The organism is Luteitalea sp. (assembly GCF_022842525.1).
Taxonomy (GTDB): domain Bacteria; phylum Acidobacteriota; class Vicinamibacteria; order Vicinamibacterales; family Vicinamibacteraceae; genus Luteitalea.
The window spans coordinates 1-57,671 of record NZ_JALHPM010000014.1; the positions used below are offsets into that span (position 1 = coordinate 1).

General features: G+C 69.6%; 51 protein-coding genes (1 of these 51 running past the window's edge). 29 read left to right on the top strand and 22 right to left on the bottom strand.

Annotated elements, in window-relative coordinates; translation table 11 throughout:
• From Q0C41_RS04760 to Q0C41_RS04780, 5 genes are all read left to right on the top strand, one after another.
• Positions 1–1,045 (top strand): hypothetical protein (locus tag Q0C41_RS04760; RefSeq protein ID WP_291981409.1); only part of this gene is annotated, 1,045 nt, incomplete at its 5' end.
• 7 nt (positions 1,046–1,052) lie between these two features.
• Positions 1,053–1,847 carry an MIP family channel protein gene (locus Q0C41_RS04765; RefSeq protein ID WP_291981411.1) on the top strand — a complete coding sequence of 265 codons (795 nt, stop codon included), beginning with the start codon at positions 1,053–1,055 and terminating at the stop codon, positions 1,845–1,847.
• Positions 1,848–1,970: 123 nt separating this feature from the next.
• Positions 1,971–3,461: a glycerol kinase GlpK gene (gene glpK, locus Q0C41_RS04770; protein WP_291981413.1), complete on the top strand. Its 1,491-nt coding sequence runs from the start codon at positions 1,971–1,973 to the stop codon at positions 3,459–3,461.
• Between the two features lie 88 nt (positions 3,462–3,549).
• The gene (locus Q0C41_RS04775) at positions 3,550–3,849 is read left to right on the top strand and encodes a hypothetical protein (protein ID WP_291981415.1); all 300 of its coding nucleotides are present in this window, start codon (positions 3,550–3,552) and stop codon (positions 3,847–3,849) included.
• A 29-nt stretch (positions 3,850–3,878) separates the two neighbouring features.
• Positions 3,879–5,159, top strand: a complete 1,281-nt coding sequence (locus tag Q0C41_RS04780; RefSeq protein ID WP_291981417.1) for an AcvB/VirJ family lysyl-phosphatidylglycerol hydrolase — start codon at positions 3,879–3,881, stop codon at positions 5,157–5,159.
• Here Q0C41_RS04780 and Q0C41_RS04785 read toward each other — a convergent pair.
• Together Q0C41_RS04785 and Q0C41_RS04790 are read right to left on the bottom strand one after the other, a co-directional pair.
• The gene (locus tag Q0C41_RS04785) at positions 5,156–6,094 is read right to left on the bottom strand and encodes a universal stress protein (protein WP_291981419.1); all 939 of its coding nucleotides are present in this window, start codon (positions 6,092–6,094) and stop codon (positions 5,156–5,158) included. The genes Q0C41_RS04780 and Q0C41_RS04785 overlap by 4 nt on opposite strands.
• A 9-nt stretch (positions 6,095–6,103) precedes the next feature.
• The gene (locus Q0C41_RS04790) at positions 6,104–8,314 is read right to left on the bottom strand and encodes an ATP-dependent RecD-like DNA helicase (RefSeq protein ID WP_291981421.1); all 2,211 of its coding nucleotides are present in this window, start codon (positions 8,312–8,314) and stop codon (positions 6,104–6,106) included.
• Positions 8,315–8,336: 22 nt separating this feature from the next.
• Here Q0C41_RS04790 and Q0C41_RS04795 point away from each other — a divergent pair, with 22 nt between their 5' ends.
• Positions 8,337–10,631 (top strand): fused MFS/spermidine synthase, encoded by a 2,295-nt coding sequence (locus tag Q0C41_RS04795; RefSeq protein ID WP_291981423.1) that lies wholly within the window; start codon positions 8,337–8,339, stop codon positions 10,629–10,631.
• On the opposite strand, the gene Q0C41_RS04800 is transcribed toward Q0C41_RS04795, so the two are convergent.
• Complete coding sequence (locus Q0C41_RS04800) at positions 10,632–11,621, bottom strand: Gfo/Idh/MocA family oxidoreductase (protein ID WP_291981425.1); 990 nt, start codon at positions 11,619–11,621, stop codon at positions 10,632–10,634.
• A 45-nt stretch (positions 11,622–11,666) separates the two neighbouring features.
• Here Q0C41_RS04800 and Q0C41_RS04805 point away from each other — a divergent pair, with 45 nt between their 5' ends.
• The 5 genes from Q0C41_RS04805 to Q0C41_RS04825 are packed head-to-tail and all read left to right on the top strand — an operon-like array spanning position 11,667 to position 15,892.
• The gene (locus tag Q0C41_RS04805; protein WP_291981427.1) at positions 11,667–12,428 is read left to right on the top strand and encodes a (Fe-S)-binding protein; all 762 of its coding nucleotides are present in this window, start codon (positions 11,667–11,669) and stop codon (positions 12,426–12,428) included.
• Positions 12,425–13,849, top strand: a complete 1,425-nt coding sequence (locus tag Q0C41_RS04810) for a LutB/LldF family L-lactate oxidation iron-sulfur protein (protein ID WP_291981429.1) — start codon at positions 12,425–12,427, stop codon at positions 13,847–13,849. Before Q0C41_RS04805 ends, Q0C41_RS04810 begins: the two co-directional genes overlap by 4 nt.
• Entirely contained in the window at positions 13,846–14,541 is a 696-nt protein-coding gene (locus Q0C41_RS04815; protein WP_291981431.1) for a lactate utilization protein, read from the top strand. The genes Q0C41_RS04810 and Q0C41_RS04815 overlap by 4 nt, the downstream gene beginning before the upstream one ends.
• Positions 14,538–15,059, top strand: coding sequence for a hypothetical protein (locus Q0C41_RS04820; protein ID WP_291981433.1), 522 nt, complete (start codon positions 14,538–14,540; stop codon positions 15,057–15,059). The genes Q0C41_RS04815 and Q0C41_RS04820 overlap by 4 nt, the downstream gene beginning before the upstream one ends.
• Positions 15,056–15,892 (top strand): hypothetical protein, encoded by an 837-nt coding sequence (locus Q0C41_RS04825; RefSeq protein WP_291981434.1) that lies wholly within the window; start codon positions 15,056–15,058, stop codon positions 15,890–15,892. Before Q0C41_RS04820 ends, Q0C41_RS04825 begins: the two co-directional genes overlap by 4 nt.
• Here the strand turns inward: Q0C41_RS04825 and Q0C41_RS04830 are convergent.
• Positions 15,834–16,655 carry a glycerophosphodiester phosphodiesterase gene (locus Q0C41_RS04830; protein WP_291981436.1) on the bottom strand — a complete coding sequence of 274 codons (822 nt, stop codon included), beginning with the start codon at positions 16,653–16,655 and terminating at the stop codon, positions 15,834–15,836. The genes Q0C41_RS04825 and Q0C41_RS04830 overlap by 59 nt on opposite strands.
• A 99-nt stretch (positions 16,656–16,754) precedes the next feature.
• Between Q0C41_RS04830 and Q0C41_RS04835 the strand changes: the two genes are divergently transcribed.
• The 4 genes from Q0C41_RS04835 (at position 16,755) to Q0C41_RS04850 (ending at position 21,334) form a co-directional block, all read left to right on the top strand.
• Complete coding sequence (locus tag Q0C41_RS04835; RefSeq protein ID WP_291981438.1) at positions 16,755–18,287, top strand: hypothetical protein; 1,533 nt, start codon at positions 16,755–16,757, stop codon at positions 18,285–18,287.
• A 189-nt stretch (positions 18,288–18,476) separates the two neighbouring features.
• A complete protein-coding gene (locus tag Q0C41_RS04840) occupies positions 18,477–19,721 on the top strand; it encodes a VWA domain-containing protein (RefSeq protein WP_291981440.1) in 1,245 nt (414 codons plus the stop codon).
• Positions 19,722–19,913: 192 nt separating this feature from the next.
• Positions 19,914–20,543 (top strand): LON peptidase substrate-binding domain-containing protein, encoded by a 630-nt coding sequence (locus tag Q0C41_RS04845; RefSeq protein WP_291981442.1) that lies wholly within the window; start codon positions 19,914–19,916, stop codon positions 20,541–20,543.
• A gap of 5 nt (positions 20,544–20,548) precedes the next feature.
• Positions 20,549–21,334, top strand: a complete 786-nt coding sequence (locus Q0C41_RS04850) for a cobalamin-binding protein (protein WP_291981443.1) — start codon at positions 20,549–20,551, stop codon at positions 21,332–21,334.
• 6 nt (positions 21,335–21,340) lie between these two features.
• Here the strand turns inward: Q0C41_RS04850 and folE are convergent, their stop codons facing one another.
• Positions 21,341–21,880, bottom strand: coding sequence for a GTP cyclohydrolase I FolE (gene folE / locus Q0C41_RS04855; RefSeq protein ID WP_291981445.1), 540 nt, complete (start codon positions 21,878–21,880; stop codon positions 21,341–21,343).
• Between the two features lie 52 nt (positions 21,881–21,932).
• Here folE and Q0C41_RS04860 point away from each other — a divergent pair, with 52 nt between their 5' ends.
• The gene (locus Q0C41_RS04860; RefSeq protein ID WP_291981447.1) at positions 21,933–22,610 is read left to right on the top strand and encodes a TRAP transporter TatT component family protein; all 678 of its coding nucleotides are present in this window, start codon (positions 21,933–21,935) and stop codon (positions 22,608–22,610) included.
• Here the strand turns inward: Q0C41_RS04860 and Q0C41_RS04865 are convergent.
• Positions 22,599–22,970, bottom strand: a complete 372-nt coding sequence (locus tag Q0C41_RS04865) for a metalloregulator ArsR/SmtB family transcription factor (protein ID WP_291981449.1) — start codon at positions 22,968–22,970, stop codon at positions 22,599–22,601. The two genes, Q0C41_RS04860 and Q0C41_RS04865, sit on opposite strands and share 12 nt — an antisense overlap.
• Positions 22,971–23,271: 301 nt before the next feature.
• Here Q0C41_RS04865 and Q0C41_RS04870 point away from each other — a divergent pair, with 301 nt between their 5' ends.
• From Q0C41_RS04870 to Q0C41_RS04885, 4 genes are all read left to right on the top strand, one after another.
• A complete protein-coding gene (locus Q0C41_RS04870; protein WP_291981451.1) occupies positions 23,272–25,431 on the top strand; it encodes an ATP-binding cassette domain-containing protein in 2,160 nt (719 codons plus the stop codon).
• A 5-nt stretch (positions 25,432–25,436) separates the two neighbouring features.
• Positions 25,437–26,780 (top strand): HlyD family efflux transporter periplasmic adaptor subunit, encoded by a 1,344-nt coding sequence (locus Q0C41_RS04875; RefSeq protein ID WP_291981453.1) that lies wholly within the window; start codon positions 25,437–25,439, stop codon positions 26,778–26,780.
• A complete protein-coding gene (locus Q0C41_RS04880) occupies positions 26,777–28,195 on the top strand; it encodes a TolC family protein (protein ID WP_291981455.1) in 1,419 nt (472 codons plus the stop codon). Before Q0C41_RS04875 ends, Q0C41_RS04880 begins: the two co-directional genes overlap by 4 nt.
• A 257-nt stretch (positions 28,196–28,452) precedes the next feature.
• Positions 28,453–31,602, top strand: coding sequence for a TonB-dependent receptor (locus Q0C41_RS04885; RefSeq protein WP_291981457.1), 3,150 nt, complete (start codon positions 28,453–28,455; stop codon positions 31,600–31,602).
• A gap of 161 nt (positions 31,603–31,763) precedes the next feature.
• On the opposite strand, the gene Q0C41_RS04890 is transcribed toward Q0C41_RS04885, so the two are convergent.
• On the bottom strand, positions 31,764–33,257 hold the full coding sequence (locus Q0C41_RS04890; protein WP_291981458.1) for an aldehyde dehydrogenase family protein: 1,494 nt from the start codon (positions 33,255–33,257) through the stop codon (positions 31,764–31,766).
• A gap of 76 nt (positions 33,258–33,333) precedes the next feature.
• On the opposite strand from Q0C41_RS04890, the gene Q0C41_RS04895 reads away from it, so the two are divergent.
• The gene (locus tag Q0C41_RS04895) at positions 33,334–33,690 is read left to right on the top strand and encodes a PilZ domain-containing protein (RefSeq protein ID WP_291981460.1); all 357 of its coding nucleotides are present in this window, start codon (positions 33,334–33,336) and stop codon (positions 33,688–33,690) included.
• Between the two features lie 608 nt (positions 33,691–34,298).
• Here Q0C41_RS04895 and Q0C41_RS04900 read toward each other — a convergent pair.
• From Q0C41_RS04900 to Q0C41_RS04915, 4 genes are all read right to left on the bottom strand, one after another.
• Positions 34,299–35,681, bottom strand: a complete 1,383-nt coding sequence (locus Q0C41_RS04900) for a M20/M25/M40 family metallo-hydrolase (protein ID WP_291981462.1) — start codon at positions 35,679–35,681, stop codon at positions 34,299–34,301.
• A gap of 31 nt (positions 35,682–35,712) precedes the next feature.
• Positions 35,713–36,114 carry a gamma-glutamylcyclotransferase gene (locus Q0C41_RS04905; RefSeq protein ID WP_291981464.1) on the bottom strand — a complete coding sequence of 134 codons (402 nt, stop codon included), beginning with the start codon at positions 36,112–36,114 and terminating at the stop codon, positions 35,713–35,715.
• A gap of 275 nt (positions 36,115–36,389) precedes the next feature.
• Positions 36,390–37,436 (bottom strand): DUF3352 domain-containing protein, encoded by a 1,047-nt coding sequence (locus Q0C41_RS04910; protein WP_291981465.1) that lies wholly within the window; start codon positions 37,434–37,436, stop codon positions 36,390–36,392.
• Between the two features lie 99 nt (positions 37,437–37,535).
• Entirely contained in the window at positions 37,536–38,456 is a 921-nt protein-coding gene (locus Q0C41_RS04915) for an ABC transporter permease (protein WP_291981467.1), read from the bottom strand.
• Between the two features lie 41 nt (positions 38,457–38,497).
• Here Q0C41_RS04915 and Q0C41_RS04920 point away from each other — a divergent pair, with 41 nt between their 5' ends.
• Positions 38,498–38,863 (top strand): four helix bundle protein, encoded by a 366-nt coding sequence (locus Q0C41_RS04920; protein ID WP_291981469.1) that lies wholly within the window; start codon positions 38,498–38,500, stop codon positions 38,861–38,863.
• A gap of 70 nt (positions 38,864–38,933) precedes the next feature.
• On the opposite strand, the gene Q0C41_RS04925 is transcribed toward Q0C41_RS04920, so the two are convergent.
• The 6 genes from Q0C41_RS04925 to Q0C41_RS04950 all read right to left on the bottom strand — a co-directional run bounded on the left by Q0C41_RS04925 (position 38,934) and on the right by Q0C41_RS04950 (position 44,421).
• Positions 38,934–39,857 carry an ABC transporter ATP-binding protein gene (locus Q0C41_RS04925; RefSeq protein ID WP_291981471.1) on the bottom strand — a complete coding sequence of 308 codons (924 nt, stop codon included), beginning with the start codon at positions 39,855–39,857 and terminating at the stop codon, positions 38,934–38,936.
• Positions 39,854–40,696 (bottom strand): ABC transporter permease subunit, encoded by an 843-nt coding sequence (locus Q0C41_RS04930; RefSeq protein ID WP_291981473.1) that lies wholly within the window; start codon positions 40,694–40,696, stop codon positions 39,854–39,856. The genes Q0C41_RS04925 and Q0C41_RS04930 overlap by 4 nt, the downstream gene beginning before the upstream one ends.
• Positions 40,683–41,630, bottom strand: coding sequence for an ABC transporter ATP-binding protein (locus Q0C41_RS04935; protein WP_291981474.1), 948 nt, complete (start codon positions 41,628–41,630; stop codon positions 40,683–40,685). The genes Q0C41_RS04930 and Q0C41_RS04935 overlap by 14 nt, the downstream gene beginning before the upstream one ends.
• Positions 41,631–41,806: 176 nt before the next feature.
• Positions 41,807–42,388: an HDIG domain-containing metalloprotein gene (locus tag Q0C41_RS04940; RefSeq protein ID WP_291981476.1), complete on the bottom strand. Its 582-nt coding sequence runs from the start codon at positions 42,386–42,388 to the stop codon at positions 41,807–41,809.
• Positions 42,385–43,878 (bottom strand): APC family permease, encoded by a 1,494-nt coding sequence (locus tag Q0C41_RS04945; RefSeq protein WP_291981478.1) that lies wholly within the window; start codon positions 43,876–43,878, stop codon positions 42,385–42,387. The genes Q0C41_RS04940 and Q0C41_RS04945 overlap by 4 nt, the downstream gene beginning before the upstream one ends.
• 105 nt (positions 43,879–43,983) lie before the next feature.
• Positions 43,984–44,421 carry an NUDIX hydrolase gene (locus tag Q0C41_RS04950; RefSeq protein ID WP_291981479.1) on the bottom strand — a complete coding sequence of 146 codons (438 nt, stop codon included), beginning with the start codon at positions 44,419–44,421 and terminating at the stop codon, positions 43,984–43,986.
• A 65-nt stretch (positions 44,422–44,486) separates the two neighbouring features.
• On the opposite strand from Q0C41_RS04950, the gene Q0C41_RS04955 reads away from it, so the two are divergent.
• Both Q0C41_RS04955 and Q0C41_RS04960 read left to right on the top strand, forming a co-directional pair.
• Positions 44,487–44,849, top strand: a complete 363-nt coding sequence (locus Q0C41_RS04955) for a response regulator (RefSeq protein WP_291981481.1) — start codon at positions 44,487–44,489, stop codon at positions 44,847–44,849.
• A gap of 15 nt (positions 44,850–44,864) precedes the next feature.
• A complete protein-coding gene (locus Q0C41_RS04960; RefSeq protein ID WP_291981483.1) occupies positions 44,865–45,827 on the top strand; it encodes a hypothetical protein in 963 nt (320 codons plus the stop codon).
• 197 nt (positions 45,828–46,024) lie between these two features.
• Here the strand turns inward: Q0C41_RS04960 and tsaD are convergent, their stop codons facing one another.
• The 5 genes from tsaD to Q0C41_RS04985 form a co-directional block, all read right to left on the bottom strand.
• A complete protein-coding gene (gene tsaD, locus Q0C41_RS04965; protein WP_291981485.1) occupies positions 46,025–47,122 on the bottom strand; it encodes a tRNA (adenosine(37)-N6)-threonylcarbamoyltransferase complex transferase subunit TsaD in 1,098 nt (365 codons plus the stop codon).
• Entirely contained in the window at positions 47,122–48,189 is a 1,068-nt protein-coding gene (mtnA, locus tag Q0C41_RS04970; RefSeq protein ID WP_291981487.1) for an S-methyl-5-thioribose-1-phosphate isomerase, read from the bottom strand. Before mtnA ends, tsaD begins: the two co-directional genes overlap by 1 nt.
• Before the next feature lie 114 nt (positions 48,190–48,303).
• Positions 48,304–48,711, bottom strand: coding sequence for a cytidine deaminase (locus Q0C41_RS04975; RefSeq protein ID WP_291981489.1), 408 nt, complete (start codon positions 48,709–48,711; stop codon positions 48,304–48,306).
• Positions 48,708–49,532: a purine-nucleoside phosphorylase gene (locus Q0C41_RS04980; protein ID WP_367079131.1), complete on the bottom strand. Its 825-nt coding sequence runs from the start codon at positions 49,530–49,532 to the stop codon at positions 48,708–48,710. Before Q0C41_RS04980 ends, Q0C41_RS04975 begins: the two co-directional genes overlap by 4 nt.
• Positions 49,533–49,596: 64 nt before the next feature.
• Complete coding sequence (locus tag Q0C41_RS04985; RefSeq protein ID WP_291981493.1) at positions 49,597–50,916, bottom strand: thymidine phosphorylase; 1,320 nt, start codon at positions 50,914–50,916, stop codon at positions 49,597–49,599.
• Positions 50,917–50,942: 26 nt separating this feature from the next.
• Between Q0C41_RS04985 and Q0C41_RS04990 the strand changes: the two genes are divergently transcribed.
• The 5 genes from Q0C41_RS04990 to Q0C41_RS05010 form a co-directional block, all read left to right on the top strand.
• Positions 50,943–52,622 (top strand): amidohydrolase, encoded by a 1,680-nt coding sequence (locus Q0C41_RS04990; RefSeq protein WP_291981495.1) that lies wholly within the window; start codon positions 50,943–50,945, stop codon positions 52,620–52,622.
• Positions 52,612–53,073 carry a hypothetical protein gene (locus tag Q0C41_RS04995; RefSeq protein ID WP_291981497.1) on the top strand — a complete coding sequence of 154 codons (462 nt, stop codon included), beginning with the start codon at positions 52,612–52,614 and terminating at the stop codon, positions 53,071–53,073. The genes Q0C41_RS04990 and Q0C41_RS04995 overlap by 11 nt, the downstream gene beginning before the upstream one ends.
• Positions 53,074–53,215: 142 nt before the next feature.
• Complete coding sequence (locus tag Q0C41_RS05000) at positions 53,216–54,541, top strand: Gfo/Idh/MocA family oxidoreductase (protein WP_291981499.1); 1,326 nt, start codon at positions 53,216–53,218, stop codon at positions 54,539–54,541.
• Positions 54,542–54,547: 6 nt separating this feature from the next.
• On the top strand, positions 54,548–56,269 hold the full coding sequence (locus Q0C41_RS05005; RefSeq protein ID WP_291981501.1) for an alkaline phosphatase family protein: 1,722 nt from the start codon (positions 54,548–54,550) through the stop codon (positions 56,267–56,269).
• A 106-nt stretch (positions 56,270–56,375) separates the two neighbouring features.
• Positions 56,376–57,671: the 5' portion of a S8 family serine peptidase gene (locus Q0C41_RS05010; RefSeq protein ID WP_291981503.1), read on the top strand. The gene runs 174 nt beyond the window's last position; 1,296 of the gene's 1,470 nt are visible here — the first part of the coding sequence; it begins with the start codon at positions 56,376–56,378; its stop codon lies beyond the right edge, outside the window.

Here is a 57,671-nt window from a genome sequence, read left to right on the forward strand (position 1 = left end):
GCTGCTGCCGACGCTGGACGAGGCGTGTGCCGCGCTCCATGCCGATGCGCATCCCCTGGCCGATGCGCCGACGCGGCACCTGCTGCGGCATGCCCGGCTCGACCTGGCCGAGGCGCTGGCCGCCGGGCGCGAGGCCGCGCAGGCGCTGGCCGCCGCGTCGGAGCCGTCGGCCTCGTGGCTCGAGGTGCTGCACCTGGCCATGGCCGCCGCCCACGGGCTCGACGGGACGGCGAGCGAGGCGCCGCCGTGTCCCGCGGCGCGGTTCTCGACCACCCCGCGGCCGTACGACCCGGTGCCGCGCCGTGATGCCCGCTTCTCCGATCCCTACAACATGGGCGTCAACGCAGAAGCGTTCGTCTACGACACGAGCTTCCCGCCCGAGCCGAAGCTGCTGATGCTCGCCTACAAGCGCCTGCGCGAGATCGACGTCCCCGAGATGATGGCCAGCATCATCGTCGAGACGACCGGCAAGCCGTGGGGCTACACGCGGGACATGACGCGGCAGCTGTGGGACGAAGCCCGCCACGCGATGATGGGTGAGGTGCTGTTTGCCGACCTCGGCGTCGACTGGCCGGCGCTGGTGCGCGTCAACTTCACGTGGTCGCTCGGGCTGAACACGCAGATCACCGCGCTCGAGCGCCACGCCGTCCTGTATTTCATCGAGCAGGGCCTCATGCCGCGCCATGGCAAGCGCTACGAGTGGGAGATCGCCCAGGCGGCCGGCTCGCCGCTCGCCATCACGTTCCAGGACTACGACTGGGCCGACGAAGTGCTGCACGCCCGCATCGGCAAGCAGTGGTATGTCTCGGCGATGCCGAGCCAGACCGAGGCCCTGCGCGCCGGCGATCGCGCGTGGTCGCGTGTCCTCATGGACTGGACGGCCTGGCAGCGCGACGGCCTCACGACGCACGAGAACTGGTGGCCGGCGCTATATGCCGACGCCTGTCAGCGGCTCGGCTGGACGCCCGACCCGCGCGTCGCCGCGTTCGACACCTCCTACGCCGACCAACGCGCCGACCTGAAGTCGGTCAGTCACTCGGGATAACCCCACGATGCGTGAAGCCCTCGCGGAATTCTTCGGTACGGCCATCCTGATCACCTTCGGCGTGGGGGTCGTCGCGCAGACGGTCCTCAGCGGCAACACGGCGGGCAGCCCGCTCGGCATCCACCTCTGCTGGGGCATCGCGGTGATCCTCGGCGTGTATGCCTCGGCCGGCGTCAGCGGCGCCCACCTCAACCCGGCCGTCACGCTCGCCCTGGCGCTGCGCCGTGGGTTCCCGTGGCGCCGGGTCGGTCCCTACGTGATCGCCCAGGTCCTCGGCGCCTTCGTCGGTGCCGCGATCGTCTACCTCACGTACCGCGAGGCCTTCGCCCCGCTGGATGGCGGCGTGCGGCAGATCCTCGGGGCGCAGGGCACGGCCGGCATCTTCGCCACCTATCCGGCGGCGTACCTCTCGACCTTCGGGGCGTTCGTCGACCAGGTGATCGGCACGGCGCTGCTGGTGGCGATGGTGTTTGCCATCAGCGACGAGCGCAACGCGCCGCCGGCCGCGTCGCTGGCCCCGGTGTTCGTGGGCCTCACGGTGATGGCCATCGGGATGGGCTTCGGCGTCAACGCCGGATACGCCATCAATCCGGCGCGCGACTTCGGCCCGCGGCTGTTCACCGCCCTGGCGGGATGGGGTGGCGGTGTGTTCACGGCGGCCAACGGCTACTGGTGGGTGCCCATCGTCGCGCCCTGCGTCGGTGCGGTGGTCGGCGGTACGGCCTATGACCTGTTCATCCGCGCGCATCACCCGGCGCAGACCAATCGCCTCGCCGACCCGATTCAGCGCGTCGAGCGATAGAGGACGACGCCTCGCCGAGGCGTCAGCGGCGGCCACGACGGCCGGTTCGGAGAACCGGCCCTACCCCGATGCCCCTGACGGCCGGTTCGGAGAACCGGCCCTACCCAGCGATTCCGACTCCCGATGACCTACGTCCTCGCTCTCGATCAAGGCACCACGTCCAGCCGCGCCATTCTCTTCGGGCGGGACGGACGCGTGGTCGCCCAGGCCCAGCAGGAGTTCCCGCAGATCTTCCCGGGACCCGCGCTCGTCGAACACGATCCGGAAGCCATCTGGTCCTCGCAGTTGGCCGTGGCCAGGGAGGTGATGGCCAAGGCAGGCGCCACCGCGGCCGACATCGCCGCCATCGGCATCGCCAACCAGCGTGAGACGACCGTGCTGTGGGAGCGCGCCACGGGCAAGGCCGTGGCGAATGCCATCGTGTGGCAGAGCCGCGTCAGCGCCGGCATCTGCGATCGCCTGAAGCAACAGGGGCACGAGGGCCTGATTCGCCAGAAGACCGGTCTGGTCGTCGATGCGTACTTCTCGGGCACGAAGGTCAAGCACCTGCTCGACGAGCACGAGGGGCTGCGGGCCAGGGCCGCGCGCGGCGAGGTGCTGTTCGGGACGATCGAGACCTTCCTGCTGTGGCGCCTCACCGGCGGCGCGATCCATGTGACCGACGTCAGCAACGCTTCGCGCACGCTGATGTTCAACATCCACACCCTCGAGTGGGACGACGACCTGCTGGCGCTGCTCGACGTGCCGCGGGCGATGCTGCCCGAGATTCGCAGCAACAGCGAGGTCTACGGGCACACCACGCCGGACCTGTTCGGTGCCGCGATCCCGATCGCCGGCGCGGTCGGCGACCAGCAGGCGGCGCTCTTCGGCCAGGCCTGCTTCGAGCCGGGCAGCGCCAAGAACACCTACGGGACCGGCTGCTTCATGTTGATGAACACGGGCGACACGCCGGCTCCTTCGAAGCACGGGTTGCTGACGACGGTGGCGTGGCAGCGCGGCTCGGAGGTGACCTACGCCCTCGAGGGCGCCGTGTTCATCGCCGGTGCCGTGGTCCAGTGGCTGCGCGACGGGCTGAAGCTGATTCCCACGTCGGCGGACGTCGAACGCCTGATGCTCGAGTCCACCGACGCCGACGGCGTGCTCCTCGTGCCGGCGTTCGTCGGTCTCGGCGCTCCGTACTGGGATCAGTACGCCCGCGGCCTCGTGATTGGCCTGACGCGCAACACGACGGCGTCGCATCTGGCGCGCGCGGCGGTCGAGTCGATGGCCTACCAGACGCGCGACGTGCTCGAGGCCATGCAGCAGGACTCCGGCATCACGTTGTCGAGCCTCAAGGTCGACGGCGGCGCCACGGTCAACGCGCACCTCCTGCACTTCCAGGCCGACCTGCTCGGCGTGCCGGTGCGCCGCCCGGCCGTCGGCGAGACGACGGCCCTCGGCGCGGCATACCTCGCCGGCCTCGCCGTCGGCTACTGGAACGATCTCGAGGACGTGCGCCGGAACTGGGCGCTGGACCGCGAGTTCGCCCCGTCCATCGACCAGACCGAACGCGACCGCCGCTATCGCCGCTGGCAGCGCGCCGTCGAACGATCGCGGGACTGGGACAAGGAATAATTCAGAATTCACAATGCAAAATGCAGCGCGGGGCCGGCAGGGTCAGCTCTTCCGTACCCGCGCAGCGCAGCGCTCTGCAAGGCCCCCCTTGCTGCGCTCCGAATTCTCAATTTGCGGCACTAGCCTCAATTGCCCGTCCCCCAAGGTGGCGGTGCAGGCGTCGATGGCGGTGCTGGCCCCGCGCTTCATTCTGAACTTTGAATGTCGAGACACACGCCTCAATTGCGAGTCTGCCGAAGGTGGCGTGCAGGCGTCGATGGCGGTGCTGGCCCCGCGCTTCATTCTGAACTTTGAATGTCGAGACACACGCCTCAATTGCCCGTCTGCCGAAGGTGGCGTGCAGGCGGCAGATGGCGGTGCTCGCCCCGCGCTTCATTCTGAATCCTGAATTCTGAATTGTTGATGTAGCCTGCCCTCGTGCCCCTCACCGGTCGGCGCAGGCGCAGGCGGGAGGTCTGGCGACGCCTTGGCGCCGGCGGCGTCCTGCTGCTCGCGGCCGGCGTCGGCCTCGGCGACGACCTGCGCAGCGCTCCCGACGTCCGGTTGGGCGCGCGGGCCGTCCGCCTCGACCTGCCACATCTGGGTACCACGCCCGTCCAGGTGCCGCGCGCCGCGCCCACCGGCGTGGTCCTGCTGCTGCATCGCGCCGGCAGTCCAGCCGAGCGCACCGCCCTCGGCGAGGCGATCCCCGGTCATGTGCTCCTCGTGGACGTCGACACGACCCGTCTCGCGGTGCCAGCCGACATCGCGTGCGCGGCCGTCGCGCCGGTGCTCGAGGACATCTCCCGGCGCGCGCAGCGCGACGCCGGGCTGACCCGGTACCTGCGTCCGGTCGTGGTGGCGACGCCGGGGGCGCTCGCCCTCGCCGCATCGGCCCTGGCGGGCGCCGCACCAGGGGCCCTGCCCGGCGCGGTGTCCGTGGGCGCTCCCGTCGAGGACCTGCCGACCGACTGCGAACGCGCGCCGTCGTCAGAGCCACCGGCGGTGGACCGCTGGCGATTCGCCTCGTCCGCACGCACGCTCCGTGCGCCGCTGGACGAGGCCCTCGCGGTGGCCGCCAGCGAGGCCTCCCCCGACCGCACGCCCGTCCAGCGGTGGCTGAGGCACTTCGATCTGCCGCTGACCGCGGCGTGGTCCTCGCGGCCACGAGGCATGCTCGTCCTGCTGTCCCCGGCCCGCGGCTGGCGGCAGCCGGAAGAACGGCTGGCCCGCCAGCTGGCCGACGCGGGCATCCATGTCGTCGGGATCGATGCGTTGCAGTCGTTCTGGCAGCGGCGCTCACCGCGCGACGTCGCGCTGGAGCTGCAACGACTGACCGACGCCCTGGCGAGCACCGGGCTTCCGGTGTTCATCGGCGGGCGCGAGTTCGGCGCCGAGACGATGGCGGTGGCGGCGGAGATGATGCCGCCCGAGCGCAGGATCGCCGGCGTGGTGCTGGTGCACCCCGGCCCGACGGCGTTCTTCGAGGTCGAGCCACCGGCGCTGGCGCTGCGGCCGATCGGGCCGCACGACTGGTCGACCCGTGCGGCTGTCGAGAAACTGCGACGGCCGACGCTCTGCATCGCCGACACGCCCTCGTCGAGCGCCACCCTGCTCTGCCGATCCCTGGCCCGACGCGGCCAGGCCACACTCGCTCAGACGGGTGCCGATGAGGCGTCGCTCGGCACGACCATCGCCCGCTTCATCCTCGAGCGTTAGGCGGGGCCGAGAAAGGCGAGGGAACCGTTGGCGCGCGCTTCGTGCGGCACCGCGAGCACGGGCACCGGCGATGCACACAGCACGCGGTAGGCGACGGCGCCGACGCGGGTGCCGATCAGCCCGGGCACACCGCGGAGGCCGAGGACCACCAGGTCGACGTCGGCGCGGTCGGCGACCGCCGCAATCTGGTCGGCCACGGCGCCCTCGGCAACCTCGAGCATGGGGCCGGGCGCACCGCCGACCTCGTCGGCCAGACGTTCGAGCGCCTGCTGGGCGGCGCTCATCTCCGACGTGCGGAAGCCGTTGATCTGCTCCGCCAGCTCTTCGCTCATCGTCGGGCGCAGCACCGTCCAGCGCGTGGCCGTGCCGCCGGTCACCACGTGCAACAGCCGCAGCCTGGCGTGACTGGCCCGCGCCACCCGCGCCGCGATCCGCGCATCGTCGAGCGCGTGGTCGTGGAAATCGACGGGCGCGAGGACCTCCTCCATGGAGCCCAGCGTCCGCATCGGTCCGCCGTCGACGGCCGGGGGCACGACCAGCACCGGCCGTGTCGTCTTGCGGAGCACCCGCTCGGCCACCGAGCCGAAGACGAACTTGCTCACGCCGCTGGCCCCCTGCGTGCCGAGGACCACCAGCTGGGCCTCGACGGCGTCAGCCTGGCCGAGGATCTCCGTGGACGGGTCGCCCACCGGCACGACCAGCTGGTGCTGCGCAGACGCGCCGGCGCCGAGCGTCTCGTCGACGAATTCGCCCAGCGCCTGCCTCAGCAACGCGAGGGGATCGGCGCCAGACCGCACGCCCTCGGCCGCCGCCAGCAGGGGGTCGGCGACGGTCACGATGGTGAGTCGTTGCGCGAACGTGGAGGCGATGCGACTCGCAGTGGTCAGGGCGAGCCCCGACGCGCGCGAGAGGTCGACGGCACAGAGGATCGACATGCTGGCAGTTTACGCCGACAGCAGCGTGCGCAGCTGTGACCATCGGCGGCGGGTCTGAGCGCCCCGGACGGCGATGCCAAGCGCCCGTGCCTGCCCGACGAGCACCACGAGCTGCTTGCCGCGGGTCACCCCGGTGTAGAGCAGGTGCCGCTGCAGCATCGGATAGTGCTGCGTGGTGACCGGAATCACGACCGCCGGGTACTCCGACCCCTGCGCCTTGTGGACGGTGGTCGCGTAGGCCAGCACGAGCCGGTCGAGATCGCCGAAGTCGAAGACGACGAGGCGGCCGTCGAACTCGACGCTCATCGTCTCCTCCTCGACGGCGATGGCCCGGACGACGCCGAGGTCGCCGTTGTAGACCTCCTTGTCGTAGTCGTTCTCGATCTGCATGACCTTGTCGCCGACGGCGAAGCGCTGTCCGTAGCGCTCGATGGCCGGGGCGCCGTGCGGATTGAGCAGACGCTGCAGCGACTGGTTGAGGGCGTGCGCCCCGAGACCGCCGCGGTTCATCGGGCACAGCACCTGGACGTCCCGCACGGGGTTCAGGCCGAAGCGCTGCGGAATCCGCTCGGACACGACCTGCAGCAGCAGCTGAAGGGCGCGGTCGGCGTCCTCGGCCTCGACGAAGAAGCAGTCGCCCTGCCCGGCCTGACTGAAGGCGGGCATCTGGCCGGCATTGATCGCGTGCGCGGCGACGACGATGCGGCTCTCCGCGGACTGGCGATGAATCTCGGTGAGCCGGGCCACCGGCACGCGGCCCGACGCGATGACGTCGCCGAGCACCTGTCCGGGCCCGACCGACGGCAGTTGGTCGACGTCGCCGACGAGCAGCAGCCCCATCCCATCCGGGACGGCCTGCAGCAGGTGCGCCATCAGCACCACATCGACCATGGACGACTCGTCGATCACGAGCAGGTCGCCCTCGAGCGGATGGCCGGCACGGCGTCGGAAGCGGCCGTCCTGCGGATTGATCTCGAGCAGGCGATGGATGGTCCTGGCCTCGAGCCCCGTCGCCTCGGTCATGCGCTTGGCCGCGCGCCCGGTGGGCGCCGCCAGCAGCGGACGCACGCCCTTGGCCATCAGAATGCCGAGAATCGCGCGCAGCACGGTGGTCTTGCCCACACCGGGGCCGCCGGTCAGCACGAGCACGCGCGCGTCGAGTGCCAGGGCGACCGCCGTCCGCTGACTTGGCGACAGGGCCAGCGCGAGTTTCTCCTCGATCCACGGCAGGGCCCGTTCCGGGTCGATCGCCGGCCACGGGCGGGGACGGTGGACCAGATCGGACAGCCGCTGGGCGACCGAGCGCTCCGAGGCGTCGAGGGCGGCAAGAGCCAGCACCGGCGCGCCGTCGATCGACGTCGCGATCAGCGATCCCGCCTCGACCTCGAGGGCGATCGCCTCGTCGATGAGGGGGGCCGCAAGGTCGACCAGCGTGGCCGTGCGCTCACGCAGATCCGAGGTCGGCAGCGCGCAATGGCCCTGGTCGACGGCCTCGGACAGCACATGCAGGAGCGCACCGCGACGACGGCCCATCGCGTCGAGCGGCACGCCAATCTGGCGGGCAATCTGGTCGGCGGTGAGGAACCCGATGCCACGAATGTCGCGGGCCAGACGGTACGGATCGTCGGTGAGGACCTTCACGGCGTCGGCGCCGTACGTCCGGTGGATGCGGACCGCGCGGCTGGTGCTGACCCCATGGGTGTGCAGGAACACCATGATCTCGCGGACCGCGCGCTGGCCCTGCCAGTTCTCGACGATGCGTCTGGCGCGCACGCGGCCGATGCCGGCGATGTCGAGGAGACGATCGGGTTCGCGATCGATGACGTCGAAGACGGCCGTGCCGAAGGCGCCGACCAGTTGTTTGGCGAGATGCGGCCCGATCCCCTTGATCAGCCCCGACCCGAGATAGCGCTCGATCCCCTCGGGCGAGTCTGGGGGCGAGACGCGAATCCAGTCGGCCTTGAACTGCTGGCCGTGGGTGCGGTCCTGCACCCACGCCCCCGTCGCGTGGACGTGCTCGCCGACCGCGACCTGCGCCGCATGCCCGACGACCGTCGCCGGCTCGCGGCGGCCGCGCAAGCTGACGCGCAGCACGCAGAACCCGCTCTCGGCGTCGTGGTAGGTGATGCGCTCCACCTGCCCCGACACGTATTCGGCGGCCTCCCCACTCCCAGCTGGCAGCGGCGACCGGACCGGTCGGTTATCATGACGCTGACTCATGCGTATTGCGCTATCACGCGCGGTGGGGGTAACCCCGATCGCCCTGTCGGCACTGTTCTTCCTGTCCGGTGTCAGCGGTCTGATGTACCAGGTGCTCTGGCTTCGGATGCTGTCGGTCGTCTTCGGCGTGACGGCCTATGCCGCCAGCACCGTCCTCGGCAGCTTCATGGGAGGCCTGGCCCTGGGCAGCCTGCTCGCGGGTCGACTTGCCGACCGCGTGCGTAGCCCGCTGCGCTGGCTCGCGGCCGTGGAACTGGGCATCGCCGTGATCGCGCTGCTCACGCCCACGCTGCTCAAGGCGGCGCAGACCGTGTACGGGCAGGTCGCCGAGGCCCTGCCCGAGAACCTCGTCGCCCTCACCGTCGCGCGGCTGGCCTGCTCGGCCGCCGTCCTCATCCTGCCGACGACGTTGATGGGCGCCACCACGCCTCTCGTCGTGCGCGCCGCCACCACGACGCGCGGCGTCCTGGGACCGCGTGTCGCGCTGCTCTATGCCGTCAACGCGGGCGGGGCCATCACGGGCGCCGTCCTGGCCGGATTCTATCTGATAGGCGGCGTCGGCTTGCGGCGGACCTTCCTCATCGCCGCCGGCCTCAACCTCGTCGTGGGCCTGGGCGCGCTGTACCTCGCCCGGCAGGCTGACGGGGCGGTCGCGCCCGAGGCGAGTGACGCGCCGACGTCGGTCGAGGGCCACGCCGCCTCGCTCGTGGTCCCGCCGGCGACCGGGTGGACGTCGCGCCTGGTGCTGACCTTCTTCGCGCTGTCCGGGCTCGCGTCGCTGGCGCTCGAGGTGGTCTGGTTCCGGATGCTCGTGCTGATCCTGCCAGCTACCACCTACGCCTTCACGACGATGCTCGCGACCGTGCTCGGGGGCATCTCGCTCGGCAGCGCCCTGGCGACACGGGTGCTGCGACGCGAACGTGACTGGGTCCGCTCGTTGGCCCTCGTCAACCTCGGGACGGGCCTGGCCGTCCTGGCCTCGTTGCTGTTGCTGACCACGACGTATCAGTGGGGCTGGAAGACCTCGGCGCCGATCCAGGCGTCAGTCGTGGCGATCTTTCCGAGCGCGTTCCTGATGGGACTTGCCTTCCCCATCGCCCTGCGGGTCTGGGCCGGGAGCGGCGACCCCTCGTCGCCTGACCTGGCACGCCGCATCGGGCTGGCCTACGCCATCAACATGCTCGGCGCCATCGCCGGGGCCGTGCTCGGCGGCTTCGTGCTCCTGCCGTGGCTGGGAAGCCGGCTGAGCCTCGTGCTCGCGGCCTGGACCTATGTGCTCAGCGGACTGCTGCTGGCCACGCGCGCGGGGGCGCCGAGGCGGCTGATCGTGCCGGCCGCCGCGACGATGCTGGCCTGCGGCTGGCTCGCCGTGCAGCAGGAGGACCTGTTCAAGGTGACCATCGGCCGGCGCTACCCGCGCGGCGAGGTGGTGTTGTGGCGCGAGGAAGGCGTGCAGACAACGGTGGCCGTGAACCGCGCGCCTGGCGGCATGAAGGTGATGTATCTCGACGGGCTGCACCAGGCCAACGACTCGTTCCAGATGGTCCGCCTGCACGCGCAGATCGGCCTCTTCCCGCTCGCCCTGCACCCGAACCCGCACGACATCCTCGTGATCGGGCTCGGCGGCGGCGCGACGGCCGGGGCCGTCAGCCGTCATGCCGGGGTGGAGATCGACGTGGTCGAACTCTCCGACAGTGTCGTGCGGGGTGCCGCGCAGTTCGCGCACGTCAACAACGACGTCCTGCGCCAGCCCAACGTGCACCTGCGGGTCTCGGACGGACGGAACTACCTCGCCCTGACCGACAAGCGCTACGACGTCATCACCGCCGACATCATCCAGCCCCAGCACGCCGGCGCCGGGCTCGTCTACTCGCGCGAGTACTTCGAGCTGGCACGCGCGGTGTTGAAGGACGACGGGATCATGCTGCAGTGGATCGGCCATCGTCCGAAGGTCGAATACGACCTCATCATGCGGACCTTCCTCGAGGTGTTTCCCGACGCCACACTGTGGAACGGGGGAACCCTGATGGCCGGCACGAAGCGTCCCCTGCGCGTGAGTCGCCAGGCCTTCAACCACAAGTTGCAGGACCAGCACACCGCCGCAGCGCTGGCCAGCGTGGGGCTCGGCTCGTTTGGCGCGCTGATGGGCGCCTACAGTGGCGATGCCAACGCGATGAGGGCCTTCGTCGGCCCGGGGCCCCTGCTCACCGACGACCAGCCCCGCATCGAGTACCACCGATCGCTCGACCAGCGGGACGTGCAGGTCGAGCTCGAGGGGTTCCGCGGCAGGGGACGCGAGCGCGTCGAGCTGCCGTAGCTACGGCAGCTCGACGGTGTTGCCGGTCCGGGCGCCCTTCAGCAGCGCCGTCAGCGTGTCCACGTTGTCGAGGCTGTCGTCGAGGGTCACGAGGGGCGCACGCCCGCTCCGGGCACTCTCGCGCACGTCGTCCACTTCGCCCTGGTAGAGGGCGGGCCCTTCGACCGTTACGAGGTACGTCTCGGTGGGCGTCATGACCTCGATGGTCTCGACCGTCTCCGGCTTGAACGGCCGCTTGATCAGCAGGCGGCCCTCGCTGCCGATGACTTCCATCTCGGTCTTGAACGGCGACTCGAAACTGCTGTGCACGTGGGCGACGATGTCGTCCGGAAACTGGATCTGCCCGAAGAAGCTGAGGTCGATCGTGCCCGGCGACCAGTTGGCCGCGGCCTGCACGGCCACGGGCCGCTGGCCGACGACGGTGCGGGCGAACGAGACCGGATAGCATCCGACGTCCCAGAGGCTGCCGCCGCCGAACTCGGGGTCCAGCCGCGTGTCCGCGGGACGGTCGAGCACGAACGAGAACGTGCCGCGCACGCCCTGCAGGCGGCCGATGGTGCCGTCGTGGGCGAGTTCCCGGACCTTGGCCACCAGGGGGTGGTGGCGGTACATGAACGCCTCGGTGATGACCACGTCATGGGTGCGCGCGGCTGATTGCAGGGTGCGCACGCCGGCGCCGTCGAGCGACATCGGCTTCTCGACGAGCACGTGCTTCTTGGCTTCGGCCGCCTTCTCCGCCCACTCGACATGCATCGAGTGCGGCAGCGGAATGTAGACGGCATCGATGTCGGGGTCGGCGAGCAGTTCTTCGTAGCTGCCGTAGGCGCGGGGAATGCCCTGCGCGTCCGCGTAGGTGCGCGCCCGCGCGAGGCTGCGCGAGGCGATGGCCAGCAACTGGTGTCCGTTGGACGCCAGCGGGCCGACGAGGGCTCGATTGATGCGGGCGACCCCGAGGATCCCCCAACGGAACGGCGCAGGCGTATCGGTCACGCGAGGATAGTAATGCCGGACGCCACCGCGATCCATAATCCGGGCATGTCCTCGCCTGCCGCCCCCGCGACGCGGCCGACCCGGGTCCAGTTGCTGGTCACCTGCCTGGTCGATCACTTCTCGCCGTCGACGGCCGACGCCGTGGTCCGCGTGCTCGAACAGCACGGTGTCGAGGTCGTGGTCCCCGAGGACCAGACCTGCTGCGGGCAGCCCGCCTGCAACGCCGGCGCGCGACCCGACGCCATCGCGATGGCCCAGCACACCATCGCCGTCCTCGAGCGGGACCCGGCCCCGGTGGTGATTCCTTCGGGCTCCTGCACCGACATGCTCGTGCATCAGGCCCCGGCGCTGCTCGCCGGTGATCCGGCCTGGGCGGCGCGCGCCGCTGCGGTGGCGGCCCGGACCTGGGAGTTCAGCCAGTTCCTCGTCGACGTGCTCGGCGTGACGGCGGTGCCGTCGTCGACGACCGGCACGCTGGCGTATCACGCGTGCTGCCACGGCTTGCGCGGCATCGGCATCGACGCGCAGCCGCGCGCGCTGCTGGAGCACGTGGGCGCGGCCACGATGGTCGCGCTGCCCGAGCACGACACGTGTTGCGGCTTCGGCGGCCTGTTCGCGGTCAAGCTGCCGGACATCTCCGGGGCGATGCTCGATCGCAAGTGCCGGCAGATCGCCACCTCGGGCGCCGACACGATCGTGGTCACCGACATCAGTTGCGCGATGCACATGCAGGGCGGCCTCGATCGCAAGGGCCAGGCGGTGCGGGTGCGCCACATTGCCGATGTGCTGGCCGGGGAGGGTGCATGAGCCAGGTCGCGCCACTGCCGTTCTACACGCGGGCCCGCCAGGCGATGGCGGACCAGAACCTCCAGACCGCCCTGGACCGCGCCACGGGCCGGATGGTCGTGGCGCGCAAACAGGCCATCGGACTGATCGCCGATGGCGAGGCGGCCCGTGACCATGCGCGACAGATTCGCGCCCACACCATCGCCAATCTGGACCGCTACCTCGACGAGTTCGTCGCCAACGCCACGGCCCTCGGCGTCCACGTGCACTTCGCGGCCGATGCCGAGGCGGCCACCCGACTGGTCGTCGACATCGCGCGGGCCAACGACGTCACGCGGGTGGTCAAGGGCAAGTCGATGGTCTCCGAGGAAATCGAGCTGAATCACGCGCTCGAGGCCGCCGGCATGCGGGTGGTGGAGACCGACCTCGGCGAGTACGTGATCCAGCTCGATCACGACGTGCCGTCGCACATCATCGCGCCCATCATCCACAAGACGAAGGAGCAGGTCGCCGAGACGTTCCGTCGAGAACTGCACGCCACCGAGGCCGAGGTCGCCGGCATCCCGGAGATGACGGCGTTCGCGCGCCGGATGCTGCGCGCCGAGTTCCTCGCCGCGGACATGGGCATCAGTGGCGTCAACTTCGCCGTCGCCGACAGCGGCAGCCTCTGCCTCGTCGAGAACGAAGGCAACGGCCGGCTTTCCACCACCGTGCCTCGACTGCACGTGGCCCTGATGGGCATCGAGCGCGTCGTCCCCACCGCGGCCGACCTCGCCGTCTCCCTGCGGGTGCTGGCGCGCAGCGGCACGGGCCAGGCGCTGACGGTCTACACCAATGTCATCACCGGGCCACGCCGCGCCGATGATCCCGACGGCCCGTCCGCCCTGCACGTCGTGCTCGTCGACAACGGTCGCTCCAACATGCTCCGGACCGAGCTCGAGGAGATCCTCTACTGCATCCGGTGCGGCGCCTGCCTCAACGTGTGCCCGGTCTACCAGGAGATCGGCGGACACGCCTACGGCAGCGTCTATCCGGGCCCGGTCGGTGCGGTCTACACGCCTGGCGCCTTCGGCATGGGCCCGTGGGCCGATCTGCCGCAGGCGAGCAGTCTGTGCGGCGCGTGCAAGGACGCGTGTCCGGTACGCATCGACATCCCGCGCATGCTGCTCGCGCTGCGCGCCCGCGCCGAGGAGGGCGGGCACACGCCGCGGTGGGTCGGCGACGGCTTGCACGTGTTCCGGCTGCTGGCGACGCGGCCGCGCCTGTTCCGATGGGCATCGGCCGTCGCGAGGCGACTGTCGCGCTGGTTCGGGCCGAACGGATTCGACCGGCTGCCGGGGCCGCTCGCCGGCTGGACACGTCACCGGCACTTTCCCGCCATGGCCGCCGAGACGTTCACGGCGCGGCGCCGGCGGCAGGCGGAGACGCGAGGCCAGTCGTGACGCGCGACCTGTTCCCGGCGAGCCTGCGCGCGAAGCTGGCCCCGTCGGGCACGGTGGTGCCGCATCCCGGCGCGTTCGCGACCGCGCCGATGCCACCCACCGTGGACGAGGCCCTCGCGCAGTTCACAGAGGCCTGTGAGGCCGTCGGTGGGCGCGTCTCGCGCGTCTCGACCGCCGCCGAGGCCGCCGACATCGCGCTGGGCTATCTCGAGGCTGCCGAGTGGCAACGCGAGGGCACCACGGGGCCGGCACCGTTCGTCTGCTGGGACGCACCGCATCTCGTGCTGCCGGACGTGACGGCACTGGTGCAGAGTCGTGGCGCGGCGCGTCTCGACGCGCACGTGCACGCCGACCAGGCCGCACGCGACCTCGATTCGCGACGGCTCGACGCCGCCATCGTCGGCATCACCGGCGCGCATGCCGCGCTCGTCGACACCGGCACGGTGGTGCTCGTGCACGGGGACGGCCGCGGTCGCCTCGTCTCGCTGCTGCCGCCGGTGCACGTGGCCCTCGTGCCGATCGGCCGCGTGCATGCCACGCTCGGCGAGTTGTTCGTCGCCGAGCCGGCCCTGCTGCGCGCGTCCGCCAACGTCGTGTTCGTCACGGGCCCGAGCCGGACCGCCGACATCGAGATGACCCTGACCCGCGGCGTGCATGGTCCGCGGATCGTCCACGTGGTGTTCGTCGGATGACGACACTGTCGGCGACCACGCGGGAGGTCGCCGTGCGGGCGACAGGGCTCGCGCTGTCGCTCGCGGGCTGCGGAGCACTGCTCTGGCTGTTCGTGCACCAGCCCACCAACCTCGACGAGCTGACGGGCGGGGTCGCGGCCTCGGTCGGGGCCTACCAGATCAACCAGGCCGACTTCGAGCAGGGCCGGCAGTTCTTCGAGACCGACCGGTTCGTCGAGGCGCGCTCGGCCTTCGCGCGAGCCGACCCGGCGTCGAGGCACGCCGTGACGCAGTTCTACGTCGCCTACAGCTTCTACCGCCAGGGGTGGGGACGCGTGTACAGCGACGACACGCTGTTCACGCAAGGGCTCGAGGCCGTCAACCGCGCCATCGCGCTCGCTCCCGGTAGGCGCCTGACCGTCGAGGACCCGGGCCTCGACATGAAGACCGCCGACGAACTGAAGGTCGAATTCGAGCAGGGGCTGACGCGCGACGCCTCCGACTTCAATCCCCTGCGCGTGCTGCGGAAGCGACGATGACGATGCCGTGGGCGCAGCTCGCCGTCCGTGAAGCGCTCGTGCTGCCGCTGTTGCTGATCGGCGTGGCGGCCGGCGGCGGCTTCCGCAGCGGGGTGACTGATGGCGCCTGGCGCTTCCTGCCGCCGACGCCGATGGCGCTGGTGCTCGGCGTGCTGCTGGTGGGCGTGCTCGTGCGCACCGGCGTGCTGGCACCGTGGACGCTCGTCGGCCCGCATCGACACGGCCTCGCCAACGCCAACGGCGCCATGCTGCTCGCCACGCTCCTGCTTGCGTCCTCGCAGGTCTTCACCGCGCTGTCGCCGGAGTCCGGACTGCTGCAGGTGCTGGCCTCGGTCTTCTTCCTGCTGTTGCTCGTCAACACGCTGGCGGCCCAGCCCACCCGCGCACGCGCGATGCAGAGCCTCGGCGTGGTCCTGCTCTCGGCATTCGTGCTGAAGTACGTGATCCTCGACGCGCTCTACGCCCCGGAAGGCAGCCTCGCGCGCAAGGTGGTGACGACGCTGCTCGAAGGCGTGTCGCTCGGCGCCCTCGGCTACACGTCGCACGGCGCCGCCACGGCCTACGTCGCCTTCCTCGTGGTGCTGCTCTACCTGTTCGCGCTGGTGCTGCTGCCGGGGGATGACGACGATCGGGTAGGGCCCGTTCTCCGAACGGGCCGTGACGGCCGGCTCGGAGAGCCGGCCCTACCCAGGGGAGAGCCGGCCCTACCCAGAGCAGAGCCGGCCCGACCCAGAGGCGAGCCGTCCCTCCCAGGCGAGACGTCGCTGCCGGCCCTCACTGGCGCGCGCGCCAGCGGTGCACCAGCGGCACGGCCACATCCGGCCGATCACTGATCAGCCCGCGGACGCCCCAGCCGAGCAGGCGCTCCATCGCCGCGGGCTCATCCACCGTCCACACCGCCACCGGCACACCTGCGCGCGCCGCCGCGCGCACGAAACGACGCGACACCACGCGCATCACGCCGGCTTTCTCGGGGACCTGGAACGCCTGGTAGGCCGTCCGCCTCGGCGCGGCCGCGACCCACGACCGGTAGAGGAACCACCGGATCTCCTCTCGCGCCGCGCTCGACACGACATCGGCGCCCTGGGCCCTCGCCGTCCGCACGACGCCATCGTCGAAGCCCGCGAAGCACACGCGGCGCAGGGCTCCGGCGGCGCGGACCAGCGCGACGGCACCGCGCGCCAGCTCGGGGTCATCGCCCTTGAGCTCCAGGATGATCGGCACGTCGGGATAGCGCGACAGCACCGTCGCGAGTCGGGGAATCCGACAGCCCTCGTCGCGCCACGTCTTTCCGGAGAGGTCGCGGAAGTGGTACCCGGCATCGAGACGCTCGAGGGCCTCTGCCGTGCAGGCGGAGAGCGGGCCGGTGCCACTCGTCGTCCGGTCGAGCGTGGCGTCGTGATGCACCATCGGCACGCCGTCACTCGAGAGGCGGATGTCGAACTCCAGCCCGTCGGCGCCGAGCGACAGCCCGTGATCGAAGGCCGTCAGCGTGTTCTCGGGACGCAACGCCGAGCCGCCCCGATGCGCAAAGACCAGGGGCGCGCCGAGCGACGCAACGGGATGGGGTGGCGAAACGACAGCGGGAGCAACCATGCGGCGAGTGTGGGAGTCCTATGGCGAAGCCGTGTCGTGACGATGCGAGCTCGCCAGAGCCATGCCGGCTCGACAAAATCGACCTGATACTATCGCCCCATGTCCCGACCGACAACGCTTGGCGCGCTGAAGCGGGAGATCGCGGCCGGACGCGTCGCGCGACGCCCCGTGCGATCCGAACTCCGCGACAACCTGCTGGCTCGCCTCAAGGCGGGTGGCCCGATCTTCCCCGGTGTGCTCGGCTACGACGACACGGTCGTGCCGCAGGTGGTCAACGCCCTCCTGGCGCGGCACCACTTCATCCTCCTCGGGTTGCGTGGCCAGGCCAAGAGCCGCATGCTCCGCGCCCTCACCACGTTGCTGGACGACGAGATCCCCGTCGTGCCCGGCTCGGAGATCAACGACGACCCCGTCGCGCCGCTGAGCGCGTTCGGGCGTCATCGCGTGGCCGAAGCCGGCGACGACCTGGCGATCGACTGGCTGCCGCGCGATCGGCGCTACGTCGAAAAGCTCGCCACGCCGGACGTCACCATCGCCGACATGATCGGGGACATCGACCCGATCAAGGCCGCCCGGGCCGGGCTCGCGCTCGGCGACGAGCTGACGATGCACTACGGGCTCGTGCCGCGAGCGAACCGGGGCATCTTCGCGATCAACGAGCTGCCCGACCTCGCCGGACGCATCCAGGTGGGCCTGTTCAACATCCTCCAGGAGGGGGATGTGCAGATCAAGGGCTTCCCGGTGCGGTTGCCGCTCGACATCCTGCTCGTGTTCAGCGCCAACCCCGAGGACTACACGGCGCGCGGCAAGATCATCACGCCGCTCAAGGACCGCATCGGCTCGGAGATCCGCACCCACTATCCCTCGACGCTCGAGGAGGGGGTGGCGATCACCGAACAGGAGGCATGGACGGCCCGCACGACCGACGGCGGACACTCGATCGAGGTGCCGCGCTACATCCGCGAGATCGTCGAGGAGGTCGCCTTCCAGGCCCGCAAGGAGCCCAAGGTCGACAAGCGGTCCGGCGTCAGCCAGCGCCTGCCCATCTCGGTGCTCGAGAACGTCGTCTCCAACGCCGAGCGGCGCGCCGTGCTGCACGATGAAGCCCTCGCGGTGCCGCGCGTCTCCGACATCTACGCGGCCCTGCCTGCCATCACCGGCAAGCTCGAGCTCGAGTACGAGGGCGAACTGAAGGGGGCCGACAAGGTCGCCGCCGACATCATCCGCGCCGCCATCGGCCAGATCTTCGATGCCCACCTCGGGTCGGTCAACTTCCGCCAGGCCATCGAGTGGTTCGACATGGGCGGGTCGCTGCAGCTCGACGACACCGCGTCGGCCGCCGTCCTGCTCGATCAGACGCGCAAGGTGCAGGGCCTGACCGACGCGCCCGAAGCACTCGGCCTGCCCGAGGATGCCCCGGCGCCCCTCATCGCCTCGGCCCTCGATTTCGTGCTCGAAGGGCTGCACGCCCACAAGCGCATCAGTCGCACCGAGGCGGGCACGTACACCGCCGGCGAAGAACCCGTGCGCCGCGGCGGCAAGGCCGACAAGCGACGTGAACGCAAGCTCGCCGACGACGACGATGACGGGTTCGGCGGCGCCGGGGGCGGCGGGGGGCGGTATTACAACTGAGATCGGTCGATCTGAAGGTCGACCGCTACAGTTGCCGCGGAGCGCTCGGCACGTCATCAGCACTCGTTATTGCCGCAGTGACGCCGTGTAACAACGCGCAGGCAAGGCCATTGATGGCTCCGCCAAGGGCGGTAGGCGTCGACCTTCAGGTCGACGCAAAGCGCCGGACCCGGCACACGAAGGCCGACAGTGAAATACAAATACACGAAGTTCATCCCGGACGACCTCGAGGGCATCGACCTCGAGCAGCTGCTCTCGAAGCTGTCCGACCTCCTGCTCGCCAGCGGGTTCGACAACCCCTACGAGCCGGACCCGAACGCGCACGGGCACACGCGGCAGGAACTGCAGGACGCCATCATCGAGGCCCTGCTGTCCAACGGCCTGCTGTCGCCCGAGCAGATGGAGCGCCTGCTCGGCGAGCCGGCCGACGGCGACAGCACGTCCGGGCTCGAGCAGTTGCTCGACAAGCTGATCGATCGGATGGGCCAGCAGGGCTACCTGACGCCGCAGCCCGAGCAGGGCACGCTGAGCGGCGGCCAGGACGGCACGGACCTGCCGCCGGTGAAGTTCGAGGTCACCGACAAGGGGATCGACTTCCTCGGGTATCGCGCGCTACGTGATCTACTGGGGTCGCTCGGCCGCAGCAGCGCGGGTCGGCACGACACCCGCGACATGGCCACCGGCATCGACGCCGGCGGTGCCGTCAAGCCGTACGAGTTCGGCGACACGATGAATCTGGATCCCGTCGCGACGCTGCTCAGCTCGGTCGGACGCAACGGGTTGCCCGAACCCGGGCAGGGCTTCGAGCTCGACTACCCCGACCTGCACGTGACGCAGGGCGAGTACCAGAGTTCGTGCGCCACGGTGGTGATGCTGGACTGCAGCCACAGCATGATCCTGTACGGCGAGGACCGTTTCACACCCGCCAAGCGTGTCGCGCTGGCGCTGGCGAATCTGATTCGCCACCAGTATCCCGGCGATGCCCTCAACGCCGTGCTGTTCCACGACTCGGCCGAAGAGGTGCCGGTCGAGCAGCTCGCCCGGGTGCGCGTGGGGCCGTACTACACCAACACCCGCGAAGGTCTGCGGCTGGCGCGCCGTGTGCTCGAGCGCCAGAAGAAGGACATGAAGCAGATCGTGATGATCACCGACGGCAAACCGTCGGCCATCACGCGCCCGGACGGGCAGATCTATCGCAACGCCTTCGGCCTCGATCCCTACATCGTGTCGGAGACGTTTGCCGAGGTCGCCGCCTGTCGCAAGGCCGGCATCATGATCAACACGTTCATGCTCGCGCGCGACTACGAGCTGATGGCGTTCGTACGCCGCGTCGCCCAGATCTGCCACGGCAAGGCGTACTTCACCACACCGATGACGCTCGGACAGTACGTGCTGACCGACTACATGAACAACAAGACGCGCACGGTGCACTAGTAATTCAGGGCCCGTGCCGCGATATTCAAGGTTCAGAATGAAGCGCGGGGCCCACAGGGTCGGCTCTGCCGCACGTTCATGACGACAGAGTGGCGTCGCGTGCTGGAGACCAGACGGGATCCGCGCGGAGCCTGGCAGATGGTCGACCTGCACTGCATTCTGAATGTTGAATGCCGGCCAGGAGAGCCTGAATTGTCCTTGACGCTTCCCTCGCAGATTCCGCTCTTCCCCCTCTCCAACGTCGTCCTCTTCCCGGACGTGTATCTGCCGCTCCACGTCTTCGAGGATCGGTACCGGGCGATGACGCGTGACGCGCTGGCCGGGTCGACGCTGATCGGCATGGCGGTGCTGCGCGAGGGGTGGCAGGAGGTGCAGGCCGGCGCACCGCCCATCTACGCCACGGGATGTGCCGGCGCCATCGTGCATCACGAACCGCTCGACGATGGCCGGTTCAACATCGTGCTGCAGGGTGTCTCGCGCTTCGAGGTGGTGAGCGAGCCGCCGACCACCACACCGTACCGGATCGCACAGGTGCGGTGGCACGAGGAGGCCGACGCGACCGGCGATCGCATGCCGCTGACCCGGCTGCGCCGACAGGTGGAGGCGCTCCTCCTGCCGGCGGTGGCCCGCGGCGAAGTGCGCATGCCGCAGGGCATGAGCGATCAGGCCCTGATCAACGCCGTGTGCCAGGCACTCGACGTGCCCGTCGTCGAGAAGCTGGCCCTGCTCGAGAAGTCGGATGTACTGACCCGCGGCACGGCGCTGCTGCCCATCCTCGAGCGCCTGCTGATCTCGCGCCCGGGGTCGGGCCGGATCCACTGACGCGCGTGTACCCGTCCCGCATCGTCTGCCTCACGGAAGAGACGACCGAGATCCTCTATCTGCTCGGCGAGAGCGCGCGCATCGTCGGCGTCTCGGGCTATACCGTGCGCCCGCCCGAGGCGCGCAGCAAGCCGCGCGTGTCGTCCTTCCTGCACGCGCGCGTCGACAAGATCGAGGCGCTCGAGCCGGACCTCATCCTGGCCTTCTCCGACCTGCAGGCCGACATCGTCAGCGGACTGATTCGCCAGGGGTATCCGGTGATGACGTTCAACCAGCGGAGCATCGCCGGAATTCTGCAGGCGGTGCGACTGGTGGGCAGCCTCGTGGGGGTGCAGGCGAAGGCGGAGGCGCTGGCGCACACGCTGCAGCAGGGCCTCGACGCAGTGGCCGCCCAGGCGGCGACACTGCCGAGACGGCCTCGGGTGTTCTTCGAGGAGTGGGACGACCCGCTCATCTCGGGCATCCAGTGGGTCGAGGAACTGGTCGAGCTGGCTGGCGGCGAGCCGATCTTCCCGGAGTGTCGGAGGGCAGGACTGGCGAAGGACCGGATCGTGGCCCCGGCCGACGTCGTCGCCCGTGACCCGGAGGTCATCCTGGCCTCGTGGTGCGGCAAGCGCGTGCAGCCGGCGCGGATCGCGGCGCGTCCGGGATGGGCCGAGATCACGGCCGTTCGACACGGCCGCATCCACGAGATCAGGTCGTCGCTGATCCTGCAGCCCGGACCGGCGGCGCTGACCGATGGCGTGTCGGCCATCGCTGCGTCTCTGCGCGCCGCGGTTGCGCCCGCGTGACCGCCGCTACTTGACGAGCTGGAGGAACTCGGCGCGGGTGCGGGCGTCGCTGCGGAACGTCCCGAGCATGGCACTGGTGACCGTGGCCGAGTTCTGCTTCTCGACACCGCGCATGGCCATGCACAGGTGGGTGCCCTGCATGATGACGCCGACGCCCAGCGGGTCGATCGTCTCGCGGATGCACTCCGCAATCTCGTTGGTCAGCCGCTCCTGCACCTGGAGCCGGCGGCTGAAGACATCCACGAGCCGGGGAATCTTGCTGAGCCCGATGACCTGCGTGCGCGGCACATAGGCCACGTGGCACTTGCCGAAGAACGGCAGCAGGTGGTGCTCGCAGAGGCTGTAGAAGTCGATGTCGCGGACGATGACCATCTCGCTGTAGTCCACCGTGAACAGGGCCCCGTTGAGGATGTCGGGGATGTCGGCGGTGTATCCGCTCGTGAGGAACTTCATCGATTTCTCGACGCGTTCCGGGGTCTTCAGCAGTCCCTCCCTGCTAGGATCTTCTCCAAGCTGCTCCAGCAGGGAACGGATGAGAATCTGCATCAGGTCAGTCTACCTCACGGCCTCCATGGCCCTCTGTGTGGACGCGCACGCCATGGCTCAGGTTCCGGCGAGTGCGGACGCCCTCTACGCGCGCCGTGAGGATCCGGTCGCCGCGCGGCAGGCGGCCGACCAGTATCTGGCCCATCATCGCGCCGCGCCGCAGGACTTCGTGGGGTGCTGGAAGCTGGCCCGCGCCAGCTATTTTCTCGGGACGCAGGGGCCGGAGCGGGAACGCCGCATGTGGCTCGAAACCGGCCTGGCGGCGGCCACGGACGCGGTCGTGCTCAACGAGGCCCGGCCGGAGGGGCACTTCTGGCTGGCGGCGACCATGGGCGCGCTTGCCGAGTCGTACGGCCTTCGGCAGGGACTCAAGTACCGGACCCGCATCAAGCAGGCCCTGGAGCGCGTGCTGCGGATCGACCCCTCGTTCATGGAGGGGTCCGCGGACCGCGCCCTGGGACGCTGGTATCACAAGGTCCCCGGCCTGTTCGGCGGCAGCGCGGCCAAGGCCGAGCAGCATCTGCGGAAGTCGCTGACCTACAACCCGCAGTCGTCGGTGAGCCTGTTCTTCCTCGGCGAGCTGTTCGCCGAGCAGGGGCGCCCGGCCGAGGCGCAACGGCTGTTCCAGCAGGTACTCGAAGCGCCGGTGCACAAGGACTACGCCGCCGAAGACCGCTTCTTCAAGACGCAGGCGCGGGTGCGTCTGCAGGCGCGCCCCCTACGACGCTGAGCCGTCCGGTTCGGGCCGCCACAGCTGGCGGACCTCCTGGATGGCCGTGCGGCGGCGTTCGGCCTGCGCGGGATCCTCTTCGATGAAGCGGAGGCCTTCGAGGACCCATCGTGCGATGTCGGGGTTGACCAGCCGATAGAAGACGTGACGCCCCTCCCGCCGCTCGGCGACGAGCCGGTTGGCGCGGAGGATGGCGAGATTCTGCGATGTCCGCGAGTGGGTCACGTCCAGGGCCGTCTGCAGCGCGTTCACATCGCGCTCTCCGTCACGCAACTCCTCGATGATCCGGATGCGATCCGGATGGCTGAAGACGCTGAAGAGATGGCCAAGTTCCTTGGCGACCAGATGACGTTGGGGCATGGCGTCTATCAAGGCAGAGTCAGATGCAGATATATGCATGTGAGAACACGACGAGAGTACGTCGGAGCACCGACGGCCGTCAAACCGCCTCACGCCCACGCGTACCCGGAATCGTCCTTCCTCCTTGCTCCTTCTGCCTTCTGCCTTCTGCCCTCGGCATTCCGGCATTCCGGCATTTCGGCATTCCGCATGTCGGCCCGTCCCCCCTTCCTCTCCCGAGCGACCGTTCTCGGTTGACAGGCGTCTTATTCATCGCGTATGTCTTTATGTGCAAATATTTGCACATTAACACCAGTCAACAATGATCACGCCACACGCCGCCGCCCCCTTCGACGCCTCCGCCTGGCGCGCCCTCATCCGCTGGATGCTCGCCACGCACCATGTCGAGGTCTCGGCCGAGACGCTCGACAGCGCCATCCGACGCCTCGAACAGCGGGCCGCCGAACGCCCTGTCGACCAGCTGATCTGGGTGCTGCAGCAGGTCGGCCTCGACGGCATCGCCGTCGACCGCCCGTTCGATGAGGTCATCCGCGACGCCGAGCCGTCCCATCCGTGGCTGACCTTCGGCACGCGGGACGACCGCCTGGCGCCGGTGGCCATCCTCAGCGCCCGCGGCTCCAAAGTGACCGTGGTGGATCCGATGCAGTCGCCGCGCCCGCGCACGGTGCCGGCGCGCGATCTCGCGATGCAGCTCGGGTTGCCCGACACGAGCGCGCACGTGCGCTGGATGCTCGCCGAATCGGTCGCGCCCCTGTCGGCCATGCGCTCGCGTGGCGACCAGCCCATGGCGCCCGTCGCCAGGTTGCGAGCCCTGCTGCAGGGCGAGCGCCAGACGCTCTGGGTCGCCGTCGTCTACTCGGTGGTCATCGGCCTGCTGTCGCTGGTCGTGCCGATTGCCGTCCAGTCGCTCGTCAACACCATCGCCTTCGGTTCGGCGATGCAGCCGCTCGTGGTGCTGACGCTGCTGGTGGCCGTCGGTCTCGGCTTCTCGGCGGCCATCAACGCGCTGCGCGCCGGCGTGGTCGAAATCATCCAGCGCAGCCTGTTTGCCCGCACCGCCATCGACGTCACGCATCGTCTGCTGCGCGTGCGCGCCGAGGCCTTCGACCGCTACCACGGCCCGGAGCTGGTCAATCGCTTCTTCGACGTCGTCACCGTGCAGAAGTCGGCGGCGCTGCTGCTCATCGACGGTCTCAGCATCGTCATGCAGACGACGATCGGCATGGTGCTGCTGGCGCTGTATCACCCGTGGCTGCTGGCCTTCGACGTGCTCATCGTCGCGTCGATGCTGTTCATCGTCTTCGTGCTCGGCCGCGGCGCCATCGCCACGAGCATCGGGGAGTCGAAGGCCAAGTACGCGCTCGAGGCGTGGCTGGAGCAGATTGCGGCGCATCTGGTGACCTTCAAGTCCAAGGGCGGCCCGGAGTTCGCCACCCGGCGGTCCCAGGCGCTGCTCGAGGACTATCTGGCCTACCGGTCCAAGCACTTCAAGATCCTGCTCCGGCAGATCATCGGGTCGTTCGCCCTGCAGGCGGTGGCCAGTTCGCTGCTGCTCGGCATCGGCGGGTGGCTGGTCATCGAGCGTCAGCTCACGCTCGGCCAGCTGGTGGCCAGCGAGCTGATCGTGGCGCTGATGGTCAGCTCGTTCACGAAGTTCGGCAAGCAGCTCGAGGTGTTCTACGACATGGTCGCGGCCATCGACAAGCTCGGCGCGCTGGTCGATCTGCCGCTGGAGCACGCGGGCGGCGAAGCGACACTGGCGCCCTCCGGCCCGGCCAGCCTGTCGTTGACCTCGGTCGAAGTGTCGTATCCCGACAGCGACACGTCGGCGCTGGACATCGCCAGCCTGCAGATTGCCGCAGGTGAGCGCATCGGTGTGACGGGCCCCGTGGGGTCGGGCAAGAGCACTCTGTCGGACGTCCTCTTCGGGCTGCGGGCGCCGAATCGGGGCGCGATGCTCATCGACGGGTTCGACACGCGCGACATCCCGCTGGCCGACCTGCGCCACTGTGTCTCCCTGGTTCGCAACATCGAGGTCTTCCCCGGCACGGTGATCGACAACGTCCGCCTGGGCCGCGACGACCTGAGCCTTGCCGACATCAACGACGCGCTGCGCCGCGTCGGCCTGCACGACGAATTGCTGGCCCTGCCCGAGGGACTGTCGACGAAACTGCATCCCAATGGACGGCCGCTGTCCTCGCGGCAGGCGTGGCGCCTGATGGTGGCGCGCGCCATCGCCGGGCAGCCGCGCCTGCTGGTCATCGACGGCGCGCTGGACCACATCGACTACTCTGGCGAGCGACTGCATCTCATGCAGTTGCTGTTCAGCCCCGATGCGCCGTGGACGCTCGTCTGTATCACCGACGAGCCCGACCTGCTGGCGCGGTGCTCGCGTGTGATCACGCTCCAGGGCGGCCACCTCGGTGAGGGCCGCCGCGAGGGTGGGGAGGTGAAGGCATGAAGCCCGTGAAGACATCCAATCAGTGGCGCACCGAGGGACGGGTCGCGCTGCAGGCCCTGCACGCCCCGCGGGCGTCCCGGATCCTCGCGCGTCTCCTGATCATCCTGATCGGCCTGGCGGCGATTCTGCTCGTGGTCACCCCGTGGCAGCAGAACATCCCGGGCACGGGCCGCGTCATCGCCTACAACCCCGAGGACCGGCCGCAGAACGTGCAGGCGCCGATTGACGGCCGGATCGTGCAGTGGCACGTGGTCGAAGGCACGATGGTCAAGAAGGGTGACCCGCTGGTCGACCTGACCGACAACGACCCGTCGATCATGCAGCGCCTGAACGAGGAGCGCGACTCCCTCGTCCGGACCATCACGGAGACGGAACGTCGCATGCGCGCGATCGAGGACCGTGTCGGCGGGCTGCGCAGCACGCAGTCCACGGGCGTCTCGGCCGCGGACCTGCGTGTGCGCATGGCCCGCGAGCGCGTCGCCGCCGCCGACCAGGCGCTGTCGGCGGCCAAGGCGGCCAAGGTCACGGCCGACCTCAATCTCGAACGCCAGCAGGCCCTCGAGAAGAAGGGCTTGACCTCCACGCGCTTCGTCGAACTGGCGCAACTCGAAGCCGCGCAGCGTGTCGCCGAAGTGGATCGCGCCGTCGCAGCACTCAATGCGGCGCGGCACGAGCAGAGCTCGCTCGATCAGGAGCGCCTGCGCACCGATGCCGACGGCGATACCCGCATCGACGAGGCGTGGGCCTCGCACGCCTCGGCCGCGAGCGACCTGGCCAAGGCCCGCGCCGACCTCACGCGCCTGGACGGGCGTGTCGCACGCCAGTCCACCCAGAAGGTGGCCGCCCCCGTCGACGGCACCGTGTGGCGCGTCGTCGCCCGCCAGAACGGCGAGTTCCTCAAGGCCGGCGCCACGCTCGTGGTGATCGTGCCGACGACGACACGGACGGTGGTGGAGCTGTTCCTGAATGGCAACGACGTCCCGATGGTGAGCGCCGGCCGGACCGTCCGGCTGCAGTTCGAAGGCTGGCCGGCGCTGCAGTTCAGCGGCTGGCCGTCGGTGGCCGTCGGCACGTTCGGCGGGCGCGTGATGCTCGTGGACGCCACCGATGACGGGATGGGCAAGTTCCGCGTCCTGGTGGAACCGGATCCGAACGACGAGCCGTGGCCGTCGGCGCAGTACCTGCGCCAGGGCGTGCGCGCCAACGGCTGGGTGCTGCTCGACATCGTGTCGCTCGGCTACGAGCTGTGGCGGCAGTTCAACGGCTTCCCGCCGGTGGTCGCCCTCGAAGACCCGGGGGCCGACAAGTCCTCCGACGGCAACGTGATCAAGGTCAAGGGGGCCAAGTGACGCGTCGCGCCCTCGTGGCGGCGGCTGCGGCGTGGGTCGCCGTGGCCGGCACGCCGGTGGCCGCGCAGACCCCGCTGACGGTGGAACAGGTGCTCGCCACGGTCGATCGCGCGTTCCCGCTGCTGGATGCGGCGCGGCAGGAGCAGGAGGCGGCGGCCGGCGATGCGCTGTCGGCGCGTGGCGCATTCGACCTGCGGCTGCAGGCCAACGGCGACGTCCAGCGCGGCGAGGTGTATGACAACGAGTCCGCGGCGGTCAGCCTCTACCAGCCCCTCACCTTTGCCGGGGCCAACGTCTTCGGCGGCTACCGGCTCGGGCGTGGCACCTTTGCTCCCTACGACGGCAAGGCCCAGACCCTCACCGACGGCGAGTGGAAGGGCGGCGTCGCGCTCCCCCTCCTGCGCAACCGGGCCATCGACAGTCGACGGGGGGCGCTGGCTCGCACGGATCTCGGTCTCCAGCTGGCGGACCAGCGCGTGGCGGCCTCGCGCCTGCGGTTCCTCGGCGAGGCGGCGCTGCGCTACTGGGACTGGGTGTCGGCGGGTCGTCAGCAGGACGTGGCCAGTCGGCTGCTCCAGATCGCCGAGGTGCGCGACCGCGACCTGGCCGACGCCATCGCGCTCGGCTCGGTCGCCCCGGTCGAGCGCGTGGACAACCGGCGGGCCATCCTGCAACGCCAGAGCGGCGTGATCAGCGCGCGGCGGAGCACGGAACGGCAGTCGATCAACGTGTCGCTCTACCTGCGGGCGGTGGACGGGTCGATGCTGAGGCCAGGTGACAGCCAGGTCCCGGGCAGCATGCCGCCCCCGCCGCCGCGGATCACCCGCGAGCAGATCGAGGCCGACCTGCGACTCGCCCTGGCCAACCGGCCGGACGTCCGCGCCATCGAGCTCACCCGGGAACAGCAGACCATCACGCTCGAGCTGGCACGGAACGAACTCCTGCCCACGTTCGACCTGTTCGCCGAGGTCTCGAAGGACGCCGGCGATGGGTCCCGGACCCTCCGGGGTGCCGAACTCGATGCGGGGGCGACGTTCGTCCTGCCCGTGCAGCGGCGCCAGGGGAAAGGCCTCCAGCGTACGGCCCTGGCCAACCTGGCCCGACTCGATGCCGAGCTGCGGTTCGCGAGGGACCGCGTCCGGGCCGAGATCGAGGATGCGGCCAGCGCCCTCGCCGCCGCCCTCGACGTCGTGGAGGTGGTGGCGGCGGAGGTGCTCGTGGCCCGGGAACTGGAGCAGGCCGAACGCGACCGCTTCGCCCTCGGTGACTCCACCCAGTTCCTGGTCAACCTCCGGGAGCTGGCCACGGCCGACGCAGCGTTCCGGGAGATCAGCGCGACCGCCGAGGCCCACAAGGCCCGGGTCGCCTACGACGTGGCGACGGCCCGACTGGCCGTGATGACAGGTAATCCCTGATGATCACCGTTCCATCATGCGCAGGCACCACCTCAGCCCCCTAAATGTCCAATTTATTGAAGATTCATCATACGGAATGATGGATCTTTCGCGCTCTGGCAGCTGAGCGGCGCGAATAGTCACGTTTCCGTCACTCAGGAAATCCGGTACACACCGTGCAGGTACCCTCTCGTCCCAGGGAGGGACGTACGCCTCCCTTGGTCAACCCGACCCCGCATCCAGTGGGGTCCTGGTGAATTTTTCAGGGAGGGTAGGACATGATTCGTCGCGCAATCTGGGCGCTGCTAGCCGCAGTGCTCTGCGCAGCCCCGGCGATGGCCCAGGAAACGACTGGGCGCGTAGCGGGTACGGTAATCGACACGTCCAACGCGGCGATTCCGGGCGCTAGCGTCAAGATCGAGGGCGGCGCCGTCAACCAAATGACGGTCACCGACGGTGAGGGGAAGTTCTCATTCGCAGCACTGTCCCCGGGCACGTACCGCCTGACCACGACCCTGCAGGGCTTCAAGACCTCCGTGGTCGACGATCTGCAGGTGGCGATCGGCAAGACATCGTCGGTCAACGTCTCGTTGAGCGTTGGCGGGCTGGCCGAGCAGGTGACGGTGGAGGCCTCGTCGGTCCGCCTGGACACGGCGCAGACGACCATCCAGACCAACGTGACGGCGGCCACCATCGAGAACCTGCCCAAGGGCACCAACATGACCAGCCTGCTGAAGCTGGCCCCGGCAGCTCGGCAGGAGCCCCTGAGCGGCGGCTTCCAGATCGACGGTGCCAGCGGTTCCGAGAACTCGTTCATGATTGACGGCCTCGAGACCGGCAACTTCCGGACCGGCGTACTGAACGTCAACAACAACCTGCCGTTCGAGTTCATCCAGGAGATGTCGATCAAGACGTCCGGCTTCAACGCCGAGTTCGGCGGCGCAACGGGCGGCGTGATCAACGTCGTCACCAAGAGCGGCACGAACCAGTTCCGCGGCCTGGGCGGTATCGAGTTCGAGTCCGATGGCCTGAACGGCGACCCGCGTGGCCGCCTGAACCGCTTCCGCAGCGGCACGGGCGCCAACTTCGTCCAGGTCAACGAGTACCTGAACGACAAGACCGACAAGTACACCAACTACTACCCGGTGCTCGGCGTCGGCGGCCCGATCCTGCGTGACAAGGCGTGGTTCTTCGCCAGCTACTCGCCGCAGATCTTCGACGAGACGCGCACCACCGAGTACTTCAGCTCCGATCCCCGCACGCGCACGAAGACAGGCGAGCAGACCTACACCCGCAACCGCAAGTCCGAGTACTTCCAGGGCCGTGTGGACGCACAGCCGTCCAACACCGTCCGCCTGACGGGCACCTACACCTACAACCCGTACATCGAGGAAGGCATCTTCCCGCACAGCCAGATCTCGCTGGGCAACGCTCCGCCGTCGGTCAACTTCGGCGGATCCACCGGCATCCTGACGGGGCCGGACCTGACGACCAAGCAGGGCGGCAAGCAGGACGGCGGCAACTTCTCGGTGGGGGCCACCTGGACGCCAGGTAGCAAGCTGGTGCTGAGCTCGCGCGTTTCGCGCGGCTACCTGAACGAGTTGCTCAACTCGAAGATGATCCCGCAGGAGACGCGCTTCCGCTGCATCAACAACGCGCCGCCGGCCGGCGCGGGCTGCGGACTCGGCTTCGACAGCTTCCCGACCAACTCGCAGCGCTTCGAGGACAGCTCCGAGCGCTGGACGGTGGACTCGAGCGCGGCGTTCCTGGTGGACGGCTTCGCGGGTCGCCACGAGTTCAAGGTCGGTCACCAGTACTCGCGCGTCGCCAACGACGTCAACACCGGCTATGTGCCCTACGGCATCGTCAGCCTGTCGTACGGCTTCACGATCAACGACCTGACCGGCCGTAACGACCCGGTGACGCCGGGCGCCATCGGCGCCGGTGTGATCCAGCGCTTCGGCACGGTCGGCGCGGCCGCCAACACGGCCAACTCGATCTACTTCCAGGACCGCTGGCAGCCGACCAACCGCCTGACGATCAACGCCGGCGTGCGCATGGAGAAGGAAGACCTGCCCTCGTTCAACGGCTTCGCGCCGCCGATCAACTTCGGCTTCGGCGACAAGGTGGTGCCCCGCCTCGGCGTGGCGTACGACCTGACCGGCGACGGCCGCACGAAGATCTTCGCCAGCTTCAACAAGTTCCAGGATCGTCTCAAGTTCGAGCTGCCGCGCGGCTCGTTCGGTGGCGACTTCTTCCGGAACGACTATTTCGAGATCATGCCGGGCAACGTGGCGTACGACTTCTACACGATCAATCGCATTCTCGGCAGCAACACCGACGTGCTTGGCGGCCAGTGCCCGATCGTCAACTCGACCGGCCTGTCGCGCTGCCAGTATGACTTCCGCATCGCCTCCAACGACCCCAACGCCGACATCTACACCGGCAAGGTCGACCCCGATCTGAAGCCGTTCACGCAGACCGAGTTCACGGCTGGCCTCGAGCGCGAGCTCCTCAGCTCCTACCTCCTGAGCGTCCGCTACACGCGCAAGTCGGTCGACCACGCCATCGAGGACGCGGGCTTCCCGACGGCCGAGGGTTCCGAGGCGTACATCATCGGCAACCCCGGTGAGGGCCTTCACGCCGAGACGGCTCGCCAGTTCGGCTACGCCAAGACGACCAAGCCCGAGCGCATCTACGACGCGCTCGAGACGCGTCTCGAGCGCCGGTTCGCCAACAACTTCCAGTTCACGGCGGCCTACACCTACAGCAAGCTCCAGGGCAACTACTCGGGTCTGGCGAGCTCGGACGAGAACGGCCGCACCTCACCCGGTGTGAACCGCTTCTTCGACCTGCCGCACCTGGGCTTCACCACGGCGGGTACGCCCGACAACGGCGTCCTGGCCACCGACCGCCCGCACGTGCTGAACCTGTTCGGCTCGTACCTCTTCAACTGGGGCGCGAACCAGTCGACCAACGTGGCGGCCTTCACGACGTTCCAGTCGGGCACGCCGCAGACGACCTTCTACACGTTCTACGCCGCGGCGGTCGCCTACGGTCGCAACGACATGGGCCGCACGCCGATGTTCACCAACACGGACCTGATGCTCTCGCACCGGATCCGCTTCGGCAGCCGCTCGGTGGCGCTCGAGCTGAACATCCTCAACCTGTTCGACGAGGCCAACGTGCTCGGCTTCTACAGCAACAACGCCGGCGTCAACCCCAGCATCGCCACCCTGGGCCTGCCGGCCAGCGTCACCGACGAGCCGAGCGCGCTGAACTACGTGCTCACCAACGGGATCACGGCCAACTACGACGCCTACCTGAACAATCCGGCGGCGCCGCAGCGCAAGGACACCGCCTACGGCATGGACAACTCGTTCCAGACCTTCCGCGCCGTTCGCTTCGGCGTGAAGTTCAACTTCTAGTCCGCCTCCGGTCGCAACGCGACCTGGGCTGACGGAACACACGAAGGGCCCGGCGGGGACGTCCCCATCGGGCCCGTTCTGCGTTCTGACGGCCTTCTTCATTCGGCCGTCGGCCTTCGTACTTCAGCCTTCCGCCGTTCGGCGTTCGGCGTTCGGCGTCCTTACAGCTGTTCCGTGTCCATCTGGGCCCGCTGCAGCTTGCCGCTGAAGTCGACGTAGATCGACTTCCACTCGCTGAAGACGTCGAGCGCGGCGATGCCCGCCTCGCGGTGGCCGTTGCCGGTGGCCTTGACGCCGCCGAACGGCAGGTGGACCTCGGCCCCGATCGTCGGCGCGTTGACGTAGAACAGCCCGGTGTAGACGTCACGCATCGCGGTGAAGGCGGTGTTGATGTCCTGCGTGTAGATCGCGGCCGACAGCCCGTAGGCGACGTCGTTGGCCACGGCAATCGCCTCGTCGAGCGATCCCACCTTCAGCACCGAGACGACGGGGCCGAAGATCTCTTCCTTCGCGATGCGCATCGTCGGTGTCACGTCGGCGAAGATCGTCGGCTCGTGGAAGCAGCCTCTGGCGTAGTCGCCTGTCGTGAGCCGCGATCCACCGAGCACGAGCCTGGCGCCCTCAGCCTGGCCGATGCCGACGTACTCGATCACCTTCGCCAGTTGCGCCTCGTGGATCGACGGGCCCATCTGAATCCCGGGCCGGCGGCCATCCCCCACCACCAGGTGCGCCGCGCGTGCAGCGAAGCGCTCGAGGAACTCGTCGTAGACCTGCTCGTGCACGACAACCCGACTGGCCGCCGTGCAGCGCTGCCCCGTCGTCCCGAAGCCGCCCCAGACCGCGCCATCCACCGCGAGTTCGAGCTTCGCGTCGTCCATCACGATGATGACGTTCTTGCCGCCCATCTCGAGGTGGACCTTCTTGAAGGTGCGGGCGCAGGTCTCGTTGATGCGGCGGCCGGTCTCGGTGGAGCCGGTGAACGAGACCACGGCCACGTCCGGGTGCTCGACGATCGGCGCGGCGGCCCCGGGGCCATCACCGATGACCAGGTTGACCACGCCCGGGGGCAGCCCGGCGTCGATCAGGGTCTGCACGAAGTTGATGGCGGTGAGCGGCGCCTCCTCGGCCGGCTTGAAGACGACCGTGTTGCCGCAGATGAGGGCCGGCAGGATCTTCCACGACGGCACGGCCATCGGGAAGTTCCAGGCGGTGATCATGCCGCAGACCCCGATCGGCTGGCGCACCGACATCGCGAACTTGTTGCGCAGCTCGGACGGCGTGGTCTGGCCGAAGAGCCGCCGCCCCTCCCCCGCCATCAGGTAACTCATGTCGATGGCTTCCTGGACGTCGCCCGCGGTCTCGGCCAGGACCTTGCCCATCTCGCGGGTCATGTCGTCGGCGAAGCGGTCCTTGCGCTCCTTGAACAGTTGCGCGGCGCGGTAGAGGATCTCCGCCCGCCCGGGCGCCGGGACGAGCCGCCAGCTCGCGAAGGCCTTCTTCGCGGCGGCCACCGCCGCGTCGACGTCGGCCTGCCCCGACTGCGGGAAGAGGCCGATCAGGTCGTCGCGATCGGCCGGATTCCGGTTCTCGTAGGTCGCGCCAGACCGGGCCGGGACCCACACCCCATCGATGTGATTGTGGAAGGTCTGGGACACCGGGCTATTCTAGGCTGGAGCCGGGACGGTCTCTTGCCGATTCCGGACAGGAGCGCCCCCGGCTCCGACGCGACCCATGGATCAACGCCAGCGCCCCCGTATTCCGATCCCGAACGGCCTCAGCGGCGAGGTCACCGTCTACCGACCGCTGTCGGTGAGCGACCTGTCGCCGCTCGGCGCCCGGGTGGAAACACCCGAGCCCCTGCGGGTGAACTCGGTGCGGGCGTTTCGCCTGAACCTCGGCGAGCAGACCGTCGTGCTCAAGGGCCGCGTCTGCCACGCGAGCGTCCGGGCCCTCGACGACCACCTCGTCGTGTACACCTCGGGCGTCGAGTTCCTCGACGTGCCGCCCCTGGCGCGCATGGCCATCGAGCGGTTCCTCGAGCGCGTCGGCTCGGCCGTGATCACCGCCGAGCACGGCGATATCCACTGAACAATTCAGAATTCAAAATTCAAAATGAAGCGCGGGGCCGGCACCGCCAGGCTCCCGCAGTGCGGGCCGCGGGGTCCGCGGGGTCCGCACCGCTCCGCAATTCAGAATTCAAGATTCAGAATGGAGCGCCGGGCGGGCACCGCCAGGCTCCCTCAGCGGGCCGCAGGCCGCGGAATCCGCACCGCTTCGCCATTCAGAATTCAAGATTCAAGATGAAGCGCGGGGCCGGCAACGCCAGGCTGCCGCAGCGCCGGCCGCAGGACGCGGGGTCCGCACCGCTCAGCAATTCACAATTCAAGATTCAGAATGGAGCGCCGGGCGGGCACCGCCAGGCTCCCTCAGCGGGCCGCAGGCCGCGGAATCCGCACCGCTTCGCCATTCAGAATTCAAGATTCAGAATGGAGCGCGGGGCGGGCACCGCCAGGCTCCCGCAGCGGGTCCGTAGGTCGCGGGGTCCGGACTGGCCTCGCCATTCAGAATCCAAGGTTCAGAAGGAACCGGGGGCGCGCGTTCGTGGCCTCACGTCACTCCGCGGCAGCCTGGCGGAGCCCCGCCCCGCGCTTCATTCTGCATTCTGAATGTCAGTGAAACGCGCCTGAATTCTCGAGCTACTTGACCTTGATGTCGACCGCCGTCCGCGGCGGGTTGACGTAGGCCGAGACCAGGCTCTCGTGGCCGCCCGGCCCGATGGCCGCGACGCCGAACACGTAGTCGTCCACTGACACGTCCGGCAGCACGATCTCGGTGACGTTGCCCACGTGCCGGTCGAACTGCCAGTCGGGTGTCCACGCCTCCCGCCAGAAGATTCGATACCCCACCGCGCCGTCTGCGGCGCGCCAGCGCAGCCGCGCATCGTAGCCGGACGGACTGCGATCCAGCAGCGGAACGCCCCGCTCGGTGGTCACAGCCGGCGCAGCCGGCGCGAGTGCCAGTGACGCGACACTCGCGACGTTGACCTTGGTGTTGCGCGAGAGGTACACCGCGTCGACACCGTCGGGGGTGTCCGCCACGAGATGCTGCCGGCCGAAGTGCTCGTTGGCCTCGCTGAAGCGCACGCCGGCGTAGCCTCGCTGGTTGAATGCCGTGTGGTCGCCGCCGCGCCCGAAGCGGTCGTGCCGCGCGATCAGCCGCACGCGATGCGACGGCACATAGCGCGCCGCGGTCCGCTGGATGTACCGCGCCAGCTGCCGCGACAGCGAATCCTCCGGCCCCTCGGAGAACACCCGGACCGTCTCGGCATCGACGATGCCGTTGCCGCCCCGCGAGTTGCCGACGATGTCGTTGTTGAAGACGGCGTCGATCACGACCTTCTCCGCGCGCGCCCTCTGCGCGTGCAGGTGCGCGCCGACCAGGCCCTGCTCTTCACCGGCGAAGGCGATGAACACGAGCGTCGCGTCGAACTCGAGGCCGCTCTGCGCCAGCACGCGCGCCGCCTCCATCGTCAGCGCCGTGCCGCTGCCATCGTCGTTGGCGCCCGGTGCGGGGATGTCCCCGGCGCTCCAGTCGAAACCGCCGCTGGCCGACGCCGGGCGAGGTGCCGCCCCGCCCGACGCGCTGGGCAGTGACGCGGCAGTCGCCGGGGGCGGCACGGGGCGTGCGACGGTGTCGTAGTGGCCGCTGACGACGATGCGGCGCGCCGTCCGCCCGGGCAGGACGGCGACCACGTTGCGCAGGCGCACGTCCCGCACGATGCGGTCGCCCTGCGCCGGAATCTCGTAGTCGTCGAAGGCCACCTGCAGCCGCGGGCTGGCCGTGCGCCACTGGTCGTGAATCCACTGCGCGGCGGCGCCGATGCCACGGCGCGGGTCGGTCTGGCTCGACAGCGTGTGTCTGGTCTCGAACGCCGCGAGGGCGTCGACGGTCGCCTTCAGACGCTCGGCCGACACCTGCGCCAGGACGGTCTCGACGCGCGGGTCGACGTCCTGCGCCGACACGGGCAGGGCGAGGGTCGCGACGACGAGCGTCGCCATCCAGAGGGAGCGAAGAAGCATGCCGCCCAGCTTATCAGCGGCGCGCGCCGCGCTACCTGACGCGGACGTGCTGCAGGTAGTCGCCGGACGCGATGCGCTGCGCGCCGCCGAGCGGGGCGTTGTAGAAGTAGACCCAGGCGTCGAGCGTCTCGCCTGTGTCGAGTTGCACGGGATAGAGGTGACGCGTGTAGAGGCTCTGATCGATGTGCCCCTCGCGGTAGCCCTCGATCTCGTCGAGCGCGGCCAGGACGCCGGCCGGGTCATCCATCTCGTAGACCTCGCCCCACACGCAGCCCTCCGGGTCCGGAATCGCGGCCGGATAGATGCCGAGATCGAACAGCGAGGCCCGGATGGAGCCGCGCCGGCGATGGCGCAGCTTGCCCTCGATGCCCGCACGTCGACGACGGTCGAAACCCGTCATCAGCGTGCCGTAGAAGAACGCAGCAGTGTTCACGGATGCCTGTGACCGGATCGGGGGCTCGCGAGCTCGACCGCCGACGCGGGAGCGACGGAACCACACCCGACCGCGGCTGAAGTGCCGTCTCCTTGTCGGAGATGACCGAGTGCCGCATGCGAGGCATGCGGATGAGTCGCGGCCGTAAGGCGGCAGCGGGTGCGCCCCGGCTGACGTCTGCGGCGTGTTCGGAATTCGGAGTCTAGCAGAAAAGACGAAGGCCGGACGAGGTTGCCCTCGCCCGGCCCGTGTCATGTCCCGCCGTGCACGGCGCGCTAGTCTTCGGCGCGCTGGTGCAGCTGCTTGAGGTGATCGAGGTGACCGTCGCGGGCGGCGCTCGCCTGCTTGACGATGACGTCGAGCATCTCGGCCGGAAGCGTCATGTGGAGCGCCACACCGTTGCCGGTGCCTTCGATCTGGATGGAGCTCAGCAGCGGCTTGAGCTCGGGCTTGGCGTCCATCTGGAGCCGAGCCAGGGCCAGGATGCCCTGCAGCACCTCGCGCATGTTCTTGCCGGCGTCGGAGTCCTTGCCTTCGGCGCGGAGCGTGGCGGTGAGCCCGCCGTTGAGGTGGCCGGAGGCCGCGACCCACTTGACCTCGGGCAGCTGTGCCATGACCTGCGAGGGCATCTCGTTGCCGTCGGTGTTGACCCCGAAGGCCGTCGGGCGGCCAATCGCCCACACGGTGGAGTTCTGGTCGACGCTTTCCAGCATGCGGACGAACTCGCCGTCGCTGGTGATGCTGGCCGAGCCGTCGCCCTGGCTGCGGTCGATGGCGCCCTTCACCGCGGCGTTGCTGCCGACGATGACGAGGTCGCCACTGACGAGGGCGATGACCGGCGCCTCGCCCTTCTCTTCATGCGCCACGAGCAGGCGCGCGCCCTTGTATTCGGAGAGCTGTCCGCCCTTGCTGGTGACCAGGGCCTCGATCTTGGCGAGGTCGAAGCGGCCGCGCAGGGCGACGAAGCCATTGCCGGGGTGGTCAGTGCCGGCGGCGGTGCCGGGCGAGAGCGAGGCGATGACCGAGTCGATGTCGCGCTCGACGTCGATGCCGGTCTGCTCCTGGAACTCCTGGCGTCCCTTGCCTTCGTTGTCCATCAGCACGTTGAGGCGCTGGCGGAACTCGGAGGCCATCACGCCCTGGACGTTGGCGTAGGCGACGGCCGTGGCGCCGGCCGGCACCAGGGAGAGTTCATCGGGGCCGGCATTGCTCGCAAAGGCTCGCGGCATGCCGCCCATGTAGGCAACGGTGCCGGCAGCAAGGCCGGCGGTGAGGATGGCGGCCGAACCAACGAGGAAGTAACGGGTCTTTGCAGTGCTCATCGGAGTATCACCCCTGTATAGCCACTGTAACGTACGGGGCCAGCCGAAGGTTCCAAGCCGGACCGTTCAGGGTTGGGACGAACAATCCAAATTTCTGAATTACTGCTCCAGCACGTACTCGCGCCGCGTCACGGTGCGCATCGCCAGCCACAAGGTGGCCAGGGTGATGACCGCCAGCCACAGCAGGCTCGTGCTCACCGGTGGGAACTCCCGGAACAGCGACGTCAGCAGGCTGGCCGTGCTGTCGTCGCTCGGCATCGCCTGCGGCACCAGGCCCTGCAGGTAGTAGGCCACCGAGAAGCGGCGCAGGTAGCCCGGGATGAGCAGGATGGCGGGCTCCCAGGCGAAGACGAAGGCCAGGCCGGTCAGCAGGGGCCGCTTGAACTGCGCCCCCACCCAGGCGAAGACCGCGCCGTACGTGGCGAGTCCCAGCACGATGACCACGAGGTCCTTGACCAGGTCCATGAACCCGCCGGCCAGCGACCCACCGGGCCGCGACATGATCAACAGGTAGACCAGCACCACCGACGGCAGCACCACCGCCACCGTGCACACCAGGTACGCCAGGTACTTGCCGAGCAGCACCGCGCCGCGCGGGATGGGCCGCGAGAACAGGTACGTGAGCGTCTTGTCCTCGACCTCGTCGGCCATCAGCGACGTGCCGTAGAACACGGCCAGCACTGGCACGGCGAAGCGCAGGAAGAACACCCACACCATCAGCCCGAAGATGGCCGCACTGCCCACCTGCACACCTTCGATCTCGACACTGCCCCTGGTGGCGAAGAGATCGATGATGCGCACGAGCACCGCAATCAGCAGCGGCCCGCCCACCACCAGCGCCATGAACACCGTGCGCCGCGACCACAGCATCTGGTCGAGCGACAGGTCGAAGATGCGGGCGGCCGCACGCCAGAGGGAGAGGCTCGGGGCCTCGTGGGGCGTCCGCTCCCCTCGGGCACCGGGCACCGGCACGCCGGGAGTCGGGAGTCGGGAGTCGGGAGTCGCCGACGTGGAGGGCATCCCCGTCTCAGCAGGCATGGCCATTGCTCCGTGCGAAGTGGATGGGCATCGTACGCACCTATCAGGACCTCGAGGTATGGCAGGTGGCGATCGAGTTGGCCGTCGAGGTCACTCGGCTCGCCAATCGCTTTCCTGGCAACGAGTTGTACGCACTCGGGCTGCAGTTGCGACGCGCGGCGGTCTCGGTGTCGAGCAACATCGCCGAGGGATACGGACGCTCGACCCGACCGGAGTACGTGCGATTCCTGCGAATCGCCCGTGGGTCGAACGCTGAAGTTTCTTCACTCCTCGTCGTCGCCGAGCGGCTCGGGTACCTCAACGGCGAGACTGCGGCTCGGCCTCGCGAGACGAGTGAGCGCGTCGCCGCGATGCTGACGCGTCTGCTGCAGACACTCGAGGGGAGGTAACCGGCGACGCCGCGGCCCCCCGGCGTTCGGTTGGCAGCCCGACTCCCGACTCCCGACTCCCGACTCCCGCTCACTTGACCAGATACCCGAACACCGCGGCGAGGTTGTCGTCGGGTGAGGTGACCTCGTCGATCTGGCCGAAGTGCTCGGTGGCGGCCAGGGTGGTCAGCTGGGTGTAGAACGTGTCGGGAGCGTCGGTCTCGACCACGAGGGCGTCGCCCTCGAAGCGCAGGCTGCGGACGTAGGGATACGACAGACACTCGCGGGCGAGCTCGCGCGGGTGACGGGCGCGGATGTGCACCGTGTGCGGGTGGTGGTCGATGAGCGCGCGGATGTCGTGCACGTCGCCCTCGGCCAGGATGCGCCCGTTGTTGATGAGGAGCACGTTGCTCGTCATCGCCTCCACCTCGTGGAGGATGTGGCTCGACACCAGCACGCTGCGGCCGTCGCGGGCCCATTCGCGGATGATGCGGATGGTGCGCCGCCGCATGAGCGGGTCCATGCCCGTCAGCGGTTCGTCCAGGATGAGGAGGTCGGGGTCGTGCACGAGCGCCTGCGCGAGCTTGACGCGCTGGCGCATGCCCTTGCTGTAGGCGCCGATCTTCTTGTCGGCCGCCGGCACGAGGTCCACCGCCTCGAGCGCCCGCAACGCGGCGTCCTTCGCCTCGGTGCTCGAGTAGCCGTTCAGGCGCACCAGCGCCGAGACCCACTCGAGCCCCGTCATCCGCTCGTAGAAGCTGTCCTGCTCGGGGCAGAAGCCGATGCGGTTGTAGGCGCCGGGGTTGTTCCAGATCGACTGGCCCAGCACCGTCACGGTGCCCTTGCTCGGCTTGAGCTGCCCGGTGATCAGCTTCATGAACGTCGACTTGCCGGCACCGTTGGGGCCCAGCAGGCCGGTGATGCCGGTCGGGATCGTGACGTTGACGTCGTTGAGGCCGATGACCTGCCCGTACCACTTCGAGACGTGCTCGGCGATGACGATGGGCGTGCTCATGCCACCACCTCCACGCCGCGGACACGCCGTTCGAGCACCGAGGCCGACAGCACCACGACGGCCAGCAGCACGAGGAAGGACACCGCCACCGGCGTCTGGTGCCGGGGCGCCTGACGGAAGATCACGTCTCCGACCTGGTCGAGACTGGCCTGGACGGACACCCACGAGATGGCCGTGCTGCCGGTGATGAAGCGCAGCGCGTTGAACATCGCATCCGAGAAGATCAGCACACCGGCGAACATGATGCCGACGAAGCGACTGCTGCGCGACAGCGACGACAACGCCGTCATGCCGAAGGTGATGACGATGACGGTCAGCAGGCAGTACAGCGTGACCGAGGCGATGAGCGACGTGTTGTCCTTGAGGAACGTGAAGCTGCCCGAGAAGGCGATCTGCAGGATGAGCAGCAGGATCGCCGGCAGCCAGGTGATGGCCAGCAGGAACACCGCCAGCACGCTCATCTTGCCGAGGATGTACTCGGCGCGCGTCACGGGCTTCGAGAGGTAGAGCTGCAGGGCGTTGGCGCGGCGGTCGTTGGCGATGAGGCCGGCGCCGACGTAGATGGTGATCAGGAAGACGAAGATGCCCTGCTGCCCGAGGAAGTCGCGGAACGTCTGCGCGCTCGGCGCCAGGAACGTCGCCGCCTGCGAGAAGTTGGAGGCGAGGAACAACTGGCTGGCGCGGACGACGAACGGGATCCACGCCACGATCAGCAAGCCGAGGAAGGCCTTGCGCGACAGGAACGACATCAGGCCGGCACGGGCGATCACCATCCACGCGCTGCGGACCGGGCGTCGCTCGCCGGCATAGCGCCGGTACGACTGGTCATGAATGGGCACGGCTGCCTCCTCCTTCGATGGCGTCGACGAAGACGTCTTCGAGTGTCGGCACACTCGGCCGCAGGTGCCGGACCTGCACGCCGTGCGTGGATGCCAGCGAGAACACGTCGCGCGCGGTGCGGCCCGCCGGCACCAGCACGCGCATCACGTCGTCGTCGGTGCCGTGCGCCTCGAGGCCCTCGGTGCGCAGCACGTCGACGAAGCGCGGCAGGTCGCCCTTGATGCGCAGTTCGAAGACGCTGCCGCCGGTGCCCTTGAGCGCGGCGATGGGCCCCTGCGTGGCGATGCGCCCCTTGTCCATCACGATGACGTGGTCGCAGGTGTGCTCGACGTCCGGCAGGAGGTGCGACGACAGGATCAGGTTGACCTGCTTGTTGTGCCCGAGGTCGTGGATGAGCGCGAGCATCTCGTCGCGGCCCTTGGGGTCCATGCCGTTGGTCGGCTCGTCGAGGAACAGCAGGTCGGGGTCGTGGACGAGCGCCTGGGCCAGCTTGATCCGCTGCTTCATGCCGGTCGAGTAGGTCTCGACGTTGCGGTACCGCGCCTCGCCGAGGCCGACGTAGTAGAGCACCTCGTGCGCGCGCTGCATCGCGTCGACGGGGGGCAGGCCGGAGAGTTGCCCGCAGTAGGCGACGAAGGTGACCGCATTCATGCCGGGGATGTGGGCGTCGTTCTCGGGCATGTAGCCGATGCGGGCCCGGATCTCCGGCGCCTTGTACCGGACGTCGAGACCGAGCACGTGCATCTGGCCGGTCGTCGGGACGACGAACCCGAGCAGGGCCTTGATCATCGTGCTCTTGCCGGCGCCGTTGGGGCCGAGGAGGCCGACGGCCCCGGCCGGAAACTGCACGGCCACGCCGGCCAGCGCCTGATTCTTCCCGTAGACGACGGTCACATCGTCCAGGGTCACCACGGAAGTAGGGTCAGGGCTCACGGGGTCTCGGGCATCGAAATTCGGGAACAGCGAACCGGAAACCGGGAACCGGCCCCCGGCGCCACAGGTCAACAGGTCTGCGCTTGGCAGGCTACAGGCTACATACGGACCCTGACGAGGTGTGGTTCGCCCGCCTTCGCCAAGGCTTCGGCGGGCCAGGCCCCTCGTCGCCAGGGCTACGTCGTCGGCGTCCCCACCAGTCCGAGGAGGGCCGCGTCCTCCCGGAGTGACTCGATGACATGGGCGATGTGGTCCTCGAGTGGCAACCCGAGCGCCTCGGCGCCGCGGATCAGGTCCTCGCGCGGGACCGCGCGCGCAAACGCCTTGTCCTTCATCCGCTTCTTCACCGACGAGGCCTCGAGGTCCAGGATGCTGCGCGAGGGGCGCACCAGCGCCGCGGCGGTCACGAACCCGGACATCTCGTCGCAGGCATAGAGCACCTTCTCCAGCTGGCTGTCGCGACTCACGCCGCTGTAGTCGGCGTGCGACAGGATGGCGCGGGTCACGACCTCCGGGTACCCGAGCTGCCGCAGGATCTCGACGCCCTTCCAGGGGTGCTCCTCCTGCGAGGGGAACTGCTCGTAGTCGAAGTCGTGCAACAGCGCCGTCACGCTCCACAGGGCCTCGTCTTCCCCGAGGCGCCGGGCATAGCCGCGGACGGCCGCGTCCACCGCGTAGGCATGGCGGCGCAGGCTCTCACCCTGGGTGTACTCGTGCAGCAGGGCGAGGGCGGCATCGCGATCCGGTGTCCAGTTCATGCCCGTCCGCTCCCGCGTGCCAGGAGGTACACCGGCACCCCGGCCAGCACGATCACCAGTCCGGGCCAGGTGGTGGCCGGGCGATAGGCGAACAGCACGAAGAGGATGGCCAGCGCACCGGCGATGTAGAGCGCCGGCACCACCGGGTAGCCGAACGCCTTGTAGGGCCGCGGCGCGTCAGGGCGGGTCACGCGCAGACGGAAGAGCCCGGCGACGGTCAGGGCGTAGAACAGCAGGGCCGCCGAGATCACGTAGTCGAGCAGGTTCGAGTAGAGATTGCCGTAGCGTCCCGTCCCCACGTCGTAGGTGCGCGGCAGCACCAGCAGCACGGCCCAGAGGCCCTGCAGCACCAGCCCGTAGGCAGGGACGCGGGCCGCGTTGAGTTCGCCGGCCCGGCGGAAGAACAGCCCGTCCCTGGCCATCGCGTAGTAGGCGCGGGCACCGGCCAGCACCAGCCCGTTCACGCAGCCGAACGTCGACACCATGATGGCCGCCGCCATGACGCCGGCACCCAGCCCCGGGAACACCGTGTTGATCAACAGCGTCGCCACGCGGTCGGACGGCGCCGACTGGATGGCCTCGAGCGGCAGCGCCACCAGGTACGCGATGTTCGACAACACATAGAGCCCGGTGACGATCACCGTGCCGAGCACCATCGAGAGGGGCAACGTCCGCCGGGGATCCTTGACTTCACCGGCCGTGAAACAGATGTTGTGCCAGGCGTCGGACGAGAACAGCGATCCGGTCTGGGCGATGCCGATGGCGACGAACAGCCCGAACGCACTGACGGCGGTCAGCCCCGGCGCCAGTTCGACCACGCCACGGGGCGACCACAGGTCGCCGAAGTTGGCGCTCACGGCCTCGGCATTCCAGCCGAGGAGCAACCCTGCGCCGATGAGCGCCACCAACGCGCCGGTCTTGGCGGTGGTGAAGATGTTCTGCACCACCTTGCCGTACTCGAGCCCCCGGGTGTTGCTCCAGGTCAGCACGGCGATGAGCACCACCCCGAGCAACTGCGCCGTCGACAGCGACAGCGCGTACCCGGACGTGAGGTGGATGGGCGCGATGAGGTACTGGTCCTCCGCGATCACCGGGAACAACACACCGGTGAACCGCGCGAAGGCCACCGCCACGGCGGCGATGGTGCCGGTCTGGATGACCGTGAACAGCGTCCAGCCGTAGAGGAAGCCCCACAGGGGCGAGAAGGCCTCGCGCAGGAAGATGTACTGCCCACCGGCCCGCGGGATCATCGCGGCCAGTTCGCCGTAGGCCAGTGCGGCTCCGACGGTCAGCAACCCGGTGATCACCCACGCGAGCAGCAGCCATCCCGGGCTGCCGATCAGCCGGGCCATGTCGGCCGAGACGATGAAGATGCCGGAGCCGATCATCGATCCGACGACGACCATGGTGGCGTCGTAGAGGCCGAGTCCGCGCGTGAATTCGCTGTCGAGCCCGGCGTCGCGCGCCTCGGCGGCCGATGGGATCTGCATGAGTCCGGCAATATATCAGGACGGGAACCCGGGAGTCGGGAGTCGGGAGTCGGGAGTCGCAAAGATGCGAAGGAGGCAGAGACGCCTCGCTGAGGCGCGGGATCCCTACCAGCCCCGCGGCATCTCCCTGGCGCGGCGCAGCACCTCGTTCGCCTTGTCGGTCAGCTCATACGGTGCCAGGCCGTCGAAGTGCGCCCACTCCGCGTGCGACACGTCGTCACCCGCCTGGAGCGCCCCGCCCACCGGCACGCAGAGGTAGTCCACCAGCACGAAGTGGTACTTCACGCGGCCGTCCTCATCGTGGAGGATGCGGTCGAACACCTCGATGACGGGGCCCACCCGCACGATCAGGCCGGTCTCCTCCGCCAGTTCACGCGCCACACCGGTTTCGAGCGACTCGCCGACCTCGAGCGTGCCGCCCGGGATGCTCCAGCGCAGCGCCAGCGGCTCGTACTTGCGCTTGATCAGCACGACATGGTCGCCGTCGACGATGACGCCGCCGACGCCGACGATGGGACGGGAGGGGTAGGTGCGCTGCGACACGGATCGGCTGGTACAGCTTAGCCGATGGCACTTCCGCGTATGCTTGCCGCCGAGGTGAGCAGACGATGACGCGCGTGCTGGTGGTGGACGACAACGCCGACTCGGCCGAGAGCCTGTCGCTGCTGGTCGAGTTGATGGGGCATGCGGTGCGGACCGCCCACGACGGCGAGCAGGCCCTCGTGGAAGCCGAGGCGTTCCGCCCGGAAATCGTGCTGATGGACATCGGCATGCCGCGGATGGACGGCTACGAGGCGGCGCGCCGCCTCCGCACGATGCCCTGGGCTGCCACCATCGTCCTGGTCGCGCTGACCGGCTGGGGGCAGGACGAGGACCGCCGGCGCAGCGAAGAGGCGGGGTTCGATCATCATCTGATCAAGCCGGTGGACCCGGCAGCGCTCGAGGCGCTGCTCGGCCCGCCGAGGCCGTAGTCCTCCGAGGCCATCATGCTCGAACTCCTCCTGACCGCGCTGATGTCTCCCGCTCTCCAGGACGTGCCTCCCGTGTACCCCCAGGCCGAACTCGCCAGTCCCCGCGTGCAGTTGACCGTCTACCTGCCCGATGCGCGGGCCGGCTACTACCGCGGGACGCGGTTCGACTGGTCGGGAGCCATCGCCAGCCTGCGGTGGCAGGGGCACGAGTACTTCGGGCCGTGGTTCGACCGGCACGACCCGCTCCTGCACGACGGCATCACGGGCCCGGTCGAGGAGTTCCAGGCCGGGGACTCGTCGGTCGGCTACGCGGAGGCCCCGGTTGGCGGCACGTTCGTCCGCATCGGGGTCGGGCACGTGCGCAAGCCCGACGAGCCGGCCTACCGCCGCTTCAGCACCTACGAGATCGTCGATGGCGGGACGTGGACGGTCGAACGGGGTCCGCAGTCGCTGACGTTCGTCCATACGCTCGCGGAGGGCGGCGGCTACGCCTACGTCTATCGCAAGACCCTGCGGCTGGACGGCGACACGCTGGTCCTGGACCACGCCCTCACCAACACCGGCCGCAAGCGCATCGACACCAGCGTCTACAACCACAACTTCTTCACGCTCGATCGCCAGCCGACGGCGTCACCGATCGTCGTGCGCTTCCCGTTCGAGCCGAAGGCGACCCGCGCCATCGCCCCCCTCGCCGGGATCACCGGCCGCGACCTCCGCTTCAGCCGCGCACTCGCCCCGCGCGAGACGGTGTTCACGGAGATCGACGGCTTCGGCACCACCGCCACGGACTACGACTTCACGCTGCTCCACCAGGACACGAAGGCGGCCGTACGGATTCGGGGCGATCGCCCCCTCACCGCACTGGTCTTCTGGTCGGCCGCGCGCACGGTCTGTCCCGAGCCGTACGTGGACGCCAGCGTGGACCCGGGCAAGACGACCACCTGGCGCATCACCTACGAGTTTCAAGAGGGGCGCTGAGCAAGGGACAAGGGACGAGGGGAGAAGTCACAAGGGCGGCAAGGGACGAGGGACAAGGCGTAGAGGGACAAGGGACAAGGGACAACGGGCACGATGTCAGCGAGCGTCTGGCCGGCACACGTGTCTTGTCCCGTGTCCCTTTGCGTGCCTTGTCCTTGTCCCTCGACTCCCTTGTGACTTGCTCGACGTGTCCCTTGTCACTCGACAAGCATCACCAACCCTGGTTCGGCGTTGAAGTCGAGCGAGCCGCCGCGGTCGCCCGCGTCCCAGCGGCGCAATCCGGCGGCGGCGATCATCGCGGCGTTGTCGGTCGCCAGCGCGACGCTCGGCACGAAGACCGGCACCCCCACGGCGGCACCACGGGCCTCGGCTGCCGCCCGCAGGCCCGCATTGGCGGCCACACCGCCGGCGATGCCGATCGCTCGCGCATCGAACCACTCCGCTGCCCGGAAGGTGCGGTCCAGCAGCGTCTGGATGACGACCCGCTGAAAACTTGCGCAGATGTCGTCGATCTCGGTCTCCGTCAGTGCGCGCGTGCCGCCGCCGGTCGCCAGTTCGACGTGCCGGCGCACCGCCGTCTTCAAGCCGCTGAAACTGAAGTCGGCGCGTCGCTTGAGCGCATCGCCGAAGCCCTCGGGCAGGTGCGTCTGCGGCCCGACGTTACGGTCGTCGTGCGTCAGCTTCGGGATCGGGAAGTTGATGGCGTGCGGATTGCCGCGCGCCGCACGGCGATCGACGATCGGCCCGCCCGGATAGCCGAGGCCCACCAGTTTCGCGACCTTGTCGTACGCCTCCCCCGCCGCATCGTCGCGCGTGCGGCCAACGAGGCGGTACACACCGGGTGAGGGCAGGTGATAGAGGCTCGTGTGGCCACCGGAGACCACGAGGACGATGGCCGGGTACGGCAGTTCGCCGTTGTGCAGCACCAGCGACTCGATGTGGCCGGCCAGGTGGTGCACCGGCAGCACCGGGATGTCACGAGCCGCACCCACGGCCTTGGCGAAGCTGACCCCGACCAGCAGGGATCCGACGAGCCCCGGCCCCTGCGTGACGGCGATCGCATCGATGTCCGTCCACGACGACCGCGCGTCGGCCAGCGCCTGATCGACCACGCCGCAGATGTCGCGCAGATGCTGGCGCGCCGCCAGTTCAGGCACCACGCCGCCCCATTCGCGGTGAATCTCGACCTGCGAGGCGACGACACTCGATCGCAGTTGCCACGGGTGGCCGTCGGCGGCGTCGACGACGGCCGCGGCCGTCTCGTCACAGCTGCTCTCGATGCCGAGGATGCGCATCAGCGCCCCCCGGCCGCGACGGGCGTCTCCTCGAACAGGGCCTTGAGCGACTCGGTGTACGGCGCCCGCGCCACTCCCCGCTCGGTGATGATGCCGGCGATCAGCCGGCTGGGCGTGACGTCGAACGCCGGGTTGTAGACCTTGGCCGCATCGGGCGCGATCTGCGTCGACCCGACGTGCGTCACTTCGCGGCGGTTGCGCTCCTCGATGGGAATGGCATCGCCGTCGAGCGTCCGCATGTCGATGGTCGAGAGCGGCGCCGCGACATAGAACGGCACGCCATGTTCCTTGGCGAGCACGGCGACGGTGTAGGTGCCGATCTTGTTCGCGGCATCGCCGTTGGCCGCGATGCGATCGGCCCCGACGACGATGAAGTTGATGCGCCCCTGGCGCATCAGCACCGCCGCCATGTTGTCGGAGATGACCGTCGTGTCGATGCCGTCGCGCACCAGCTCCCACGCGGTGAGACGTGCGCCCTGCAGGACGGGGCGTGTCTCGTCGGCAAATACGGTGACCGAGCGGCCCTGCTCGATGGCCCCGCGAATCACGCCGAGCGCCGTGCCGTACCCGGCCGTGGCCAGCGCGCCGGCGTTGCAGTGCGTGAGGATGCCGGCCTTCTCGGGCACCAGCGCACCGCCGTGCTGCCCGATGGCGCGGCAGCTGGCCACGTCCTCGTCGTGAATGGCCTGCGCCTCGTCGAGCATCACCTGTCGGAGATCGCCGACGCTGGCGCCGCCGAGCACCTGCCTGGAGAAGACGGCCTTCATGCGGTCGATGGCCCAGAAGAGGTTGACCGCCGTCGGCCGCGTGCCAGCGAGCAGGTCGCAGTCCTTCAGAAACTCGGTGGTGAGCTGCTTGGTGCCGGCCGCCGTGCTGCGGCGCACTCCCAGCGCCAGACCGTACGCGGCGGAGACCCCGATGGCGGGCGCGCCGCGGATGACCATGGTCTTGATGGCCTTGGCGACCTCGCTGGGCGTCTTGCAGGTCAGGTAGACCTCTTTGGTGGGCAGCTTGCGCTGATCCACCATCACCACCGCATCGTCTTGCCAGGCAATCGTCGGAAGCATCGGGCTAGTTTACGGGAACCGGGCACCGGGCACCGGGCACCGGGTAGGGCCGGTTCTCCGAACCGGCCGTCACCGTCAGATCGCTATCATGACGGCCCGCTCGGAGAGCGGGCCCTACCTGGTGAGAAAGCGCGCGTCGAAGGGCCGTGGGAGCAGATCGGCCATGGCGAGGACGGCCCTGACCTCGGTGGGGGTGGCCAGGACGACGGGGATGTTGCCGCAGAACTCCCAGAGGATCTGCCGGCACGCACCGCACGGGGGCGTCGGCTCGTCGGTGTCGGCGACCACGGCGATGGCCGTGAACTCGTCAGGCCGCATCCCCTCGGAGATGGCCTTGACGACCGCCACCCGCTCGGCACAGAGGGTCAGCCCGTACGTGGCGTTCTCGACGTTGCAGCCGGTGACGATGCGGCCGTCGCGATGCCGGAGGGCGGCGCCCACGGCAAAGTGCGAGAACGGCGCCCAGGCATGCGCTCGCACGGCCCGCGCCGCTGCGACCAGGTCAACGTCGGCGAAGGTCACCGCTGCACCATGCGGGCGATGAAGGCATCGAGCAGGGCGATGAACTGCCCGCGCACCCGCGACGCCGTCTGCATGACATCGTCGTGGTCGAGGGGCTCGTCGACGACGCCGGCAGCGGGATTGGTGATGCACGAGATGCCGGCGACCGCGGCCCCCATGTGGCGCGCGGCGATGGCCTCCGGCACGGTGGACATGCCGACGGCGTCGGCCCCCAACGTGCGGAAGGCGCGGATTTCGGCCGGCGTCTCGTAACTGGGCCCGAGCGTCGCGAGATAGATGCCGCGCTGCAGCGGAACGCCTGTCTCGGCCGCCGCCTCGAGCGCCATCGCGCGCAGATCGCGGTCGTAGACGTACGTCATGTCGGGAAAGCGCACGCCGAGTTCCTCGACATTCGGGCCGACGAGCGGGTTGGTGCCGAGCATGTTGATGTGATCGTCGATCAGCATCAGCGCGCCCTGCGTGAAGGCCGTGTTGATGCCACCGGCCGCATTGGTCAGCACGATCCGGCGCACGCCCCACCGCACCATCGCCCGGACGCCGAACACCGCGCGCGTGACCGGATAGCCCTCGTAGAGGTGGGCACGCCCGGCGAGCGCGGCGACCCTGGCCCCCGACCTGTGCGTGCCGACCACGAGCGTGCCGGCATGGCCGACCACCGACGAGGACGGCCATCCGGGGATGGCCGCGTACGGCAGGACCGTGGCCTCGGTCAGCGTGTTGGCGAAGTCGCCGAGGCCGGTTCCGAGCACCACGGCGACGTCGGGCGGGGCACCCACTCGCTGGCGAAGCACGGAGACGGCGGAGTCGAGGCTGGACAGCAGGTCGGTCATGGGAGTCGGGAGTCGGGAATCGGGAGTCGGGAGTCGGGCGACACGGGCGCTCGCGCTACCGCGTCGCGGCGAGGCCGAGGCGATCGAGGATCAGCGGGCGCGGCGCGGGCGGTGTGGCACTCATCGTGAGGGCCTCGGCGAGCATCGGCCGGACGGCCGCCACGTCGGCGGCGGTGCGGGCGTGAATCGCGATCAGCGGCGCGCCCGCCACGACGCGATCCCCGGGCACGGCCAGCAGGTCGAAGCCGACGGCGGGGTCGACGGCGTCCTCGGCCCGGGCGCGGCCTGCGCCGAGTTGGACGGCGGCGCGGCCGAGCAGACCGGCGTCGTAGCGCGCCACGTAGCCCTCACCCGGGGCCGTGAACATGTCGCGCACGGGGGCCTGCGGCAGCGTCGCGGGGTCGTCGATCATCCCGACGTCTCCGCCCTGCCGCTGCACGATGGCGCGGAACGCCGCGAGCCCGCGCCCGTCGGCCAGGGCCTCTCGCACCGCGTCGCGCGCGGCCTCGAGCGAGGGGCGCCCCTGCCCGAGCCACACCATCAGGGCGGCGAGTTCGACGGAGAGTTCCACCAGGTCGGCCGGACCGCCACCGCGCAGCACGTCGACACATTCGCGGACTTCGAGGGCATTGCCGATCGTGCGGCCGAGGGGCACGTCCATCTGCGTCAGCAGTGCCGCGACGCGCAACCCCGATCGCTCGGCCAGGCCGACCAGTGCGTCGGCCAGGGCGCGGGCATCATCCTCGCGGGCCATGAAGGCGCCGCTGCCGGTCTTGACGTCGAGCACCAGCGCATCGATGCCTTCGGCGATCTTCTTGCTGAGGATCGACGCACAGATCAGCGGCAGGCTCTCCACTGTGGCCGTGACATCGCGCAGCGCATACAAGGTCCGATCGGCCGGTGCCACCTCATCGGTCTGTCCGATGAGGGCGCAGCCGAGATCGGCGACCTGTGCGCGAAACTCGTCGAGGGTGAGGCGGGTGCGGAAGCCCTGAATGCTCTCGAGCTTGTCGAGCGTGCCGCCCGTGTGTCCGAGCCCACGGCCAGACATCATCGGCACCGGCACCCCGAGCGCGGCGACCACCGGCGCGATGATCAACGACGTCTTGTCGCCCACCCCGCCCGTGCTGTGCTTGTCCACCTTGATGCCGGGGACGGCCGACAGGTCGACGCGAACGCCCGAGTCGACCATCGCATCGGTCAACCACGTCGTCTCGTCGGGCGTCATGCCGCGCAGCCACACGGCCATCAGCCACGCCGACAACTGGTAGGGCGGCACCGAGCCATCGCTGGCGCCGGTGACCATCCAGGCGATCTGTTCGCGGGTGAGCGCGTTGCCGTCGCGCTTGGCGCGGATGATGTCGACCGCACGCATGAGGAGGCGCAAGTATACTGCCGGCCGTGCGCGGACTCTCCCTGCTTCTCGCGTTGGCCGTCGCCGGTGGCGTGTCGCTGACACAGGTGCCGTCGCCGCCGACCTCGCCGGCCGATCTCGTGGTGATGAACGCCCGGGTCTACACCGTGGACACCGGCCGGCCGGAGGCGCAAGCGCTGGCAGTGCGCGGCGACCGCCTCGTGGTCGTGGGCACGACCGCCGAGGCCCTGGCGCTGCGCGGCCCGAAGACGCAGGTGGTCGATGCAGGCGGTCGCGCCGTGATTCCCGGCCTGCACGACGCCCACGGCCATGTGCTCGGCCTCGGTGAGGGCTTGCAGAACGTCGACCTGCGCGGCACCACGAGTGCCCAGGCCGTGGTGGACGCCATCCGCGCGAAGGCGCAGCAGGTGCCGCCGGGTCAGTGGATCCGCGGCCGCGGCTGGGACCAGAACGACTGGGCGGACAGCGCGTGGCCCACGGCTGCGCAGCTCGATGCGGCGATCCCGAATCATCCGGTGTATCTCTCCCGCGTCGATGGGCACGCGGCGTGGGTGAACACCACGGCCCTGCGAGCCGCGGGCGTGACGGCGTCGGTCGCGGATCCCGAGGGCGGGCGCGTGCTGCGCACCCCCGCCGGCGCCCCGACTGGCGTGCTGGTGGATACCGCGATGGGACTCGTCGCGCGCCACATCCCTGCCCCCGACGCGGCGGCGCGCCGCGAGCAGCTGCGGCTCGCCGACGACCTCGCCGCGCGCCTGGGCCTGACGATGGTCCACGATGCCGGCGTGGCCTGGCCGGACGCCGAGATGTACCGGGTGGCCGCCGATGAAGGGCGCCTGAAGACGCGGCTCTACGTGATGCTGCGGCCGCCCCGCGCAGGCGAGACACTGCCGCCGCCCGTCATCGGGCACGCAGGGCATCTGCTCACCGTGCGGGCGGTCAAGCTGGTCGCCGATGGGGCCCTCGGGTCGCGCGGCGCCGCGCTGCACGAGCCGTACAGCGACGAGCCGGGCACCCGCGGCCTGCTCGTGACGCCGCCGGACCAGTTGTACGCGCAGGCGCTGGCGACGGTGACGGCGGGGTACCAGCCCTGCATCCACGCCATCGGCGATCGCGCCAACACCGCGGTGCTGGACCTGTTCGAGCGGCTGCAGCGGGAAGTGCCGGGCAGCCGGGCCCTGCGCATGCGCAACGAACACGCCCAGATCCTGCGCGCCAGTGACATCCCGCGCTTTGCCGCGCTGGACGTCATCGCATCGGTGCAGGCCACGCACGCGACGTCGGACATGCCGTGGGTGGCGCAGCGCATCGGCGAGGCCCGCACACGCGACGGCGCGTACCTCTGGCAGGCGCTTCGCCGCAGCGGCGCCCGCCTCGCCAACGGGTCGGACTTCCCCGTCGAGGAACCCAACCCGATGCTCGGGTTCTACGCGTCGGTCACCCGGCAGGATCGCGCCGGCCAGCCGCCCGGCGGATGGATGCCCGATCAGCGGTTGACGCGGGCCGAGGCCCTGCACAGTTTCACGGCGGGTGCCGCATACGCCGCGCATCTCGAGCAGGATCTGGGCATCCTGCGGCCCGGCGCCCTCGCCGACCTGCTGGTGCTCTCCGACGACATCATGCAGGTCGCCCCGGCACGCATCCTCGAAGCGCGCCCCCTGATGACCATTCGCGGCGGACGGGTGACGTTCCGCGATGGCCTCTGAAGCAGGCCGCGCGCTGCTGGCAGGCGGCGTCACGCTGGTGGCGGCGCTGGCCGTGCTGACCTGGCAGACGATCCGGATTCCATCGCAGGCTCCCCATCGGGTCGTGGCCGAGCTGCGTCTCGCCCAGGCGGCCGCGGTCCTGCTGGCCTTCTCCTCGGCGTTCCTCGCCGGCCTCGGCGCCTCGGCCCCCGGGCCGGTCGCCGCCTTCGACATGGCGTGTGCCGTGCTGGCCGCCGGGCTCGCCCTGATGACGCTGGTGCGTGACCCGCGCGCCGCGCTGGCCTGGATCGGGGCCGCCTTTCTCGCCAGGGCCGCGCTCGACCTGGCGCACCTGCTCGGTTGGCTGCCCGTGGTCGCGGCCGATCCGGTGCTCGCGGGCAGCCTCGGTGCCAATGTGCTGGCGGCGCTGTGCTGCGCCCTGCCCCTGCGGCGGCGGCCCGTCCGCGGGTAGGCCGCGTCGCCTCGCCCTGCGCCCCGGGTGGTGACGGACCGCTCGGAGAGCGGTCCCTACCCGTGTCGAGAGGCTTCGATCCACACTAGGGACGGCCAGGCCGCGCGTGGCGGTCCCGTCCCCCTCCGGAGGTTCGTTCCAGATGCCGTCTTCCGTCAGTCGCCGCCGTTTCCTGCAGGAACTTGCCGTGGCCTCCGCGGCCATGCCACTCGCGGCCCAGGCCGCGCACGCGCAGGCCGGCCGCAAGGTGCGTCATGCCAGCTTCGGCGCCTCGGGCATGGCCCTGGCCGATGTCCGCAGCTTCTCGAGCCATCCGGCGTTCGATCTGATCGCGGTGGCGGATGCCGATCTCTCGCGCACCGAGCCGATCAAGAAGCTCTTCCCGAACGTCCGCGTGTATCAGGACTGGCGTGAGTTGCTCCGCAAGGAGGCCGACAACCTCGACTCGGTCAACGTCTCGACGCCGGACCACATGCACGCCCCCATCGCGATGGCCGCCATGTCCTACGGCAAGCACGTCTACGTGCAGAAGCCACTGGCCGCCACCGTCCTCGAGACCCGCATGCTGGCGTCGGCCGCGCGCGAACGCCGGCTGGTCTCGCAGATGGGCATCCAGATCTCGTCGCACCCGACGCAGCTGGCCACCGAACTGATGATCCGCAACGGCTTCATCGGCAAGGTCACCGAGGTGCACACGTTCTGTGACAAGACCTGGGGAGACATGTCGCCCATCCCCGCGGGCGCGGACCCGGTGCCCGAAACGCTCGACTGGGACGGCTGGCTGGGCGTCAGCGAGAAGCGGCCGTTCAAGAAGGACGTCTACCACCCCGGCAACTGGCGCAAGCGCGTCGGCTTCGGCACCGGCACGCTCGGCGACATGGGCTGCCACATCTTCAGCACGCCGATTCGCGGTGTGAACCTCTACCTGCCGACGTCGATCACGTCGTACGGCCCGGGCGCCGTGCACGGCAACTGGCCCATCGACGCCAGGATCAAGTTCGTCTTCCCCGGCACCACCCTGACGGCGGGCAGCACGCTCGACTTCTGGTGGTACGACGGCGCGGTGCGTCCGCCGCAGGCGGTCGCCGACGCGGTCGGTGGCAAGGTCCCGGGTTCCGGGGCGGTCATCATCGGCACGGGCGGTGCCATCCTCCTGCCCCACATCGGACCGCCGACGCTGCACCCGGCCGAGACGTTCGCCGGGCGCACGATCCCCACGGTGCCCGATCGGAACCACTACCACGAGTTCCTCGACGCCGTCCTCAAGGGCCCTGGCACGATTTGCTCGGCGAGCTTCGACTACGCCCAGCTGGTCACCGAAGCCGTGCTGCTCGGCAGCGTCGCGGAGCACTTCCCCAACGAGACGCTCGCCTACGATCCGGCCACCATGCGCGTGACCAGCCACAAGGCCCCGAACCAGTGGCTGCAGCGCTCGTTCCGCAAGCAGTACCTGGTGACGCGCCTGTAGGCCGACGTGTCGACGTTCGCTGTCGGTTTTCGTGCACGAGCAGGCCGGGCCGTCACCGGCCTGCTGGCGCTGGCCGCCTCGGCGGCCCCGCTCGTGGCGCAGTCCGCGCCACCCTCCGCTCCTCGTCCGCCACGCCCCTCCCTGGTCGTCGTGCTCGTCGTCGATCAGTTTCGCGGCGACTACGTCGACAAGTACGGCCATCAGTGGCGGCAGGGCCTGCGACGCCTGTTCGACCAGGGCGCGTACTACACGGAAGCGGCCTACCGCTACGCCAGCACGATGACGTGCGCCGGGCACGCCACCATCGGCACCGGCGCGACGCCGCAGACGCACGGGATGATCTCGAACGCGTGGCACGACCGCGCGCTCGGCCGCGATGTCGGATGCACCGAGGATCCGGCCATCAGGAACGTCACGTACGGCGCCGCGGCGGCACGCACGGGCGAGAGCCCGGCCCGCCTCGCCACCCCGACACTCGCCGACGAGATGCGTGCGCAACTCGGCATCGCCCCACGCGTGGTGACGATGTCGATGAAGGCCCGGGCCGCGCTGTCACTGGCCGGCCATCGGTCGACGGTGTCGACCTGGTTCGACGGCCCCCGCGGCTTCGTCAGCTCGCCCGCGATGGGCACACCTGGTCGCCTGCCCTTCCTCGAGCGCTACCTCGCCGCGCACCCGGTCGAGGCCGACGCCGATGCCGTCTGGGATCGGCGGCTGCCGGAGACCGCCTACGTCCATGCCGATGCAGGCGCCGGGGAAGGCGGCACCGGGGCGCAGTTCCCGCATCGCCTGGCGCCACCGCCGATCGACGGGCAGATCGATCCCACCTTCTACGGGAACTGGCAGATGAGCCCGTTCTCGGATGCGTATCTCGGACGGATGGCCGCGGCAGCGATCACGGAGCTGCAGTTGGGACGGGGCGCCGGCACCGACTTCCTCGCCGTCAGCTTCTCGGCGCTCGACACCGTGGGGCATGCCTACGGCCCGCGCAGCCACGAGGTGCAGGACGTGCTGGCGCGACTCGACGAGACCATCGGCACGCTGCTCGAGGCGCTCGACCGCCACGTCGGGCGCGACCGCTACATGCTTGCCTTCACCTCCGATCACGGCGTGAGTCCGGTGCCGCAGCAGATGCAGGCCCTCGGGCTCGGCGGCGGCGTGGTGGACCGAAGGGCGGTGCAGACGGTCCTGACGACGGCCCTGGGCGGCAGCGTGATCGACAGCAACACCGGCGCCGAGATCTATCTCTCGAAGGACGCCGCGTCGAAGCTGGCGGCACTCGACCAGCGCGAGTGGGATGCCCTGCGGACGAACCTGGAGCAGATCGAGGGCATCGCCCGGGCGTGGCGCACGACCGACCTGCTGGCCGGGCGCTACGAGGCGGCCTCCGATCCGCTGGCGCACGCGGCACGCCTGAGCGCCTATCCGGGGCGCTCCGGCGACATCATCTTCATCACCCGTCCCTACTGGTATCCGTACTCGATCGTCGCCACGCACGGGACGCCGTACGGCTACGACCAGCACGTGCCGCTCGTGTTCCTGGGGCCGCAGTTCCGGCCGGGTCGGTACACGGCGTCGGCCAGCCCGGCCGACGTGGCACCGACACTGGGACGTCTGCTCGGCGTGACGCTCGCGGCCGCCGACGGACTCACGCGGGTCGATGCCTTCGTTGCCCCGCCGGCGTTGCCCGCGCAGGGCGACGCGGCGCCCGCAGCCGGTCGTCCCTGACGGCCGGCTGCCTTGACCGTGCCGCGCACCGGCACGGACAATGCTCGCGTCGGACACACAGGCGGGAACGGCGCGACCGCTCCTGCCGCACAGGAAAGAGAACCCGGTGGGTCGATCCGTGACTCTGGTGGGGCTGGTGCTGGTGGCCGCCCTCGGCCTCGTGCTGTCGGCGCAGGAGCCGACCTTCACCCGTCGTCCTCGTGCGGATCTGGCCGATCGCCTGCGGGCGGTGGCCCGGCTCGGCACGGACTACGTGCCCGGGCGCATCCTCGTGAAGTTTCGTGACGGACTGCCGACGCAGGCCATGACGTCGGCGGTCACGCTCGCGCTGCCCGGCACCGCCACCCAGCTGCGCGCCGGGGACGCCTACACCGACTTCACCTACGTCGACGTGCCGCTCGACGCCGACGTGCCGGCGATGGCCGCCGCGCTGGCCGCACGACCGGAGATCGCCTTCGCGGAGCCCGATGCGTTGCGGCGCCCTGAAGTCACGCCGACCGACCCGTCGTTCGCGCGGCAGTGGCACATGCGCGTGATGAATCTCGAGCGGGCCTGGGACATCAACGACGGCGCCCGCGACGTCGTCGTCGCGGTGATCGACAGCGGGCTGGCGATGGCCAACGACGTGCTGCGCTTCCCGCGCTTCTTCGCCGGCCGCCTGCAGATCATCGACGTGCCCTTCGCGCGCAGCACCGACATCGTGTCGACCAACCGCCTGGTCGCGCCGTACGACTTCCTGTACGAGGACACGCTGCCCTACGACATGGACGGGCACGGCACGCACGTCACCGGCACCATCGGGCAGCAACTCAACGCGGAGAGCGGAGTCGGCGTGGCGTACAACGCGCGGATCATGCCGCTCAAGGTGTGTCTCGGTGAGTGGGAGGTGCTCTTCTTCCTGGCCGAAGACGGCGTCTCCACGCTGCCCCCGATCTTCGAAGGCGGGGCCTGCTTCGCCTCCGACGAGGCCCGGGCGATTCGCTATGCGGCCGACAACGGCGCCAAGGTGATGAACATCAGCATCGGCGGCGAGTCGCCGGCCGCCGTGACGCAGAGCGCACTGCAGTACGCCGTCTCGCGCGGCGCCTTCGTCGCCCTGTCGGGCGGCAATCGCTTCGAGGACGGCAACCGTCCTGGCTACCCGGCGGTCTACGCGCGCGACATCAACGGCGTGATGGCCGTCGCCGCCGTCGGTCAGGACCTCAATCGCGCCTACTACTCCAGCACGGGGGACTTCATCGAGATCGCGGCCCCCGGCGGCAACACGCGGGTCGGCGGCGCCGCAGGCCGCATCTGGCAGCAGACGTACCGGGCGTCCGGACTGAGCCTCAACCAGCTCGCCCCCCGGTTCGACCTGCTCGAAGACGATGCCTACCAGGGCACGTCGATGGCGGCGCCCCAT

Excerpts from the sequence above, each read along its gene's own strand:
- Q0C41_RS04765 (WP_291981411.1), top strand. The coding sequence starts at position 1,053 with ATGCGTGAAGCCCTCGCGGAATTCTTCGGTACGGCCATCCTGATCACC.
- glpK (WP_291981413.1), top strand. The coding sequence starts at position 1,971 with ATGACCTACGTCCTCGCTCTCGATCAAGGCACCACGTCCAGCCGCGCC.
- Q0C41_RS04785 (WP_291981419.1), bottom strand. The coding sequence starts at position 6,094 with ATGTCGATCCTCTGTGCCGTCGACCTCTCGCGCGCGTCGGGGCTCGCC.
- Q0C41_RS04790 (WP_291981421.1), bottom strand. The coding sequence starts at position 8,314 with ATGAGTCAGCGTCATGATAACCGACCGGTCCGGTCGCCGCTGCCAGCT.
- Q0C41_RS04805 (WP_291981427.1), top strand. The coding sequence starts at position 11,667 with ATGTCCTCGCCTGCCGCCCCCGCGACGCGGCCGACCCGGGTCCAGTTG.
- Q0C41_RS04810 (WP_291981429.1), top strand. The coding sequence starts at position 12,425 with ATGAGCCAGGTCGCGCCACTGCCGTTCTACACGCGGGCCCGCCAGGCG.
- Q0C41_RS04820 (WP_291981433.1), top strand. The coding sequence starts at position 14,538 with ATGACGACACTGTCGGCGACCACGCGGGAGGTCGCCGTGCGGGCGACA.
- Q0C41_RS04825 (WP_291981434.1), top strand. The coding sequence starts at position 15,056 with ATGACGATGCCGTGGGCGCAGCTCGCCGTCCGTGAAGCGCTCGTGCTG.
- Q0C41_RS04830 (WP_291981436.1), bottom strand. The coding sequence starts at position 16,655 with ATGGTTGCTCCCGCTGTCGTTTCGCCACCCCATCCCGTTGCGTCGCTC.
- Q0C41_RS04835 (WP_291981438.1), top strand. The coding sequence starts at position 16,755 with ATGTCCCGACCGACAACGCTTGGCGCGCTGAAGCGGGAGATCGCGGCC.
- folE (WP_291981445.1), bottom strand. The coding sequence starts at position 21,880 with ATGCAGATTCTCATCCGTTCCCTGCTGGAGCAGCTTGGAGAAGATCCT.
- Q0C41_RS04860 (WP_291981447.1), top strand. The coding sequence starts at position 21,933 with ATGGCTCAGGTTCCGGCGAGTGCGGACGCCCTCTACGCGCGCCGTGAG.
- Q0C41_RS04865 (WP_291981449.1), bottom strand. The coding sequence starts at position 22,970 with ATGCCCCAACGTCATCTGGTCGCCAAGGAACTTGGCCATCTCTTCAGC.
- Q0C41_RS04870 (WP_291981451.1), top strand. The coding sequence starts at position 23,272 with ATGATCACGCCACACGCCGCCGCCCCCTTCGACGCCTCCGCCTGGCGC.
- Q0C41_RS04885 (WP_291981457.1), top strand. The coding sequence starts at position 28,453 with ATGATTCGTCGCGCAATCTGGGCGCTGCTAGCCGCAGTGCTCTGCGCA.
- Q0C41_RS04895 (WP_291981460.1), top strand. The coding sequence starts at position 33,334 with ATGGATCAACGCCAGCGCCCCCGTATTCCGATCCCGAACGGCCTCAGC.
- Q0C41_RS04900 (WP_291981462.1), bottom strand. The coding sequence starts at position 35,681 with ATGCTTCTTCGCTCCCTCTGGATGGCGACGCTCGTCGTCGCGACCCTC.
- Q0C41_RS04910 (WP_291981465.1), bottom strand. The coding sequence starts at position 37,436 with ATGAGCACTGCAAAGACCCGTTACTTCCTCGTTGGTTCGGCCGCCATC.
- Q0C41_RS04915 (WP_291981467.1), bottom strand. The coding sequence starts at position 38,456 with ATGCCCTCCACGTCGGCGACTCCCGACTCCCGACTCCCGACTCCCGGC.
- Q0C41_RS04920 (WP_291981469.1), top strand. The coding sequence starts at position 38,498 with ATGGGCATCGTACGCACCTATCAGGACCTCGAGGTATGGCAGGTGGCG.
- Q0C41_RS04925 (WP_291981471.1), bottom strand. The coding sequence starts at position 39,857 with ATGAGCACGCCCATCGTCATCGCCGAGCACGTCTCGAAGTGGTACGGG.
- Q0C41_RS04940 (WP_291981476.1), bottom strand. The coding sequence starts at position 42,388 with ATGAACTGGACACCGGATCGCGATGCCGCCCTCGCCCTGCTGCACGAG.
- Q0C41_RS04945 (WP_291981478.1), bottom strand. The coding sequence starts at position 43,878 with ATGCAGATCCCATCGGCCGCCGAGGCGCGCGACGCCGGGCTCGACAGC.
- Q0C41_RS04955 (WP_291981481.1), top strand. The coding sequence starts at position 44,487 with ATGACGCGCGTGCTGGTGGTGGACGACAACGCCGACTCGGCCGAGAGC.
- Q0C41_RS04960 (WP_291981483.1), top strand. The coding sequence starts at position 44,865 with ATGCTCGAACTCCTCCTGACCGCGCTGATGTCTCCCGCTCTCCAGGAC.
- tsaD (WP_291981485.1), bottom strand. The coding sequence starts at position 47,122 with ATGCGCATCCTCGGCATCGAGAGCAGCTGTGACGAGACGGCCGCGGCC.
- mtnA (WP_291981487.1), bottom strand. The coding sequence starts at position 48,189 with ATGCTTCCGACGATTGCCTGGCAAGACGATGCGGTGGTGATGGTGGAT.
- Q0C41_RS04985 (WP_291981493.1), bottom strand. The coding sequence starts at position 50,916 with ATGCGTGCGGTCGACATCATCCGCGCCAAGCGCGACGGCAACGCGCTC.
- Q0C41_RS04995 (WP_291981497.1), top strand. The coding sequence starts at position 52,612 with ATGGCCTCTGAAGCAGGCCGCGCGCTGCTGGCAGGCGGCGTCACGCTG.
- Q0C41_RS05000 (WP_291981499.1), top strand. The coding sequence starts at position 53,216 with ATGCCGTCTTCCGTCAGTCGCCGCCGTTTCCTGCAGGAACTTGCCGTG.